Origin of the sequence: Streptomyces sp. NPDC094034, from assembly GCF_040303865.1 — a bacterium.
Lineage (GTDB): Bacteria > Actinomycetota > Actinomycetes > Streptomycetales > Streptomycetaceae > Streptomyces.
In genome coordinates, this window is the sequence record NZ_JBEOUD010000021.1 from 55,930 (window position 1) to 112,242 (window position 56,313).

52 protein-coding genes (2 of these 52 cut by a window edge) are annotated in these 56,313 nt (G+C 70.4%); 31 read left to right on the forward strand and 21 right to left on the reverse strand.

Annotated elements, in window-relative coordinates:
* From ABTZ59_RS20100 to ABTZ59_RS20115, 4 genes are all read right to left on the reverse strand, one after another.
* Positions 1–58, reverse strand: partial view of a carbohydrate ABC transporter permease gene (locus ABTZ59_RS20100; RefSeq protein WP_351404782.1) — the beginning only. 833 nt of this gene lie to the left of the window's left edge; 58 of the gene's 891 nt are visible here — the first part of the coding sequence; its start codon is at positions 56–58; its stop codon lies off the left edge, out of view.
* A complete protein-coding gene (locus ABTZ59_RS20105; RefSeq protein ID WP_351404798.1) occupies positions 58–1,023 on the reverse strand; it encodes a carbohydrate ABC transporter permease in 966 nt (321 codons plus the stop codon). Before ABTZ59_RS20105 ends, ABTZ59_RS20100 begins: the two co-directional genes overlap by 1 nt.
* Positions 1,020–2,369: an ABC transporter substrate-binding protein gene (locus ABTZ59_RS20110; protein WP_351404816.1), complete on the reverse strand. Its 1,350-nt coding sequence runs from the start codon at positions 2,367–2,369 to the stop codon at positions 1,020–1,022. The genes ABTZ59_RS20105 and ABTZ59_RS20110 overlap by 4 nt, the downstream gene beginning before the upstream one ends.
* A gap of 246 nt (positions 2,370–2,615) precedes the next feature.
* Positions 2,616–3,779, reverse strand: coding sequence for an ABC transporter ATP-binding protein (locus ABTZ59_RS20115; RefSeq protein ID WP_351404831.1), 1,164 nt, complete (start codon positions 3,777–3,779; stop codon positions 2,616–2,618).
* A 270-nt stretch (positions 3,780–4,049) separates the two neighbouring features.
* On the opposite strand from ABTZ59_RS20115, the gene ABTZ59_RS20120 reads away from it, so the two are divergent.
* The 14 genes from ABTZ59_RS20120 to ABTZ59_RS20185 all read left to right on the forward strand — a co-directional run bounded on the left by ABTZ59_RS20120 (position 4,050) and on the right by ABTZ59_RS20185 (position 17,744).
* Positions 4,050–5,348, forward strand: a complete 1,299-nt coding sequence (locus ABTZ59_RS20120) for an alpha/beta fold hydrolase (protein WP_351404841.1) — start codon at positions 4,050–4,052, stop codon at positions 5,346–5,348.
* A 174-nt stretch (positions 5,349–5,522) separates the two neighbouring features.
* Positions 5,523–6,251, forward strand: a complete 729-nt coding sequence (locus tag ABTZ59_RS20125) for an SDR family oxidoreductase (RefSeq protein WP_351404849.1) — start codon at positions 5,523–5,525, stop codon at positions 6,249–6,251.
* Positions 6,252–6,409: 158 nt separating this feature from the next.
* On the forward strand, positions 6,410–6,667 hold the full coding sequence (locus tag ABTZ59_RS20130; protein ID WP_351404858.1) for a DUF5133 domain-containing protein: 258 nt from the start codon (positions 6,410–6,412) through the stop codon (positions 6,665–6,667).
* A 165-nt stretch (positions 6,668–6,832) separates the two neighbouring features.
* On the forward strand, positions 6,833–7,420 hold the full coding sequence (locus ABTZ59_RS20135) for a helix-turn-helix domain-containing protein (protein WP_351404869.1): 588 nt from the start codon (positions 6,833–6,835) through the stop codon (positions 7,418–7,420).
* Between the two features lie 108 nt (positions 7,421–7,528).
* A complete protein-coding gene (locus ABTZ59_RS20140) occupies positions 7,529–8,497 on the forward strand; it encodes an NADPH:quinone oxidoreductase family protein (RefSeq protein WP_351404881.1) in 969 nt (322 codons plus the stop codon).
* Positions 8,494–9,687 (forward strand): acyl-CoA dehydrogenase family protein, encoded by a 1,194-nt coding sequence (locus tag ABTZ59_RS20145; protein ID WP_351404894.1) that lies wholly within the window; start codon positions 8,494–8,496, stop codon positions 9,685–9,687. Before ABTZ59_RS20140 ends, ABTZ59_RS20145 begins: the two co-directional genes overlap by 4 nt.
* On the forward strand, positions 9,684–10,790 hold the full coding sequence (locus ABTZ59_RS20150) for an acyl-CoA dehydrogenase family protein (protein ID WP_351404902.1): 1,107 nt from the start codon (positions 9,684–9,686) through the stop codon (positions 10,788–10,790). The genes ABTZ59_RS20145 and ABTZ59_RS20150 overlap by 4 nt, the downstream gene beginning before the upstream one ends.
* A gap of 275 nt (positions 10,791–11,065) precedes the next feature.
* Positions 11,066–12,661, forward strand: coding sequence for an ABC transporter substrate-binding protein (locus tag ABTZ59_RS20155; RefSeq protein WP_351404910.1), 1,596 nt, complete (start codon positions 11,066–11,068; stop codon positions 12,659–12,661).
* On the forward strand, positions 12,658–13,650 hold the full coding sequence (locus ABTZ59_RS20160; protein ID WP_351404919.1) for an ABC transporter permease: 993 nt from the start codon (positions 12,658–12,660) through the stop codon (positions 13,648–13,650). The genes ABTZ59_RS20155 and ABTZ59_RS20160 overlap by 4 nt, the downstream gene beginning before the upstream one ends.
* Positions 13,643–14,536 (forward strand): ABC transporter permease, encoded by an 894-nt coding sequence (locus ABTZ59_RS20165; protein ID WP_351404930.1) that lies wholly within the window; start codon positions 13,643–13,645, stop codon positions 14,534–14,536. The genes ABTZ59_RS20160 and ABTZ59_RS20165 overlap by 8 nt, the downstream gene beginning before the upstream one ends.
* A gap of 170 nt (positions 14,537–14,706) precedes the next feature.
* Positions 14,707–15,642, forward strand: coding sequence for an ABC transporter ATP-binding protein (locus tag ABTZ59_RS20170; RefSeq protein ID WP_351405620.1), 936 nt, complete (start codon positions 14,707–14,709; stop codon positions 15,640–15,642).
* A complete protein-coding gene (locus ABTZ59_RS20175; protein ID WP_351404943.1) occupies positions 15,635–16,297 on the forward strand; it encodes an ABC transporter ATP-binding protein in 663 nt (220 codons plus the stop codon). Before ABTZ59_RS20170 ends, ABTZ59_RS20175 begins: the two co-directional genes overlap by 8 nt.
* 200 nt (positions 16,298–16,497) lie before the next feature.
* Positions 16,498–17,367 (forward strand): phosphatidylinositol-specific phospholipase C/glycerophosphodiester phosphodiesterase family protein, encoded by an 870-nt coding sequence (locus tag ABTZ59_RS20180; protein ID WP_351404948.1) that lies wholly within the window; start codon positions 16,498–16,500, stop codon positions 17,365–17,367.
* Between the two features lie 182 nt (positions 17,368–17,549).
* Entirely contained in the window at positions 17,550–17,744 is a 195-nt protein-coding gene (locus ABTZ59_RS20185; protein WP_249950282.1) for a hypothetical protein, read from the forward strand.
* 40 nt (positions 17,745–17,784) lie between these two features.
* Here ABTZ59_RS20185 and ABTZ59_RS20190 read toward each other — a convergent pair whose 3' ends face one another.
* A complete protein-coding gene (locus ABTZ59_RS20190) occupies positions 17,785–18,144 on the reverse strand; it encodes a DUF779 domain-containing protein (protein WP_351405627.1) in 360 nt (119 codons plus the stop codon).
* 278 nt (positions 18,145–18,422) lie between these two features.
* On the opposite strand from ABTZ59_RS20190, the gene ABTZ59_RS20195 reads away from it, so the two are divergent.
* From ABTZ59_RS20195 to ABTZ59_RS20215, 5 genes are all read left to right on the forward strand, one after another.
* Complete coding sequence (locus tag ABTZ59_RS20195; RefSeq protein ID WP_351404960.1) at positions 18,423–19,073, forward strand: CatB-related O-acetyltransferase; 651 nt, start codon at positions 18,423–18,425, stop codon at positions 19,071–19,073.
* A gap of 55 nt (positions 19,074–19,128) precedes the next feature.
* A complete protein-coding gene (locus ABTZ59_RS20200) occupies positions 19,129–19,503 on the forward strand; it encodes a CU044_2847 family protein (protein WP_351404967.1) in 375 nt (124 codons plus the stop codon).
* Positions 19,504–19,828: 325 nt separating this feature from the next.
* Positions 19,829–20,581, forward strand: coding sequence for a (5-formylfuran-3-yl)methyl phosphate synthase (locus ABTZ59_RS20205; RefSeq protein ID WP_351404976.1), 753 nt, complete (start codon positions 19,829–19,831; stop codon positions 20,579–20,581).
* 8 nt (positions 20,582–20,589) lie between these two features.
* Positions 20,590–21,993, forward strand: coding sequence for an aldehyde dehydrogenase family protein (locus ABTZ59_RS20210; RefSeq protein ID WP_351404983.1), 1,404 nt, complete (start codon positions 20,590–20,592; stop codon positions 21,991–21,993).
* Between the two features lie 2 nt (positions 21,994–21,995).
* The gene (locus ABTZ59_RS20215) at positions 21,996–23,108 is read left to right on the forward strand and encodes an NAD(P)-dependent alcohol dehydrogenase (RefSeq protein ID WP_351405636.1); all 1,113 of its coding nucleotides are present in this window, start codon (positions 21,996–21,998) and stop codon (positions 23,106–23,108) included.
* Between the two features lie 51 nt (positions 23,109–23,159).
* Here the strand turns inward: ABTZ59_RS20215 and ABTZ59_RS20220 are convergent, their stop codons facing one another.
* Positions 23,160–24,065 (reverse strand): class I SAM-dependent methyltransferase, encoded by a 906-nt coding sequence (locus tag ABTZ59_RS20220; RefSeq protein ID WP_351404988.1) that lies wholly within the window; start codon positions 24,063–24,065, stop codon positions 23,160–23,162.
* Positions 24,066–24,381: 316 nt separating this feature from the next.
* Here ABTZ59_RS20220 and ABTZ59_RS20225 point away from each other — a divergent pair, with 316 nt between their 5' ends.
* From ABTZ59_RS20225 to ABTZ59_RS20235, 3 genes are all read left to right on the forward strand, one after another.
* Entirely contained in the window at positions 24,382–24,501 is a 120-nt protein-coding gene (locus tag ABTZ59_RS20225) for an azolemycin family RiPP peptide (protein WP_249950289.1), read from the forward strand.
* A gap of 141 nt (positions 24,502–24,642) precedes the next feature.
* Entirely contained in the window at positions 24,643–26,811 is a 2,169-nt protein-coding gene (locus tag ABTZ59_RS20230; protein WP_351405016.1) for a TOMM precursor leader peptide-binding protein, read from the forward strand.
* Between the two features lie 218 nt (positions 26,812–27,029).
* Positions 27,030–28,103 (forward strand): SagB/ThcOx family dehydrogenase, encoded by a 1,074-nt coding sequence (locus ABTZ59_RS20235; protein ID WP_351405025.1) that lies wholly within the window; start codon positions 27,030–27,032, stop codon positions 28,101–28,103.
* Between the two features lie 103 nt (positions 28,104–28,206).
* Here the strand turns inward: ABTZ59_RS20235 and ABTZ59_RS20240 are convergent, their stop codons facing one another.
* On the reverse strand, positions 28,207–29,148 hold the full coding sequence (locus ABTZ59_RS20240) for an RNA polymerase sigma-70 factor (RefSeq protein ID WP_351405039.1): 942 nt from the start codon (positions 29,146–29,148) through the stop codon (positions 28,207–28,209).
* A gap of 190 nt (positions 29,149–29,338) precedes the next feature.
* Between ABTZ59_RS20240 and ABTZ59_RS20245 the strand changes: the two genes are divergently transcribed.
* From ABTZ59_RS20245 to ABTZ59_RS20260, 4 genes are all read left to right on the forward strand, one after another.
* Positions 29,339–29,815 carry a carboxymuconolactone decarboxylase family protein gene (locus ABTZ59_RS20245; RefSeq protein ID WP_351405046.1) on the forward strand — a complete coding sequence of 159 codons (477 nt, stop codon included), beginning with the start codon at positions 29,339–29,341 and terminating at the stop codon, positions 29,813–29,815.
* Positions 29,816–29,993: 178 nt separating this feature from the next.
* The gene (locus ABTZ59_RS20250) at positions 29,994–31,019 is read left to right on the forward strand and encodes a TerC family protein (RefSeq protein ID WP_351405055.1); all 1,026 of its coding nucleotides are present in this window, start codon (positions 29,994–29,996) and stop codon (positions 31,017–31,019) included.
* 106 nt (positions 31,020–31,125) lie between these two features.
* Positions 31,126–31,620 carry a MarR family winged helix-turn-helix transcriptional regulator gene (locus ABTZ59_RS20255; protein ID WP_351405072.1) on the forward strand — a complete coding sequence of 165 codons (495 nt, stop codon included), beginning with the start codon at positions 31,126–31,128 and terminating at the stop codon, positions 31,618–31,620.
* Entirely contained in the window at positions 31,617–32,072 is a 456-nt protein-coding gene (locus ABTZ59_RS20260) for a winged helix DNA-binding protein (protein WP_351405082.1), read from the forward strand. The genes ABTZ59_RS20255 and ABTZ59_RS20260 overlap by 4 nt, the downstream gene beginning before the upstream one ends.
* Positions 32,073–32,202: 130 nt before the next feature.
* Here ABTZ59_RS20260 and ABTZ59_RS20265 read toward each other — a convergent pair whose 3' ends face one another.
* The 9 genes from ABTZ59_RS20265 to ABTZ59_RS20305 all read right to left on the reverse strand — a co-directional run bounded on the left by ABTZ59_RS20265 (position 32,203) and on the right by ABTZ59_RS20305 (position 41,945).
* Complete coding sequence (locus ABTZ59_RS20265; RefSeq protein ID WP_351405090.1) at positions 32,203–33,234, reverse strand: sporulation protein; 1,032 nt, start codon at positions 33,232–33,234, stop codon at positions 32,203–32,205.
* Between the two features lie 93 nt (positions 33,235–33,327).
* Positions 33,328–33,549, reverse strand: a complete 222-nt coding sequence (locus ABTZ59_RS20270) for a hypothetical protein (protein ID WP_249950301.1) — start codon at positions 33,547–33,549, stop codon at positions 33,328–33,330.
* Between the two features lie 506 nt (positions 33,550–34,055).
* Positions 34,056–34,571 (reverse strand): MmpS family transport accessory protein, encoded by a 516-nt coding sequence (locus tag ABTZ59_RS20275; protein ID WP_351405104.1) that lies wholly within the window; start codon positions 34,569–34,571, stop codon positions 34,056–34,058.
* 101 nt (positions 34,572–34,672) lie between these two features.
* Positions 34,673–35,173: a hypothetical protein gene (locus ABTZ59_RS20280; RefSeq protein ID WP_351405111.1), complete on the reverse strand. Its 501-nt coding sequence runs from the start codon at positions 35,171–35,173 to the stop codon at positions 34,673–34,675.
* A 172-nt stretch (positions 35,174–35,345) separates the two neighbouring features.
* Entirely contained in the window at positions 35,346–36,374 is a 1,029-nt protein-coding gene (locus ABTZ59_RS20285) for a sugar phosphate isomerase/epimerase family protein (RefSeq protein ID WP_351405120.1), read from the reverse strand.
* A 482-nt stretch (positions 36,375–36,856) separates the two neighbouring features.
* Complete coding sequence (locus tag ABTZ59_RS20290; RefSeq protein WP_351405130.1) at positions 36,857–38,638, reverse strand: ABC transporter ATP-binding protein; 1,782 nt, start codon at positions 38,636–38,638, stop codon at positions 36,857–36,859.
* Positions 38,635–39,726: a hypothetical protein gene (locus ABTZ59_RS20295; protein WP_351405136.1), complete on the reverse strand. Its 1,092-nt coding sequence runs from the start codon at positions 39,724–39,726 to the stop codon at positions 38,635–38,637. The genes ABTZ59_RS20290 and ABTZ59_RS20295 overlap by 4 nt, the downstream gene beginning before the upstream one ends.
* A gap of 6 nt (positions 39,727–39,732) precedes the next feature.
* Positions 39,733–40,791 (reverse strand): DUF1611 domain-containing protein, encoded by a 1,059-nt coding sequence (locus tag ABTZ59_RS20300; RefSeq protein ID WP_351405141.1) that lies wholly within the window; start codon positions 40,789–40,791, stop codon positions 39,733–39,735.
* A 272-nt stretch (positions 40,792–41,063) separates the two neighbouring features.
* Entirely contained in the window at positions 41,064–41,945 is an 882-nt protein-coding gene (locus ABTZ59_RS20305) for a helix-turn-helix transcriptional regulator (protein WP_351405149.1), read from the reverse strand.
* Positions 41,946–42,047: 102 nt separating this feature from the next.
* Between ABTZ59_RS20305 and ABTZ59_RS20310 the strand changes: the two genes are divergently transcribed.
* Complete coding sequence (locus tag ABTZ59_RS20310; RefSeq protein WP_351405156.1) at positions 42,048–43,526, forward strand: MFS transporter; 1,479 nt, start codon at positions 42,048–42,050, stop codon at positions 43,524–43,526.
* Between the two features lie 244 nt (positions 43,527–43,770).
* On the opposite strand, the gene ABTZ59_RS20315 is transcribed toward ABTZ59_RS20310, so the two are convergent.
* On the reverse strand, positions 43,771–44,505 hold the full coding sequence (locus tag ABTZ59_RS20315; protein ID WP_351405163.1) for a GbsR/MarR family transcriptional regulator: 735 nt from the start codon (positions 44,503–44,505) through the stop codon (positions 43,771–43,773).
* Between the two features lie 211 nt (positions 44,506–44,716).
* Here ABTZ59_RS20315 and ABTZ59_RS20320 point away from each other — a divergent pair, with 211 nt between their 5' ends.
* From ABTZ59_RS20320 to ABTZ59_RS20330, 3 genes are all read left to right on the forward strand, one after another.
* Positions 44,717–45,685, forward strand: a complete 969-nt coding sequence (locus tag ABTZ59_RS20320) for an ATP-binding cassette domain-containing protein (protein ID WP_351405181.1) — start codon at positions 44,717–44,719, stop codon at positions 45,683–45,685.
* A complete protein-coding gene (locus ABTZ59_RS20325; RefSeq protein ID WP_351405198.1) occupies positions 45,682–46,473 on the forward strand; it encodes an ABC transporter permease in 792 nt (263 codons plus the stop codon). The genes ABTZ59_RS20320 and ABTZ59_RS20325 overlap by 4 nt, the downstream gene beginning before the upstream one ends.
* A 155-nt stretch (positions 46,474–46,628) precedes the next feature.
* Positions 46,629–47,327: an SDR family oxidoreductase gene (locus tag ABTZ59_RS20330; RefSeq protein ID WP_351405204.1), complete on the forward strand. Its 699-nt coding sequence runs from the start codon at positions 46,629–46,631 to the stop codon at positions 47,325–47,327.
* A gap of 316 nt (positions 47,328–47,643) precedes the next feature.
* Here ABTZ59_RS20330 and exaC read toward each other — a convergent pair whose 3' ends face one another.
* From exaC to ABTZ59_RS20350, 4 genes are all read right to left on the reverse strand, one after another.
* A complete protein-coding gene (gene exaC / locus ABTZ59_RS20335) occupies positions 47,644–49,167 on the reverse strand; it encodes an acetaldehyde dehydrogenase ExaC (protein ID WP_351405214.1) in 1,524 nt (507 codons plus the stop codon).
* A gap of 116 nt (positions 49,168–49,283) precedes the next feature.
* Positions 49,284–50,537: a GAF domain-containing protein gene (locus ABTZ59_RS20340; RefSeq protein ID WP_351405228.1), complete on the reverse strand. Its 1,254-nt coding sequence runs from the start codon at positions 50,535–50,537 to the stop codon at positions 49,284–49,286.
* A 95-nt stretch (positions 50,538–50,632) separates the two neighbouring features.
* Positions 50,633–52,048, reverse strand: a complete 1,416-nt coding sequence (locus tag ABTZ59_RS20345; protein WP_351405236.1) for an SWIM zinc finger family protein — start codon at positions 52,046–52,048, stop codon at positions 50,633–50,635.
* Positions 52,045–55,038: an SCO1167/SCO6262 family helicase gene (locus ABTZ59_RS20350; RefSeq protein ID WP_351405244.1), complete on the reverse strand. Its 2,994-nt coding sequence runs from the start codon at positions 55,036–55,038 to the stop codon at positions 52,045–52,047. The genes ABTZ59_RS20345 and ABTZ59_RS20350 overlap by 4 nt, the downstream gene beginning before the upstream one ends.
* A gap of 282 nt (positions 55,039–55,320) precedes the next feature.
* On the opposite strand from ABTZ59_RS20350, the gene ABTZ59_RS20355 reads away from it, so the two are divergent.
* Positions 55,321–56,313, forward strand: partial view of a fatty acid desaturase family protein gene (locus ABTZ59_RS20355; RefSeq protein WP_351405256.1) — the 5' portion only. 87 nt of this gene lie beyond the right edge of the window; 993 of the gene's 1,080 nt are visible here — the first part of the coding sequence; it begins with the start codon at positions 55,321–55,323; its stop codon lies off the right edge, out of view.

The window sequence follows — 56,313 nt, forward strand, 5'->3', positions numbered from 1 at the left end:
CGGCAGCGGTGCCGGTACCACGACGGGCGTTCCGCTTGTTGATGGCGGCGGTGGACATCAGGCCCCCTCGTCGGCGTAGAAGACCCAGGAGCGTGACGTTCTGAAGAGCACGACGGTCACCGCTCCGATCCCGAGCAGCAGCGCCCACGCCATGGCGGAGGCGTAGCCCATGTGCGAGGCGGAGAAGCCGCGCTCATAGAGATAGAGCGTGTAGAACATGGTCGAGTCGGCGGGTCCGCCCCTGCCTCCGCTGATCGCGAAGGCGGGGGTGAAGACCTGGAACGACTGGATGGTCTCCAGCACCAGATTGAAGAAGAGGACCGGGGAGAGCATGGGCAGGGTGACGGAGACGAACTGCCGCCACCGCCCGGCGCCGTCGAGCGCCGCCGCCTCGTAGAGATCGCCCGGTATCTGCTGGAGCCCGGCCAGGAAGATCACCATCGGCGCGCCGAACTGCCAGACGGCCAGCAGGGCGACCACGAACACCGACAGATCGGGGTCGGCGACCCAGCCCCCGGTGTGGATACCGATCCGCGAGAGCAGATCGTCGACCGTACCGCCGTCGTTGTACAGCGCCCGCCACACCAGCGCGATCGACATACTCGCGCCGAGCAGGGACGGTGCGTAGAAGGCGGAGCGGTAGAAACTCTTGCCGGAGCGCATGTTCTTGAGCAGCAGCGCGACCGCGAGGGCGAGGGCCAGCTTCAGCGGCACCGCCACCACCACGAAGATCAGCGTGGTGCCGACCGAACGCCAGTAGCGGGGATCCTCGAAGAGCATGTCCGTGTAGTTGCGCGGTCCGACCCAGGTGGGGGCGTCGAAGAGGTTGTAGTCGGTGAAGGAGAGATAGAGCGAGACGGCCATCGGCGCGAGCGTCAGCAGGACGACGCCGAGGATCCAGGGGGAGAGGAAGACATAGGCGGGGCCCTGGCGTTCACGGCGCGGAGCGCGCCGGGGCTCGTGCGCGGTGGGCGGGGGAGGAGCCGAGGGCGCGGTCCGCCGCGGATCTCTGGTGGGGCTCATCGCAGCTCCCTCTCCGCCTCGGCGACGAACTCCCGGGCCGCCTCGGCGGGACTCTGCATGCCGTGGATCACCTGCTGGTAGACACGGGTGAAGGAGACCTGGAGAACCACATCACCCCGGGGCGGCGCCATCGGCGGGGGATCGACACCGTACGCGGCGATCTTCCTGCCGTACTCGAAGACCTCCTTCTCGGGTCCCCGCAGGTCCGTGCCGATCGACCGCGCGATGTCGCGGTTGGGCGGGGTGGAGCGGGTGACGCCGAGGATCCTCCCGGCCTCGGGGTCATTGAGCAGGAAGTCCGTCAGCGCCGCCGCCTCCTTGGGATGTTCGGTGCCGGCGCCCGCGCCGATCAGGACGGAGGGCTTGAAGTACTGGCCCGCCCTGCCGTCCACCGTGGGGACGGGCGCGAGATGGACGTCGTCGCCCATCAGGGGCTCATAGCCGAGGAAGGGACCGTCCCAGTTGAAGTCGGTGGCGGCCAGACCGCGCCCCATCGGGCCGTCCTCGATCGCACCGCTGATCTGGGAGGTGTCCTTGGCGTGCGAGGCCGTGCCCTCCTCGCGCAGTCCGTTGGTGAACGTCCAGAACGCGGCGAGGTCTTCGGCGCCGAAGCCCAGTCGATGCTGTGAGGCGTAGAGCTTCTTGCCGTGCCCGCGCAGCCAGTTCTCGAACGCGTCCTCGTTGACCCCGATGTCGGTGAGGCCGGTGTACGGGCGTCCGTCCGGGCCCTTCAGCCCGAGTGCGCTGATCGCGCGGCCCGCGTCGGCCCACTCCTCCCAGGTCCAGCCGGGCTCCGGCGTCTTGAGCCCGGCCTTCGCGAACATCCTGGCGTCATAGGCGAATCCGGTGGACCCCTGCCCCATCGGCAGTGCGAACTGCCCGGGGCCGTAGCGGCCGGTGGCGACCAGACCCGGATCCATCGCGCCCGTACGGAGCGTGCCGTCCTTGATGTACGGGGTGAGGTCGAGCAGCGTGCCGCTCCCCGCGTACTGGGATATCTGGCGGTAGTCGAGCTGGGCGACATCGGGCAGATCGCCGCCGGCGGCCTGGGTGGCGAGTTTCTGGACGTACGCCTCGTAGCCGGCGAAGGAGGTCCGTACCGTCACGCCCGGATGTCTCTTCTCGAAGAGGCGTACGGCCTCGTTGGTGCGCTGGGCGCGGCTCTCATTGCCCCACCAGCTGAAGGTGAGGGTGATTCCGCCGCCCTTGACGGACCCTCCGCCGGAGCAGCCGGTCAGCAGCAGGACGAGTGCGGTGAGCGCGGCGAGCGCGGGCAGGGCGGGCAGCGCGGGGAGCGAGGGAAGTGCGGGCAGGGCGGCGGTGCGGGGCGGGCCGAGCGGTCTCATGACCGTGCCTCCTGGTGAACGTTCTCTGACATCGTTGTCGGAAAGCGCTTTCCTTCAGGGAAACCTAGGGTTACCGCAGGGCGCCGGTCAAGAGCCGTTCCGCATCCGTTCGCCGCCGGGCGGCGCAGGGCGCCGCGCCCCGGCGGTGGTCGGCCAGGACGTCCCAACCGGTCCTCCGGCCGGACCAGTTGGGTGATGACCCGGTACTGGCCGCCGCGCCCGGCCCGGTGGCGCCGTCACGCGCGCTCACGCGTCCGACACCGAATCGAAGTCGACCTCGTCACGGCCGATGCCCTGAGCGTCCGCGTCCACCGAGCGGCGCAGCGCCTCGTGCAGCTTCGCCGGGGTCAGCACCCCGGCGAAACGCGCCCCTTCCAGCACCGCCACCCACCCCGCGTCATGCTGGAGCATCTCGCTGAACGCCTGCTTCAGCGGCGACCCGAGCGGTACCCACGCCTCCATCCGGCGGGCGAGATCGCCGACCGAGCCGCGCTCCCCGGCCTGCGTCAGCGCGTCGGCGGAGACCCAGCCGTGCAGTTCGCCGTCCCCGTTCAGCACCACCGCCCAGCGGGCCCGCTGGGCGCGCATCCGCGCTGCCGCGTCCCGGGCCGGCTCGTCGGTCCTCGCGACCGGCGGCTCCTCCAGGTCGGCCGGCTCGACGGCGGTCACCGAGAGCCGCTTCAGCCCCCGGTCCGCGCCCACGAACCGGGCCACATAGGGCGTGGCGGGGGTGCCGAGGACCGCCCCCGGGCTGTCGTACTGCTCGATGCGCCCCTCCCCGTACACCGCGATACGGTCGCCCATCCGCACCGCTTCCTCGATGTCGTGCGTCACCATCAGCACCGTCTTGCGCACCGTCGCCTGGAGCTTCAGAAACTCGTTCTGCAACCGTTCGCGCACCACCGGGTCCACCGCGCCGAACGGCTCGTCCATCAGCAGCACCGGGGGATCGGCGGCCAGGGCCCGGGCCACCCCCACCCGCTGGCGCTGCCCGCCGGACAACTGCGCCGGATAGCGCGGACCGTATATCGCCGGGTCGAGCCCCACCAGATCGAGCAGTTCCGCCGCCCGCTCGCGGGCCTTCGCCTTCTTCCAGCCGACGAGGGTGGGCACGGTCGCGGTGTTGTCGAGTATCGTCCGGTGCGGGAAGAGCCCCACCTGCTGGATGACATAGCCGATCCGGCGGCGCAATTGGACGGGATCGACCCCCGATATGTCCCGGCCCTCGACGAAGACGCGCCCCGACGTGGGCTCGATCAGCCGGTTCACCATCATCATCGTGGTCGTCTTGCCACAGCCGGAAGGTCCCACCAGCGTCACCAGCTCGCCCTCGTCGACATCGAAGGACAGCTCGTCGACGGCGGCCGTTCCGTCCGGGTAGACCTTGCTGACCTGCTCGAACCGGATCATGACCTCACGCTAGGAGCGGGCGGCCCTTCGCGCGCGCGGGCCGCGACTGTCCGGGGAACCGCGTGCGCGCTGAACGCGGAGCGTCCCGCGCGCGTACAGCTCGTCATACCCGGGTCGCGGGCCGGGGCCCGTCGCGGAGGGGCGGTCTCGGCGCAGCCGCGGCCCATGTGCTGAACTGTCCGGCGTGACTGCCCCGGGAGGGGCGCGTGACCGGCCCCGGGAGGGGCGCGTGACCGGCCCCGGGAGGGGCGAGCGAGAACAGGAGCACCCTTGACCAGCTACCGACAGCCCGGCGTCGTCCTCACCGACCACCGATTCACGGTCCCCCTGGACCACGGCGATCCTTCGGGGGAGCGGATCGAGCTCTTCGCCCGTGAAGTCGTCGCGAGCTCGCGCGCGGGGGCGGAGCTGCCCTGGCTGGTGTATCTGGAGGGCGGACCGGGCTTCGGGGCGCGCCGGTTCATCGGCCGGCAGGCGTGGCTCGGCCGCGCCCTGAAGGAATTCCGGGTGCTCCTCCTCGACCAGCGCGGCACCGGTCTCTCCACCCCCGTCAACCGGCAGACCCTGCCCCTGCGCGGCGGCCCGGAGCGGCAGGCCGACTATCTCGCGCACTTCCGCGCCGACTCCATCGTGCGGGACTGCGAGACGATACGTCCCCTGCTGACCGGCGGCGCACCCTGGACCGTGCTCGGTCAGAGCTTCGGCGGCTTCTGCGCCACCCACTATCTCTCCACCGCCCCCGAGGGCCTGGAGACCGTGCTGATCACCGGCGGGCTGCCCTCGCTCGACGCCACGGCCGACGAGGTCTACCGCGCGGCCTATCCGCGCATCGCGCGCAAGGTGGAGGCGTTCTACGCCCGTTATCCGCAGGACATCGGCGCGGCCCGGCGGATCGCGGAGTATCTGGCCGAGCACCGGCCCGTACTCCCCACCGGCTACCGCCTCACGCCCGAGGCGTTCCAGTCCCTGGGGATCATGCTCGGCGGCGGGGACGGCAGCCATCAGTTGCACTATCTGCTGGAGAACGCCTTCGTCCGTACGCCGCAGGGCCCGGTGCTCTCCGACGCGTTCCAGGAGAGCGTGGCCACCGCCCTCTCGTTCGCCGGGCATCCGCTGTACGCCGTGCTCCACGAGGCGATCTACGGCCAGGACAGCCGGCCGACACGGTGGGCCGCCGAGCGGGTGCGCGGTGAGTTCGCTCGGTTCGACGCGGCCAAGACCCTTGCCGGGGAAGGGCCGTTGTACTTCACGGGCGAGTCCATCCACCCCTGGCACTTCGACTCCGATCCCGCGCTGCGCCCGCTGCGGGAGGCCGCCGAACTGGTCGCGGCCCGTACGGACTGGATCCCCCTCTACGATCCCGCCCGGCTGGCCGCCAACGAGGTGCCGGTCGCCGCGGCCGTCTATCACGACGACATGTATGTCGACACGGAACACTCCCTGCGGACCGCGCGCGCGATCCGTGGGCTGCGGACCTGGGTGACCGACGAGTACGAGCACGACGGACTGCGGGCGGGCGCCCCCCATGTCCTGGACCGGCTGCTCGCGCTGGTACGGGACGAGGCCTAGTAAGGGCGTTGTGTCCTGACCGGTTCCCGCGACCTCGACGCCGGCTGATCCCTGGGCCGGCGTCCGAGCGGGCATGTCCGAGTCGGATGCGTGTCGCGCCCATCAGGTGCGTGCCACGCCCATTTTTCGCTTTTTGTGCAATATTGCGGAAATGATCCCGACGAAAGGCATGCCATGAAGTTCGCGGTCATCGGCGGTACCGGGCTGATCGGGTCACGGGTCGTCAAGGATCTGAATGCCGCCGGGCACGAGGCGGTACCGCACTCGCATTCCACTGGAGTCGACGTCATCAGCGGCCAGGGACTGGACGAGGCGGTGGCCGGAGCCGACGTCGTCGTCAACCTGACGAACTCCCCGACCTTCGACGAGGCCTCCGCGGCCTTCTTCCGGACCTCGATGGACCACCTTCTGGCCGCGGCCCGGAAGGGCGGCGTCGGCCACGTCGTCATCCTCTCGATCGTCGGCGCGGACCAGGTGCCCGAGCTGGACTACTACCGGGCCAAGGTGCTCCAGGAAGAACTCCTCGCGGCCGGGCCGATCCCCTACTCGATCGTCCGGGCGACGCAGTTCATGGAGTTCATGGACGATGTCATCTCCTGGACCGCCGACGGCGACACCGTCCGGCTGCCCGCCACGCCGATCCAGCCGATCGCCGCCAGGGACGTGGCCGCCGCCGTGGCGGAGGTCGCCGCGGGCGCCCCGCTGAACGGCATCCGCGATATCGGTGGCCCCGAGATCTTCTCCCTGGACGAGCTGGGCCGGATCACCCTGTCCCACCAGGGCGACGGCCGTACGGTCGTGACCGACCCCACCGCCGGCATGTTCGCCGTCGTCAAGGGCGACGTCCTCACCGACAAGGACGCCCACCTCGCCGCCACCCGCTACGCCGACTGGCTCTCCTGACTCGCTCGCGGCGTCGTACCAGGTCATGGCCGGTGCCACCGGACTCGCCGAGCGGATGCCGGGAGCCGGGTGGACAATGTCCCGGAGGGAACCCGGTGCCCTGCCGTGTGCGAAGCCGGAGCGAGCGGGTGGATTCCCGAACGCGGGAGGTGGTTGGCATGCTGCTGCCGGACAGACATCTGGTGGCCGATCTGCTGGCCCGATACCGGGCCTGGGAACGGCTGGTGCTCGCCGATCCACTCGACGAGGACACACGCGGACGGTTCGAGGATGTGGCGTACACCCTCTGTGTGCTGATGGGACAGCGCACCGCGCGTGAGGCGATCTGGCAGGCTGAGGCATATCTGCGCCGGATCAGGCCGGTTCCGCTCTTCCGGGAGGGAACGAAGCCTGTCGCGCCGGGAGTCAAGCCGTAGGGGTCGTTTCCCTACCTTGTCCGGGACACCCCGTCCGAGACCGCGCTTCGACACTCCCTCCGAGACCGCGCTTCGCCCCGCGTTCCGGACCGCGGGTGCGTTGTCCGCTCGGTGCCGCCCGGCAAAGGCGGTTGCCGTCCCGGCAATCGATGATGCAATGAGTCCATGGACGACGACGCCCGGCTCGAAGATGTACTGAACGATGTGGGACCCCGGCTGCGCAAGATCCGGCAGGAGCGCGGCGCCACGCTGAGCGCACTGTCCGAGGTCACCGGTATCTCCGTGAGCACCCTCTCGCGGCTGGAGGCGGGCCGTCGCCGCCCGAGCCTCGAACTGCTGCTGCCCATCGCCCGTGCCCATCAGGTCCCGCTCGACGAACTGGTCGGCGCGCCCCAGGTCGGCGATCCCCGGGTGCGCGCCAAGCCGATCGTGCGGGGCAACCGTACGATGCTGCCGCTCACCCGCCAGCCGGGCGGGCCGCAAGCGTACAAGGTGATCATCCAGCCCTCGCCGGACGACGACTGCGAACAGCGGACCCATGAGGGGTACGAGTGGCTCTATGTGCTGGCGGGCCGGCTGCGGCTGCGGCTCGGTGAGCACGATGTGGTGCTCGGTGCCGGGGAGGCGGCCGAGTTCGACACGCACGTACCGCACTGGTTCGGGCCGGCCGCGGACGCGCCGGTGGAGTTCCTGAGTCTGTTCGGGCCGCAGGGCGAGCGGATGCACGTACGGGCACGGACGAAGGCGCCCTGAGGGCGGATCGCCGGTGGGCCGTTCCCCGGCGGGATGTTCCCAGCGGCCCAAGCGACTGCTTAGTATGCGCACGAGTGCGGTACTGCCCATCGTGTGTGGAGGCTCCGAATGCTGGCATGGCGAGTGCACCGGAACGGCGAGCCGGGCGAGGTGATGCGGCTCGAAGAGGCCGAGCGTCCGGTGCCCGGCGAGGGACAGGTCCCGTTGCTGGTCCGGGCGGCGAACATCAACTTCCCGGACGCCCTGCTCTGCCGGGGGCAGTACCAGGTCCGGCCGCCGCTGCCCTTCACCCCTGGCGTGGAGATCTGCGGCGAGACGGAGGACGGACGCCGGGTCATCGCCACACCCGCGCTGCCGCACGGCGGCCTGGCCGAGTACGTGGTCGCCGACGCGGCCGCGCTGCTGCCCGCGCCCGACGCCCTGGACGACGCGGAGGCGGCGGCCCTGCACATCGGCTACCAGACGGGCTGGTTCGCACTGCACCGGCGAGCGCGGCTCCAGCCGGGGGAGACCCTTCTCGTCCACGCGGCGGCCGGCGGGGTCGGCAGCGCGGCCGTACAGCTCGGGAAGGCGGCCGGGGCCACGGTCATCGGTGTCGTCGGCGGCCAGGACAAGGCGCGCGTGGCCCGGGAGCTGGGCTGTGACCTGGTGATCGACCGTCGGGCGGACGACCTCGTCGGCGCGGTCAAGGAGGCCACCGGCGGCCGGGGAGCGGATGTCGTCTACGACCCGGTGGGCGGCGACGCCTACACCAAGTCCACCAAATGCGTGGCCTTCGAGGGCCGCATCGTGGTCGTGGGCTTCGCGAGCGGCGCGATCCCCACCGCGGCCCTCAACCACGCGCTGGTGAAGAACTACTCGATCCTGGGGCTGCACTGGGGTCTTTACCACACCAAGGACCCGGCGGCGGTGGCCGGTTGCCACCGGGAGCTGACCGCCCTCGCGGCCCGGGGCGCGATCAAGCCGCTCATCAGCGAGCGGGTTCCCATGAAGGATGCCGCGGCCGCGGTCCAGCGGGTCGCCGACGGCATCACCACCGGACGTGTGGTCGTTCTCCCGGAGGGCGGCGCCCGATGACCGACGCCGCCGAACTGCGGTCCCTCACCCGGAAGTTGCTGGCCGACCGACCACCGGCCGGCACCGACAGGACCGACTTCCTCAAGGCGCGCTTCGACACGGGACTCGCCTGGGTCCACTACCCGGTGGGTCTCGGCGGACTCGACGCGCCGCGCTCACTCCAGGCCGTCGTGGACGCCGAGTTGGCCGCGGCGGGTGCCCCCGACAACGATCCGCGCCGTATCGGCATCGGCCTCGGCATGGCCGCGCCGACCATCCTCCGCTACGGCACCCAGGAGCAGAAGCAGCGCTTCCTGCGGCCCCTGTGGGTCGGTGAGGAGGTGTGGTGCCAGCTGTTCAGCGAGCCCGGCGCCGGCTCCGACCTGGCCGCGCTCGGCACCCGCGCGGTCCGCGAGGGCGACTCCGTCTCCGGCGACTGGATCGTCAACGGGCAGAAGGTGTGGACCTCCAGTGCCCATGTCGCCCGCTGGGCCATCCTCCTGGCCCGTACGGATCCGGATCTGCCCAAACACCGGGGAATCAGCTACTTCCTCTGCGATATGACCGACCCCGGTGTCGAGGTACGGCCGCTGCGCCAGATCACCGGCGAGGCCGAGTTCAACGAAGTCTTCCTGACCGACGTACGCATTCCCGACGCGTACCGCCTCGGTGAGATCGGCGAGGGCTGGAAGGTCGCCCGGACCACCCTGATGAACGAGCGCGTCTCCATCGGCGGCGCCCGTCTGCCCCGCGAGGGCGGCATGATCGGGCCGCTCGCCCGTACCTGGCGCGAGCGGCCCGAACTGCGCACCCATGAGCTGCGTCAGCGGCTGCTCACTGTCTGGGTGGAGGCGGAGGTCGCGCGGCTGACCGCGGAGCGGCTGCGTCAGCAACTCGTCGCGGGGCAACCGGGCCCCGAGGGCAGCGGGATGAAGCTCGCCTTCGCCCGGCTCAACCAGGAGATCAGTGGTCTTGAGGTCGAACTCCTCGGTGAGGAAGGTCTGTTGTACTCCGACTGGACCATGCGCAGGCCGGAGCTGGTCGACTTCACCGGACGGGACGCCGGTTACCGCTATCTGCGCGCGAAGGGCAACTCCATCGAGGGCGGTACGAGCGAGGTGCTGCTGAACATCGTGGCGGAACGCGTTCTCGGCCTGCCCACGGAGCCGCGCGACGACAAGGACATCGCCTGGAAGGACGTGGCCCGATGACCGACGCTTCCCCCGATCTGCTCTACTCGGACACCGAGGCCGAACTGCGCGCGACCGTACGGTCGTTGCTCACGGACCGTGCCGATGTACCGGCCGCGCTCGGCCGCGCCGAGGCCGGAGATCCGTACGATCCGGAGCTGTGGACCTCGCTCGCGGGCGGGATCGGCGCGTCGGGGCTGCTCGTCCCGGAGAAGCTGGGCGGCCAGGGCGCCGGCCATCGCGAGGTCGCGGTCGTACTGGAGGAGCTGGGCCGGGACGTCACGGCCGCGCCGTATCTCACCAGTTCCGTGGTGGCGACCGAGACGCTGCTCGCCTGCGACGGGGAGAGCACCGAGAGCACGGACGTCGCGGGCCTGCTCACCGCGCTCGCCCATGGCCACCGGGTCGCGGTGCTCGCGGTCCCGCTGTCCACCGCCCCCGACGGACCGCTGCCCGCCGGCGCGGGAACGGTGAGCGGGGTCGCCGACGCCGTGCGCGCCGATGTCCTGCTCGTGGTGCGTCACGACGGGCTGTACGCGGTCGAGACGGCCTCGCCCGGGGTCACCGTCGAACCACTCACCCCGCTCGATCTGACCCGGCCGCTCGCCGCGGTCACCGTCGATCCCGCCGCCGGGATCCGGATCGCCGAGGCGCCCGCGGCGCAGGCCGCCGTACGCCGCGGACTGCTGGCGGGGGCGGGGCTGCTCGCCTCCGAGCAGCTCGGTGTCGCCGAGTGGTGCCTGGAGGAGACCGTCCGGCACACCCGTGAGCGCAAGCAGTTCAACCGGCCGATCGGATCCTTCCAGGCGCTCAAACACCGTATGGCGCAGCTGTGGCTGGAGGTCGTCTCCGCCCGCGCGGCGGCCCGCAACGCCGCGGACGCGCTGGCCACCGGCAGCGCGGAAGCCCCCCTCGCGGTGGCTCTCGCGCAGGCGTACTGCGGACGGGTCGCCGTTCACGCGGCCGAGGAGTGCGTCCAACTGCACGGCGGAATCGGGATGACCTGGGAACATCCCGCGCATCTGTATCTCAAGCGCGCCAAGTCCGACGAGATCGCGTTCGGTTCGCGGGGCCGGCACCAGGAGACGCTGGCCGCGCTCGTCGATCTGCCCGGACCGCGGTAGGCCCTGTCTGGCACATCCCGCCTGGCTCGCGACGCCTGGCACGCGCGCTCGCCGCGTTGTCGGGCTCGTCCAAGTACGTCCAGTACGAGGTCGACCCTCCGCCTTGCGATCGCACGCACCAGACGCCGCGAGCCCCGCCCTCCGGGCGGACGGCGCTATGTGTCAGACAGGACCTAGCCGGCCACGGCCTAAGGCCGCTGGACAGGCACCCCTTTGCGTGCTGTTTAATTGCGAACCGATCGCAATAACAGTTGATCTTCAATAGGGGTGGACGCATGACGGCCCGATCGATACGCGGCACGGTCGCCGCGGTGCTGGCCGGAGCACTGGCTCTCGCCGCGGCGGCCTGCTCGAACCCGGATGGTTCGGGAGCAGGTGGCGGGGCGAAGGACTCGGTGGTCGTCGGCATCGCCTACGAACCCGACAGCCTCAGCCCGCTCCTCGGCTACGGCAAGGACGGCAATTCCAAGATCTTCGACGGGCTGCTCACCTACGACGCCGAGATGCGGCTCGCGCCCGCGCTCGCCACCGCCCTGCCGACGGTGAGCGACGACGGGCTGACCTACACGTACCAGCTGCGCGAGGGCGTCAAGTTCAGCGACGGCAAGCCCTTCGGTGCCAAGGACGTCGTCTTCACGTACCGCACCATTTTGGACGAGAAGACCAACAACGCGTCCAGGACCGAGCTGGACGCGGTCAAGGACGTCACCGCGCAGGGCGAGCACACCGTCGTCTTCACCTTGAAATACCCCTACGCGCCGTTCGACCGGCGGACCGTCCTGCCCATTGTCCCCGAGCATATCGCGGGCGAACAGGACGTGAACACCGGGCCGTTCACCACGCAGCCCGTCGGCACCGGCCCCTATCTCCTGACCGGCTGGTCCAAGGGCGAGAAGATCAGTTTCAAGGCCAACCCGGACTACTGGGGCGGCGCGCCGCGGGTGAAGAAGTTCACCATGGCGATCATCAAGGACGACGACGTCCGCGCCACCCGGCTGCGCGCCGGCGAACTCGACGGCGCAATCCTGCCGCCCAACCTCGCCAAGGGCTTCGCCGAGGACAGCGGCCGCAAGACCTACAACGCCACCACCTACGACTACCGCACCGTCACCCTGCCGACCCACCACAAGGTCACCGGCGACACCGCCGTCCGCAGGGCCCTCGACATCGCCGTCGACCGTCAGACCATGGTCGACAAGATCCTCGAAGGCGCGGGCAAGCCGGCCTACGGCCCGGTCCCCACCGGCAGCGAGTGGTTCGCCCAGGGCACCGAGCGCCGCCACGACCTCGAAGGGGCGCGGCGCATCCTCGACGAAGCGGGCTGGAAGCCCGGCAAGGACGGCGTCCGCGTCAAGGACGGGGTCCGCGCCGCCTTCCCGCTCTGGTACCTCACCGGCGACAAGCTCCGCCAGGAACACGCCCTCGCCTACGCCTCCGACGCCAAGAAGGCGGGCATCGACATCACGACCCAGGCGGGCACCTGGGAGGTCATCGAACCGCGGATGAGGCAGGACGCGGTCCTCGCCGGCGGCGGCTCGCCGGGCGATCCGGACTTCGACCAGTACACCCTGCTCAAGTCCTCCCTCGCGGGCGACGGCTTCAACAACATGGCGTGGTACGACAACCCGGTCGTCGACCGGGCCCTCGACGACGGCCGCGAGAGCGGTGAACAGAACGCCCGCAAGACCGCCTACGACACCGTCCAGCGGGAACTGGTGAAGAACCCCGGGTACACCTTCCTCACCCATATCGACCACATCTATGTGGTGAATGACCGCTGGGACGGGCTGTCCACCCAGACCGAGCCGCACGACCACGGTCTGGCGTCGGGGCCCTGGTGGAACATCGAGGACTGGACGCCCAAGAAATGAGCCGTCGCCTCCCCTGGGGGGCGATGGGCAGGATGGCGGGGCGGCGGCTGCTGTTCGCCGCCCCGGTCCTCCTCGTGGTGACCTTCGGCGTGTTCGCCGTCGCCGCGGCCTCGCCCTTCGACCCCGTGAAGGCCTACGCGGGCACCGCGGGCCTCACCGCCTCGCAGGAGAACCTCGACCAGCTCCGGGTCAACCTCGGAGTGGATCAGCCACTGGTCCACCGCTGGTGGAACTGGCTGACCCACGCGCTCGGCGGCGATCTCGGGGACTCCTCCGTACTGCGCGCGCCCGTCTCCGCCGTGATCGGCGAACGGATCGGCTGGTCCACGCTGCTCGCCGTCACGGCCTTCGCCGTCGCCGTCCTGCTCGGAACCTCGCTCGGCGTACTCGCCGCGCGCAGGCCGGGCGGTCCGCTCGACCGCTGCGCCGGCTCCGCCGCGTATGTACTGGAGGCCGCGCCCGCCTTCTGGCTCGGGCTGCTCGCGATCTGGTTCTTCGCGGTCACGCTCGGCGTGCTCCCGGCGGGCGGGCTCACCGACGCGGCGAGCGACACCGTCACCTTCGGGCAGGTCGCCTCGCATCTGGTGCTGCCCGCCGCCGTGCTGGGCATCTCCCAACTGCCCTGGTTCTTCCTCTATGTGCGCCAGGGTGTCACCGACGCGCTCGCCGAGGATCCCGTGCGCGGCGCCCGCGCCCGGGGCCTGAACGAACGCACCGTACTGCTCGGCCACGCCCTGCGCTCCGGCATGCTGCCGATGCTCACGCTCATCGGCTCCCGGGTGCCCGAACTCATCACGGGCGCGCTGCTCGTCGAGACGGTCTTCAGCTGGCCCGGAATCGCCGCCGCCACCGTTCAGGCGGCCACCTCCGTGGACTTCGCCCTGCTCGCCGCGCTCACCGTGCTCGCCACCGCCGCCGTGCTGATCGGGAACCTGCTCTCCGATCTGCTCTACGGACTCGCCGACCCGAGAGTGGGTTTCGATGGCTGACACCGCCGCCGGGCCGATCGCCACCGAGCCGGACTGGCGCTCGCACGGGCGCACCCGCCGCTCCACCCGCACGGTCCGGGTCCGTACTTCCGCCGTCATCGTCGCGGCGGTGGCGCTCGCCGTGCTCGTCGTACCCCTGCTCGTCCCTCTCGATCAGCAGGCCGTCGACCTGGCCAGGAAACTCCAGCCACCCTCCTTGGCGCATCCGTTCGGCACCGACGACGTCGGCCGCGATCTGCTGCTCCGCTGCGTCTACGGGCTGCGCGTCTCGCTGCTGGTCGGACTCGTCGCGGCGCTCGTCGCCACCGTCATCGGTACGGCGGTCGGCGCGGCGGCCGCGGCCTTCGGCGGCTGGACGGACCGGATCGTCATGCGGCTCGTGGACACCTTCTCGTCCGTACCGCATCTGCTGCTCGGCATTTTCATCGTCGCCATGTTCCGGCCGGGTGTCTGGCCGGTGATCGTGTCCGTGGCGCTCACCCACTGGCTCTCCACCGCCCGTATCGTCCGCTCGGAAGTGCTCTCGCTGCGCGCCCGTCCCTATATCGACGCGGCGATCTCGGGCGGCGCGTCACGCGGGCGCGTCATCGGGCGCCACCTCCTGCCCGGCGTCATGCCGCAGGCCGGACTCGCGGCCGTACTGATGGTGCCGCACGCGATGTGGCATGAATCCGCGCTGTCGTTCCTCGGACTCGGACTGCCCAGCCACCAGGCGAGCCTCGGCAATCTGGTGCAGACGGCGCGCGGTTCGCTGCTCGCGGGCGACTGGTGGCCGACGCTCTTCCCCGGACTCTTCCTGATCGTTCCGACCCTCGCCCTCGCGGGTCTCGCGGGCGCCTGGCGGGAACGGATCAATCCGCGCCGCCGATCGGAGCTGATGCTGTGACCACGCCCTCTCCCGCGGTCCCACCGGCCGGTCGCGCCGAGTCCGCCGTGCCCGGTGAGCCCGCGGCACCCGCTGAGTCCGCGGCACACGCGGAGTCCGCCGCGTCCGCCGCGTCCGCCGAGTCCGTGCGGCCCGTGCTCTCCGTGCGCGGGCTCGGCGTGCGCTTCCGGATGCCCGGCGGTCGGCACATCGCCGCCGTCACCGACGCCGACTTCGATCTCGCGGTGGGGGAGTGCCTCGCCCTCGTCGGTGAGAGCGGCTGCGGCAAGTCCGTCCTCGCCTCCGCCCTGCTCGGACTCCTGCCCGGCAACGCGCAGACCACCGGCTCCGCCGTCCTCGACGGCATCGATCTGCTCGCCGCCGACGAGCGCACGCTCGCGCGGACGGTACGTGGACGGCGCGTCGGCCTCGTACCGCAGAGCCCGGCCGCCCATCTCACACCCGTGCGAACCGTACGGGCCCAACTGGAGGAAACCGTAAGGGAACTGACCGGAACGCGCGGGCGCGCACTCCAGCGGGCCGCCGAGGCCGCGGCCGACCGCGCGGCCTTCCCCGCCGGCCATCTCGACCGCTATCCGCACGAACTCTCCGGCGGTCTCGCCCAGCGCGCCGCGACCGCGCTCGCCCTGATCGGTGACGCCCCGCTGTTGCTGGCCGACGAACCGACCACCGGACTCGACCGCGATCTCGTGGACCGTACGGCCGACGAACTGCGACGACATGCCGACGAGGGACGCGCCCTGCTGTTGATCACTCACGATCTGGCGGCGGCCGAGCGGATCGCCGACCGCGTCGCCGTGATGTACGCCGGACGGATCGTCGAACTCAGCGACGCGCGAGGCTTCTTCGGGGAACGGGGGCCGCGCCATCCCTACGCGCGCGGACTGCTCGACGCCCTGCCGGAGCGCGCGTTCACCCCCATCCCCGGGCTGCCCCCGGAACTGGGCGAGCTGCCCGCGGGCTGTGCCTTCGCGCCCCGCTGCGCACACGCCACCGATCTCTGTGCCACACGACCGCCCTTCCTGGACGGACTCGCCTGCCACCACCCCCGGGTGAGTTCCGGCGAGAGACCCGACGAGAGCGCCGAGGAGACCGTCCGTGCTTGAACTCCGTTCCATCACCGCCGGATACGAGCGGCGCGCCCCCGTCGTCAGGGACGCGTCCCTCACCCTCGCGCCCGGCGCGTCGCTCGGGCTGCTCGGCCCCAGCGGCTGCGGCAAGTCCACCCTCGCGAGGGTCGCGGCGCTGCTGCACCGGCCCGACGCGGGGACCGTCACTCTCGATGGCCAACGCGTGACCGGCTGGCGCCATCGGGCCCCGCGAGAACAGCGGACCGCGATCGGCGTGGTCTTCCAGCAGCCACGGCTCTCGGCGGATCCCCGGCTGCGACTCGGCGAGTTGATCGCCGAGCCGCTGCGCGCCACCGGCCGCCGCGCCGACCTCACCGCGCGTGTCGACGAGTTGGTCCGAGCGGTGGGGCTCACCGGTGAACTGCTCGGCCGCCGCCCGCACGAGGTCAGCGACGGTCAGCTGCAACGCGCCTGTCTGGCCCGTGCGCTGGTGCTGCGCCCGCGCTGGCTGGTCTGCGACGAGATGACCGCGATGCTCGACGCCTCCACGACGGCCGCGCTGGTCGCCGTCGTCGAGGAGTACCGCCGCGAACACGGCGCCGGACTGCTCGCCGTCGGCCACGACCGTGTCCTGCTGGAGCGCTGGTGCGACCGTACGGTCCGCTGGACGGAGATCACCGGGACCGGCTGAAGCGCGGATGGCGGGTGGGCGAACTCTGCGTAGGACGATATCGGCCGGGCCACGACAGGGCCGATACTCGCCAGGACCGAGCCGACCGACCTGACCGAGCCCACCAACGTGGCCGAGCCCACCGAGCCCGGCCTCGTCCGGTCAGCCCGACCGAGCAGCACCGCGCTCCACCGCACCCCAACGCGTCCCCCGGAGGCATCATGGCCCTCACCACCCGCCGCAGAGCCGTCAGCACGTTCGCCGCCGCGCTCGTGGGAGCCGTCGCGGCACCCGCGTACGCACAGGCGTCCTCGCGGCCGGAGCGCGGCGACGACGGCCCCCGGCCGCTGCGCCAGGCTCACGCCCACAACGACTATCTGCACCCCCGTCCTCTTCTCGACGCCCTGTCGCACGGCTTCACCAGCGTGGAAGCCGATATCTTCCTGGTCGACGGCGAGTTGCTGGTCGCCCACGAGGCCACCGAACTCGACCCGGCCCGAACCCTGCGCGGGCTCTACCTCGATCCGCTCCTGGCGCGGGTGCGGGCCAACCACGGTTCCGTGTACCGGGGTTACCACCGACCGGTGCAGCTGCTCATCGACATCAAGACGGACGGCGTCGCCGCCTACGCCGAGCTGCACCGCCAACTGACCGGCTACCGCTCGATGCTGAGCCGCTACACCAACGGCTCGGTGCGCGCGGGCGCGGTCACCCCCGTCATCTCCGGCGACCGCGCGGCCCGTGAGCCGATGGAGGCGCAGCGCGTACGGTACGCCTTCTACGACGGGCGGCTCGATGACCTCGGGACGGCGGCCTCGGCCTCCTTCATCCCGCTCATCAGCAGCAATTGGAACCAGAGCTTCAGCTGGCAGGGCGTGGGCGCGTTCCCCGCCGCCGAACGCGCCGAGCTGCGACGCGTCGTCGACACCGCCCACGCACGCGGCCAGCGGGTGCGCTTTTGGAGTACGCCCGATCTCCCGGGGCCGGCGCGGGACGCTGTCTGGACCGAGTTGCTGGCCGCAGGGGTCGACCATCTCAACACGGATGACCTCGCCGGCCTCGAACGCTTTCTCCGTCAGCACCGTCCGTAGCCCCTGAGCCCTGGCCGACACGACCCCCGCCGGTCGCACGGCGCCGTGTGTCAGACAGGACCAGCGGGAATCCCCGAGGTCAACCACCCGTACGGCGGACACGCCAGTCGGCCTGCCCAGCCCCCTCCTCCGCCACACTGGCGGCCGAAAGCCGCGATCCGGTGCGGCGGAGGAGGTTCTCGATGGCTATTTCGATCTCAGTGATTCTGCTTCTGGCGATCCTCGCGGTGGTCTTCCTGCGTAATGGAGGACTGAAGTTCTGGCATGCGACGGTCTGCGTCCTGCTCGGGTTCTTTCTGGCGGGCACGAGCATGGCGCCGACCATCGCGAACGGCATCTCCACCACGGCGGGCGTGGTCAGCGGCCTCCACCCCTGATCCGCCCGCCCCGGTCCCTGGCCCGCCCGCGTCCTCGGGCCTATGTCCCCAACAGCCGTGACCTGATGAGAAAGCGCACTCCCTCGGGGGCTTCCAGGGAGAAGCCGCTGCCGCGTCCCTTCACGACATCGACGATGAGCCGGGTGTGCCGCCACGCCTCGTACTGGCTCACCGACATCCAGAAGGGCACCGGCTCGGCGATCCCCTCGATCTCCAGGGACTGGAGCAGTACATCGGAGGCACCCGTACGGAACTCACCGTCCGGATAACACATGGGCGCGCTGCCGTCGCAGCAGCCGCCCGACTGGTGGAACATCAGCGGTCCGTGCTCCGCCCGCAGCCGCCGGATCAGTTCGGCGGCCGCGGGGGTCACCTCGACGCGTGGCTCCGGTGGTTCCAGTGGCTGGAGTGGCCGGGGTGGCTGGGGTGGTGCCAGTGGTTCCCGGGGGGAAGTCTGCTCATTCATGGTCTCTCCGCCGCCGTCGGTCATCGCTCATCGATCCGCGGGGACTCAGTCAACTCCCCCCGACGTTGCGAGACGGTTGCACGCGGACCGGGGACGTTCCCGGCCACGGATTCCCACGCCACGGGAGGCGGATCGGCGCGGTGCGATCATAGGACGGATACCGGCACGCGACCCCGCGGATTCCGCGACTCACTCGACAAGGAAGGCTCCCCATGCCTGTGGCCGCCGACGCGACAGTCATCCATCCGATGCCCGATCAGCCGAGAGTGGTGCTGCTCAGGCCGTTGGTGAAGTCGCCGCTGATCGAGGTCGGGGAGTACTCCTACTACGACGACCCGGACGACCCGACGGCGTTCGAGACCCGTAACGTGCTCTATCACTACGGCCCGGAGAAGCTCGTCATCGGCAAGTTCTGCGCGCTGGGCACGGGCGTCCGGTTCATCATGAACGGTGCCAACCATCGCATGGACGGCCCGTCGACGTTCCCCTTCCCGACCATGGGCGGCTCATGGGCCGACCATTTCGACCTGCTCACCGGCCTGCCCGGACGTGGTGACACCGTCGTCGGCAACGACGTCTGGTTCGGCTACCACACGATGGTGATGCCCGGCGTACGGATCGGCCACGGCGCGATCATCGGCTCCGGCGCCGTGGTCACCGCGGACGTGCCCGACTACGGGATCGTCGGCGGCAACCCGGCCCGGCTCATACGTACCCGTTACAGCGAGAAGGACGTGGCCCGACTGCTGGCAGTGGCCTGGTGGGACTGGCCGGCGGAACATGTCACCGAGCATGTGCGCACGATCATGTCGGGCAGCGTCGCCGACCTCGAAGCCGCCGCCCCTGACATCCCTCGTATCTGAGACCGTCGTATCCGACACCGTTAAGATCTTCAACTCCCGGTTGTTGGAGGATGCCATGAGCGAACGCCTTGTTCACACGGTCGAAGTGCCTCTGCATGAGGGCGGTGACGAGACGATTCGAGTCCAGATCCGTGAAGTGGACGAAACCCTCGTCCGGGTGGGCCGCGGCAGCCGCTCCGTGGCGCGGGCCGAGCGGTCGTTCGGTCAAATGCTGGACACCGTACGGCCCGTGGCGGAGAGCTTCGTGGGGCGGTTGCGCGGGATGGCGAACTCCCCGGACGAGATCACACTGGAGTTCGGGGTATCGCTGTCGGCCGAGGCCGATGTCGTCATCGCCAGTACCGCGACGGCCGCGAATTTCTCCGTGAGCCTGACATGGAACAGGAGCGACGCGTCGCCCCCAACGCCCGATTCCGCACAGGGGAGTTGACGCCCGGAGCGGGAGGCGCAGCCGCCTGGCGTGCGAGGCGGCGGGGCGCGAGGGCGCCTGCGTGCGAGGGCGGCGGAGCGCTGGTGTCGCCACCTTGGGTCCACCACCCCGGCCCACCGCCGGGAGCGGCGTCGAATCGGTCGCGGTACGGACCGGCGTGGACGGCGCACTGGGGGGTGGGCACTCCAGGGCGACGCCCCGTTCGCACTCCGCGCGCTCTACCGACGGCCATGCGCCACCGCGATGATGAGCGGACCGCGAGTGATCCAGGCGACTCCGCACACCTGCCCCTCGGCAGGTGGACATGCGGTGGAAGGAATCCACGTTGTTGCTTCTCATCTCCCCGGACAGCGTCGAGGAAGCCCTTGACTGTGCGAAGGCGGCGGAGCACCTCGACATCGTCGATGTCAAGAAGCCCGACGAGGGCTCGCTCGGTGCGAACTTCCCGTGGGTCATCAGGGAGATCCGCGAAGCGGTCCCGGCGGACAAGCCGGTGTCCGCCACGGTCGGGGACGTACCGTACAAGCCCGGTACGGTCGCCCAGGCGGCGCTCGGCGCGGCCGTCTCCGGTGCCACGTACATCAAGGTGGGCCTCTACGGATGCACGACGCCAGGACAGGCCATCGATGTGATGCGAGGAGTCGTCCGGGCGGTGAAGGACTATCGGCCGGACGCGTTCGTCGTCGCCTCGGGCTACGCCGACGCCCACCGGATCGGATGCGTCAACCCGCTGGCACTGCCGGACATCGCCCTCCGTTCCGGCTCCGACGCGGCCATGCTCGACACGGCGATCAAGGACGGGACACGGCTGTTCGACCACGTTCCGCCGGACGTCTGCGCGGAGTTCGTCCGGCTGGCCCACGAGGCCGGTCTGCTCGCCGCCCTCGCGGGCAGCGTCAAGGCGGGTGACCTCGGCGAACTGACCCGTATCGGTACGGACATCGTGGGGGTGCGCGGAGCGGTCTGCGAGGGCGGCGACCGCGACACCGGAAGGATTCGGCCGCGGTTGGTGGCCGCCTTCCGGGCGGAGATGGACCGGCATGCCCAGGAATACGCGGCCGCCGTCGCCGCGGGCTGACCGCCGGCATGCCGACAAGCCTGCCCCGTCGCGCGCCCGGGGCCCGTGGCGGGCGCTTCCCCGTCGTCGATCCGGCGACGGGTGAGGTCTTCGACGAGGCTCCTGACCAGCGGCCGGACGAGTTGGACGCCGTCGTCGACCGGGCCCACGAGGCCTGGCGCGGCTGGCGGGCCGACCCCGTCGCCCGCACCGCCGCGTTGCTCGCGGCAGCCGACGCCGTGGAGGCTGCCGGGGCGGACCTCGCCCCGCTGCTCACCCGCGAACAGGGCAAACCCCTGACCGAGTCGTACGCGGAGATCGCCCGCACGGCGGCCCGACTGCGCTACTTCGCCGAGTTGGACGCCGGGCCCCGGCCGATCACCGACGGTCGGCCGGTACGCGGTGAGATCCGCTGGCGACCCCTCGGGCCCGTCGCCGCGATCGTCCCGTGGAACTTTCCCCTCCAGCTCGCGTCGGCGAAGTTCGCGCCCGCGCTCGCCGCGGGCAACACGATGGTGCTCAAGCCCTCCCCGTTCACCCCTCTTGCCACCCGGCTGCTGGCGTCCGTCATCTCCGCCGCCCTTCCCGAGGACGTACTGACGATCGTCACCGGACGCGAACCCCTCGGCGCACGCCTCGCGTCCCATCCGGGGATCCGCCATGTGACCTTCACCGGTTCGATTCCGACCGGACGGGCCGTCGCTCAGGGCGCGGCGGCCTCGCTCGCCCGGGTCACCCTGGAACTGGGCGGCAATGACGCCGCCATCCTGCTGGAGGACGTGGAGGTGGAGCGGATCGCGGACCGGCTGTTCTGGGCGGCGTTCCGTAACTGCGGACAGGTGTGCATGGCGGTCAAGCGCGTCTATGCCCCGGCCCGGCTCTACCCTCAGGTGGTCGAGGCCCTCGCGGCACGCGCGAAGACCACCGTCGTCGGAGCCGGGCTCGACCCGGGCTCGCGGCTCGGGCCGGTCAACAACGCGCCCCAACTGGCCCGGGTCGAGCGCTACACGGCCCAAGCCCTGGCCGACGGCGCCCGAGCCGTAGCCGGAGGCCACCGGCTGGACCGGCCGGGCTACTTCTTCGCCCCGACGATCCTCGCCGATGTCCCGCCCGACAGCCCGGTGGTGCGGGAGGAGCAATTCGGTCCGGTCCTGCCGGTGCTGCCGTACGGGAGCCTCGACGAGGCCATCGACGCGGCCAACGACACCGGATTCGGGCTGGGCGGCTCGGTATGGGGGACCGACCTCGACCGCGCCGAGGCGGTGGCCGACCGGCTGGAGTGCGGGACGGCGTGGCTCAACCACCACGCCGAACTGTCCCTCGCCCAGCCCTTCGCGGGCATCAAGGAGAGCGGTGTCGGCGTCGCGGGCGGGCCGTGGGGGCTCTACGGGAACCTCAGACCGTTCGTCGTGCACCGTCCGGAGGAGGCGTGACCTTGAGGTTCGGCGCGGCGGTACTGCGCTCTTACGAGAGCCGATTCGCCGTCGAGGAGGTGATTCTGGACGCGGGGCCCGCCGACGGCGAGCTCCTGGTCAGGATCGAGGGCTGCGGAATGTGCCGGACCGATCTCGCGGTCCGGCGTTCGGCGGGGCGCACACCGCTGCCGGCGGTGCTCGGCCACGAAGGGGCCGGGGTCGTGGTGGAGACGGGCGGCCAGGACACCGGCCCGGGCGTCGGCGACCATGTCGTGCTGAGCTTCGACTCCTGCGGACACTGCCGGAACTGCCTGGGCGCGGCCCCCGCCTACTGTGACTCCTTCGCCTCACTCAACCTCTTCGGAGGGCGCGCGGAGAACGCGGCGCGGTTCACCGACGCGGCCGGGGGCGCGCTGGCCCCCCGGTGGTTCGGCCAGTCCTCGTTCGCCGCGTACGCGATGGTCCCGGCCCGCAACGCCGTACGGGTCGACCCCGCACTGCCCGTCGCACTGCTCGGACCACTCGGCTGCGGCTTCCTCACCGGCGCCGGAGCGGTTCTGAACTCCTTCGGCGCCGGCCCCGGCGACACCATCGCGATCCTGGGCGCGGGAGCGGTGGGGCTGGCCGCGGCGATGGCGGCCACCGCCGCCGGGGCGGTGGTCGTGGCCGTCGACCGGCACCCCGAACGGCTGGCCCTCGCCGAGCGGTTCGGCGCGATCCCGCTGCACGCCGCGTCGGCCGATCTGCCCGACCGTATCCGGCGACTGACCGACGGCGGCGCGCGGTTCGCGCTGGACACCACGGGCTCCGCCCGGCTGATCAACGACGCGCTCCGGTCGTTGCGCCCGACCGGTCACCTCGGCCTGGTGGCACGTCTCCACACCGCGCTGCCGCTTGAACCGGGGGCACTGGACCGGGGCCGCACGATCTCCCACATCTGCGAGGGGGGCGCGGTGCCGGGGCTGTTGATTCCCCGGCTGACCGGACTGTGGCAAGCCGGGCTGTTCCCTTTCGACGAGTTGATCCGTACGTACCCGCTCGCCGACATCAACGAGGCCGAACGCGACTGCGACGCGGGCCGCGTGGTCAAACCCGTCCTGATTCCCGAGGGGCGGTCGCGGATGATCCGATGAGTCGATGAGCGGGGCTTTCGACGCCGTGCACCGGGCCGTCCGACGACGGCGTTACGACCGGGGCTTGTTCGCGAACACCCATCGGTTGCCCGCCAGCGCGTCGTTCTGCTCGGGCAGCGGGCCGCGTCCGTGCCGACGGGTGAAGTCGAAGGGGGTGTGGACCGATGTGGACCAGCCCTTGCCCGCCAGATCAGCCGCGGAGTCGGGGCGCGGCCCTCTGTCGAACAGGGTGAGCAGATCGATGCCGATCTGGTTCCTCGTCGCGGTGTAGATCGGGCTGTCGCGGTAATCCAGCAGGTTCTTTTCGAGCTTGACCTCGTACGCCAGAGCGCTTCCCGCCGTGCTCAACCGGTCCATCGCGTCGATGAGATGGGTCTCGGCGGCGCTGGGCAGATAGAACAGCAGCCCCTCGGCCAGCCAGACGCTGGACGCGGCCGTGTCGAAGCCGGCGTCGGTGAGCGCGCCGACCCAGTCGGCACGCAGATCGACCGGGATCGGTACGCGCGCCGCCTTCGGGGTGGCCGACAGCCCGCCGAGCACCTTGTGCTTGAACGCCAGCACGCCTTCCCTGTCGATCTCGAAGATCACGCGGCCGGGAGGCCAGTCGAGTCGGAACGCCCGCGCATCCAACCCCGCCCCGAGCAGCACCACTTGGCGGGCGCCCGAGTGCACCGACCGGAGGAGGAAGTCGTCGAGGACCTTTGTCCGCAGACCGAAATAGCGAGCGAATCGTCCCCACAGCGGGTTCGCGTCCCCGCCCGGAGCCTGTTGCACACGGACCGGCCAGCCCGCTGACGCCGGCGCGGCGAGTACGAAGTGCTCCGCGTAGACGTCCCGTGCCAGGCTGTCGTGGCGGTGGGTCTCGATCGCCCGTGCCGCGGCGACCAGGAGAGCGGTCAGACCGACGCCTCCTTCCACGCCTTCCACACCGGTGTTGCGATGCGCTGTGCCGGCCATGTGTCCTCCCTTGAGGCGAGTTGAGCCCACGAGCAGCGAGGAAACTGTCCAGCCGACGAGGGTCCCTCATATGAAGAAGCCGCGAGCATTCACCTGAAGGGGTGTATATCGCTCAAGTGGCCCCGGAGTGCTCCGAAGTGTGCTGTGTGCTGAGTGACGAGTATTCATACATTTCAGCCTTCTGAGTGGTCAGTCAGCAGATTTCTCGACATATCAACTGGGCTCACGCGTAATGGAGTTGCGTGTGTGCTGGTACTGCGCGGCAGGCCAGGCGGACGCGTCCAGATGGAGGGTCGTCCAAGGAAGGAGAAGAAGCATGTCTGAGAACGACGAACTGTTCGAGGAGATGGCGCTGCCCATGGCGGAGGAGACGTTCGCCGGGCACAGCTGTCTGTCGGCCGTCGCCGCGGCCGACACCGAAGTCGAGGACGAGTAAGGAGCCCCAGAGGCATCCTCCCGCCGCCCCCACCGAGCGGGAGGATGCCCGCTTCCTCTCCCCACTTCCCCTCCTTCCTCCCCCCTTCCTCCCCCCTTCCTCTCCCTCACCCCTGACGCTCCATCAAGAAGGCGGACCGCTTTGGACACACACGCTGCCTCCTCGCTCGCACCACCATCCGTGCCGCTCACGACCCGGCGGGATGTTCGGCTCGTCACGCGCGGCGATCATCTGTACGTCTGCGCGAGCACCGGCATGCTGCGACTGCCGCCCCCTCCGGCCGGTCCCCGGGAGGACAGGGACGGGAATCTCCTCCTTGACGTGCTGCCCGAGCGGGTGGTCCAAGGGCTCCGGGCCCGCGGCCTGGTCCACCAAGGAGGTGAGCGGGAGGCCCACCCGCTGTACGCCGCCGGTGGCGACGGATCCGAGGATCACGTGGTGGCCGTCGCCGATGGCGCTCTCGGGGAGGCAGTCGCGGCGCAGCTTCGGCGGGCCGGAGTGAGGACGGCCTCGGTCGAGCCCCCGCGGGTCGGAGCACAGGCCCCGGCCGTGGCGGTCCTGCCGTTGTCCCTGCCCGAGCCCGTGCTCCAGCGATGGACCGAGGTGTCGATGGACAGCGGCGTACCGCTTGTCGTCCATCTGAACACCCCGAGGCGGCTGCTGTCCGCCACTCTCACACCGCCCCACACACCCTGCCCGGTGTGTCTCGTGCGCCGTATCCGCGCGAACCACGTCTGGCAAGCGGTGGCCGATCTGCCGCTCGACGTGCTGCTGGGGGCGGCCGACAGCGACGCGTGGCCCACCACCGCCATCGCGTCCGGGCTGCTGGCCCACGAGACCCTCAGGCTCCTCGGTGGCCGGCCGGGACCGGGACGGGGGGTCCTCACCGAGTTCGACCACCAGGAGCTGGAGCGCACCCGGCACGCGCTGTTCCACACTCCCGGCTGTCCCGGCTGCTCCTCACGCGCCCGTTCGCCACGTCGCGACGAGACCGGGGACACCGACGTGGGCGCCTGCTGGGAGCGGATGCGCGGCGCCGTCGACCCGCTGACCGGACTCGTGCTGGAACTCCGCGTGGACGACGGAGCCGGGGAAGAGGGCGACACGACATACGCGCGCACCGCCGGACGCACCACGACGAGTTGGTTCTCGCCGGTGGACGCCGAGGCACGTGGAGGGGCCGTCAAGAGCGATCCGGTCACCGCCCGGGTCTGCGCCGTGGGCGAGACGATGGAGCGCTACGCGGCCGGAGTCTATGGTCGCGACCAGCTGGTGCGAGCCTCTTTCACCGACCTTGGCGACGAGGCCGTCGACCCCCGTGACCTGCCCTTGGGTTCAGCCAAGGAGTACGCCGACCACCCCCGCTACGGCCCCTTCGAGCCCGACACCGCGATCGACTGGGTGCGGGGACGCTCCTTGACGACGGGCAGGGCGCGGTACGTGCCGGCCTGCGCGGTCTATCTGCCCTACCGGTTCCCCAAGAACCACCGGGCATGGTTCGATCCCATCTCCACCGGGCTGGCCGCGGGCAGTTGTCACGAACACGCGGTGCTGGCCGGGCTGATGGAGGTCGTCGAGCGGGACGCGAGCGTGGTGTTCTGGGAGAACCGCCTCACCCTGCCCAGTCTGGACCTGACGAACCTGCCGGACGGCGTACCGCGTCGCATCGTCGACAAGCTCACCGCCGCCGGCGTCGCGGTCACGGGCAAGGACCTCACCACCGATCTCGGTATCCCGGCCTTCGCCATCCGCTGCCAGGAAGACACGGAGCGGCGGCCGGTGACCGTACACGCCGCCCGGGCGGACCTCGATCCTCACGCGGCCCTCCTCGGCGCCCTCGAAGAGGCATGCCTGGGCCGCGCCGGCGCGGCCACCTGGCAGAAGGAGCTCGACGCCGGTGCCCGTATCCCCGCCGCGGACGCGGCGCTGGACACGCTCAGGGACTTCAGCCTCTACTACTGGGACCACGACCGGGCACGGCACCTGGAGTTCTGGCACGACGGCCCCTCAAGGCCCGTCCCGCCGCCCAGGCCCTCCCAGGGGTTCCAGACGGACGTCGACGAAGCGGTTCGGCGCCTGGCGGCGCGGGGCTATGAGGCCATCAGCGTGGACATCACCCCCATCGACGTCGCCGAGTGCGGTGTATCGGTCGTGCGCTCCCTGGTGCCCGGCCTGTGCCCGATCACCCTGCGCAGCGACTTCCACCGGCGGGGTGGCCCTCGTGTCTTCCACGCACCGGTGGCCATGGGAGTTCGTACGACCCCCCTCGGCGAGGACGATCTCAACCCCCTGCCGCTGCCCTTCCTCTGATCCGCCGAGGCCCTGTCTGACACATAGCGCCGTCCGCCCGGAGGGCGGGGCTCGGGGCGTCTGGTGCGTGTGATCGCAAGGCGGAGGGTCGTTCTCGTACTGGACGTACTTGGACGAGCCCGACAACGCGGCGAGCGCGCGTGCCAGGCGTCGCGAGCCAGGCGGGATTTGTCAGACAGGGCATAGGCCCGGACACGCTCAGGAAGGACCTATACCGCGTGGACACGCGAACGCTCTTCCGCCGAAACCCCGACCTGCTGCTGGAGTGGGACGACGATTCCGGTTCCGTGCTCGTCGATTCGCGCAGCGGCCGGAAGTTCGTCGCCAAGCCCGAACTGGTCGATCTGCTGCATCGGCTCGACGGCCCACTGACGGCGGACGAACTCAACGCCCGGTGGCCGCACCAGTCGGACGCCGACACGACTCGGACGCTGCTCGAACGGCTGGCCTCCGCGGGCATCGTCCGCCATGACGGCAAGGAGGACGCCGAACCCGCCGCCGACGGCCTGACACCGTACGAACGCGCCTGCCACGCACAGGCCGGGCGCGGGCCCCTGCCCGGCACGCGGCGCGGCACACCGCCGCCGGCCCGACTGTGCCACCCCGAGGCCACCGGGACCGTTCCCCTGCCGGATACCCGCGACCTGCCGAGCCGGACGCTCGCGGAGGTGCTTGCCGAGCGGCGCAGTGTCCGCGACTTCGCCACCGAACCGGTGCCGTTGAGGCTCCTCGCCGCGTTCCTGGACCGGTCCGCGCGGGTGCGCGGTTATCTGCCACCGCGCTCCTACGAGCAGACGCAGCGCCCCGCGCCATCCGGGGGCGCCCGGCACAGCCTGGAGATCTACCTGATCGCCCGCGACGTGGAGCGCCTACTGCCCGGGGCGTATCACTACGACGCGTTCGACCACGCCCTGCACCGGCTGTCCGACTGGAACGAGGACCTCGCCGCGCTCCAGCACCGGACCATCACCCTCCCGGCGCTGCTCAACGAGGCGCCCCCGGCGGGGCTCTACCTCGCCTCCCGCGCGGACCGTACGGGCTGGAAGTACGCGGGGATGGCGCTGAGCATGATCTACCGCGACACCGGCTGTCTGTTGCAGACCATGTGCCTGACCGCCACCGATCTCGGCCTGGCGTCGTGCCCGACCGGACGGATGGAGGTGCCGGTGTCGGCTCCTTTCCTCCAGCCGTACGAGCAGCGGCTCCTCCACGTCGGAAACCTGGCGCTGGGCCTGCCCGACCCCTCCGCCACCACAACGGCTCCGACACCGGCCGGCCTTCCGGCAGGCTGAACGGAAGACCGAGGCAGGATGAGCCCAAGTGGGGTCGGCCGCCCGGCCGACAACCGAAGGCGGCGGCCCCCGAGTAGCGGCGGATGGCGGGGATCCTTGTCAGTCAGCGGGTCACCGTCGTCTCCCGTTCGACGCGTGACAGCTTCTCGGGATTGCGCACGAAGTAGAGCCCCGTGATCAAGCCGTCGTCGATCCGTACCGTTACGACACCGTCGATCTCCCCGTTGAGCCGGACGATCAGAGCCGGGCAGCCGTTCATCTGGGCCGGCTCGACCGAACCTTCGCCGCCGATCCTCGGCAGACCGACCGCCAGCAGGCGAGCCACCTCATCGGCCCCCACGACGGGCCGCGGCACGGCCTGTTTGACTCCACCACCGTCACCCAGGAAGACGACATCCGGTGCCAGCAGGTCGAGCAGACTCTGCAGGTCGCCCGTTTCGACCGCTCGTTGGAACGCCGCGAGCGCGCCCCGGGTCTCGGCCGCGGAGACGACCTCACGCGGTCGGCGGGCCGCGACATGGGTGCGCGCCCGGTGGGCGATCTGACGGACCGAGGCCGGGCTCTTGTCGACGGCTTCCGCGATCTCGTCGTACCCGAGAGCGAAGACCTCGCGCAGCACGAACACCGCCCGCTCGGTCGGCGCGAGCGACTCCAGCACCAGCAGCATCGCTGTCGAGACGCTGTCGGCCAGCTCGACGTCATCGGCCACATCGGGCGTGGTCAGCAGCGGCTCGGGCAGCCACGCACCGACATAGGACTCCTTGCGGCGCGCGAGGGTACGCAGCCGGATCAGCGCCTGGCGCGTGGTGATCCGGACGAGATACGCACGCCGCTCCCGCACCGTGTCGAGATCGACGCCCACCCACCGCAACCAGGTCTCCTGTAGGACGTCCTCCGCGTCGGCGGCCGAGCCGAGCATCTCGTAGGCGACGGTGAACAGCAGATTGCGGTGCGCGACGAACGCCTCGGTCGCGTCGGCCGAGCGGTCGCGTCGGCTGATGTCTTCGCCGCGGCTTTCGGACGCGGTCCCCGACGTGCCGGTCATGGGCGGGCTCCCTCTCCACTTTCGACTGGATCACCCACCAGACGACGGCCGCCGCCGTTCTGTGACACCGATCCAGCGACCGCGGCCACCCGATCGCGTGGTACGCGTCACATCTCCGCGCCGTCACAAGAACCGGCCCGCCGGCATCTCGTGTTCGTCCAGCAAGCGACACCACGAGTGAGGAAAAGCCATGGAAGCCCGTTTGAACCTCTCCGCCAGCCCCGTCGCGGCCAAGTCCCTGAAGCACTTCGCCTCGGCGAGCATGGCCCTGTTCAAAGGCTCGACGCTGCCGAAGGCGACCCAGGACCTGGTGCTGCTCCGCGCCAGCCAGATCAACGGCTGCGGCTATTGCACCGACGCGCACAGCAAGGACCTCGCGCACGCCGGAGAGGCCGCGGTACGCGTCAACCTGGTCGCGGCCTGGCGGGAGTCCACCGTCTTCACCGAGGCCGAGCGCGCGGCCCTGGAGCTGACGGAGCAGGGCACCCGCATCGCCGACGCGGCCGGCGGCGTCACGGACGAGGCCTGGGCGAATGCCGCCGAGCACTACGACGAGGAGGAACTCGCCGTTCTGGTGCTGCTCATCTCCCTCATCAACGCCTCCAACCGCATGGGCGTCATCAATCGGATGCCGGGCGGCGCCTACCAGCCCGGGCAGTTCGGATAGGGCGACTACCAGCACGGGCAGTTCGGATAGGAGGACTGTCCCGGAGCGGTCGGGTGCCTGAGCTCTCGTCACCAGGGGGTTCTGACCAGGGCTTTAGACTATTCCTTTACCTTCTCTTGGTCATCCTTGTACCTTGGGGGTCTCACGCCAGAGGGAGGAACACAGGGTGGACGTCTCCATGACCATGTGGGTACTCACAGTCGTAGGGCTGTGTGTACTCATCGCGGCCGACTTCTTCATCGGCGGCCGCAAGCCGCACGAAGTCTCGATGAAGGAAGCGGGCACCTGGTCGATCGTCTGGATCGCCCTCGCCGCCCTCTTCGGCACCGGCCTGCTCATCTGGGGCGACGGACAGGCATCCGGTGAATTCTTCGCGGGCTACATCACCGAGAAGTCACTCAGCGTCGACAACCTCTTCGTCTTCGTCCTGATCATGGCCAAATTCTCCGTCCCCACGATCTACCAGCAGCGCGTCCTGATGATCGGCGTACTCATCGCCCTCGTACTGCGCGCCGTCTTCATCGCCGTGGGCGCGGCCGCCATCAGCACCTTCGCCTGGGTCTTCTACATCTTCGGCGCCTTCCTCATCTGGACCGCCTGGAAACTCATCCAGGAAGCACGGGCCGAGGAAGAGGAGGACTGGGAACCGGGCCGCCTCATGCGGGCCATCCAGCGCCGCGTGCCGTCCACCGACAAGTGGCACGGCACCAAGATGACCATCCGCGAGAACGGCAAGCGCCTGGTCACCCCGATGCTCATCGTCATGCTGGCGATCGGCATCACCGACGTGCTCTTCGCCGTGGACTCCATTCCCGCGATCTTCGGCCTCACCCAGGACCCGTACATCGTCTTCACGGCCAACGCCTTCGCCCTCATGGGCCTGCGTCAGCTGTACTTCCTCATCGTCGGACTCCTCAAGAAGCTCGTCCACCTCGCCTACGGCCTGTCGGTCATCCTCGGCTTCATCGGCGTCAAACTCGTCCTGCACGGAATCCACGAGACAACAAGCCTCCACGTACCGGAAATCTCCACCCCCGTCTCACTCGCCGTCATCTGCGGCGTACTGGTCATCACCACCATCACCAGCCTCGCGGCGTCGAAGAAGGCATCGAGGACAGCGGAGACGGCGGCGGAGACGGCGGCGGAGCACGCCGGGAGCGACGACCAGGGGAAACCGACCGAAAGGGCGGACGCCCAGAGCTGAGCCGCCTCGCCCGGCACACGTCCGGCCGCCCCACCAACGACGTTGGGGCGGCCTGCGGACTTCAAGATAGTAGCCATGGATATAATCTCCATGTACTCTATTTGGCATGAGCAAGGTTCCGCCGGGTCCCACGCCCGGCTTCCTGGTATGGCGGCTCGCCAACAAATGGCGCGTCGCGGTCGATCGCGCGGTGGCTCCGCTGGGTCTCACCCACGCGCAGTACGTACTGGTCGCGTCGCTGCGTGGCATGCAGCGCACCGGCGAGCGGCCCAGCCAGCGCCGACTCGCCGACCACACCGGCCTGGAGGCGCTGTATGTCTCGAAGCTGGCGCGTGCCCTGGAGTCGGCCGGTCTGATCGAGCGCACCCGGGACCCCCGTGATCCGCGCGCCGTACAACTCGCCCTCACCGAGCAGGGCCAGGCCGTCACGCGGCAGGCCGTCGCGGTGGTCCAGGAACTGCTTCAGCAGCTGCTGGAGCCGCTCGGCGGCCTCGACGCCCCCCGGACGCGCGCGTTCGCCGACGAGCTGACGACCCTGCTCAACGTACCTCTCACTCCATCCGTGACGAACGACGAGAGCACTCAGGGGACAACACCATGACCACCACATCCACCGCCGCCGAACCCGTCGCCGACGCCCGCGCCCTCGGCCTGGCCCACTACGCCGCCCGCGGCGTCCTGGAGCACGTCCTTGCCCGGCACGGCATCACGTTCCAGCAGCAGATCGCCCTGCGCGCCGCCATCAACGCCGACACCCCGCGGACGGCGGACGATCTCGTCACTCTGGTCCAGGGCTACCTCAAGGCCGATCCGGCCGGCATCCGCGCCACTCTCGATGAACTACTGGCCGAGCAGCTGCTCGTCAGGGACGGCGCGCACCTTCTCCCCACCGAGGCGGGGCGCGAGCTGGCGGCCACCGTCGGCGCGGAGACCGCCCCCGTCAGCGCCCGTGTCTGGGGCGGGATACCCGCCGCGGACCTGGCCGCCGCCGGCCGCGTCCTCGCCCTGGTCACCGAGCGCGCCAACGCGGAACTCGCGGCGATGAACGCCTGAACCGGGGCCGCCCCGGCGCCCGACCACCCGGCCGCGACATAGACAAAACGTCGAAGATCGCTCCGCGGGGCCGCCCGGACCCCGCGGAGCGTGGGCCCGGTGTGATCTCCGGCCAGCGCCGCCCGCCGCCCTACTCCTCGTCGTCGCCCTTGTCGTCGCCCTCGAAGAAGTCACCGACCTCGTCGACGGCTTCGGCCGCGACCATCCCGCCGACGACACCGACGGCCAGCCCCGCGGCTCCGGCCGCGATCATGGTGCCCATGCCGGGTCCTGAGCGGTGGCCTTGCCCTTCGGCGTGGTGATATTCGCCGTGACCGTGGGAGTGGCTCCCGCCGTGGTGCGTGTCACCGTGCCCGTGCCAGCCGTGGGAGCCGGGGGAGCCGTACTCGGCCCGGCGTTCGACCAACTGCCGCACCCAGCCGTCCACCTCGGCGTACCAATTGACCTGTCCGACGTCGTCGTGGCTGACGGCGAAACGGGATACCGCGTCATGACCGCCGGAGAAGAGGCCGCCGCGCTTGTCGGCCTCCAGGACCACTTCCATGCCGCCGGGATGGGCGAGGAAGGTCACCTCGATCTCGTTCACCTGGTGCGCGTACTGCGCGGGGGGCGTGAGTTCGATCTCCTGGTAGAAGGGCAGTTCCTGGCCGGTACCGTGGATCCGCCCGTACTCAAGATCCGCGGACTTGAACCCGAAGCCGAGCTGTCCCAGGGCTTCGAGGACCGCCTCCTGGGCCGGCAGAGGGCGTACGGAGAGCGGGTCGAGATCACCCTTGTCCCTGGCGCCCGCCACCGACACCTCGGTGCGTACGCCGAGGGCGATCCACAAGGGATGGCCGTTCAGTTCGGTGACCGGGGTCTCCCAGGGCAACGCCACACTGAACGGGATACCGCGTCGCTCGTCCTCCGCGAGGCGGAAGTCGCCGCCGACGCCGAACCGGGCGAAGACGACCGTCCCGTCCGACTCCCCGCCGTCGTGCTCCACCTCGACCCGGGCCACAAGCTCCAGGGTGATGTGCTCGATCGTGAAGTCGGCGCCGCCGCCCTTCAGATGAACCTGCCCGGTCAGCGCGCCACCGGGCAGCACCGCGTCCGCGTCGAGGACCGTGTCCACCGCGAGGCCACCCATGCCGAGTGAGCCGAGCAGCCGCTTGAACACCATCGTCGCGTTCACTCCTTCTCTGTTGCGAGTCGTCCCTGAACCGCGGCCCGGTGCGCCGGAATCACGCGGAACGCACCGAACCGCGGCGCGTGATTACTTGGCGGAGGCGCCCAGCACGGCCAGAGCCTGCGCCCAGCGCGTGTACTTGAGGTCGGCCAGATCGGCGACGGTCTTGACGCCGAACGCCTCCTGGAGCAGCTCCCCGTCCCGGTCCGAGACCCCCTTCAAGGCTGAGACAGGTGCGGCGAGGATCTCGGGCAGCGCCTTGTCCGCCCACGCCTTGTCCAGCATCTTGTCCAGGTCGATCGAAGCCACGAAAGCCCTCCCAGGGGAATACGGGTGAATGAGGAAACGCCCAACACGCCTTGCCGGAGGGCAGCCGGAAGCCCCGGGCGCCCGCGCAATATCTACAAGGCTGTAGAAGCATAGGCATGGGGTCGTGCTCCTGGCCGACGCCCTTGGCCGATCCGAGGAAACAAGTCCGAAAATCATCCGGTTGGGAGTCGCATCGCGCCCAGGGGGCCGACGCTGCCACGTGAACGCCGACAGGCGGCGGCGGTCTCTGCCGACGAACCGCCGGGCCCGCGACTCGCGCGCCGGCCGAAGCGGACTAGGTCCTGTCCGGTCGATCGTCGCGGGCCCGCGACGCCTGGCACCGCACCTCGCCGCGTTGTCGTCAGTCGCCCAAGTACGTCCAGTACATGGGCGATCCTCCGCCTTGCGATGCACGGCACCAGACGCCGCGGGCTTATCCGCGAAGATCGACCGGACAGGACCTAGGCCCGCGTGCGCCCGGAGCCGAGTGGGCGAGCCGTGCGGGGTTACGGGGTTCCTTCAAGGGCAACGGACGCTTCGGGGGCGGGGAGTTCACCGCTGCACGTGGTCCGGCCGAAGGCGCCGGTGGCGGTGGCGCGTTGAACATGCTTGCCGCGTACGGTCAGGGTGCAGCTGGCCGTGCCGCCCTTCTCGCCGAGGGTGACGTTGACGATCGGGGAAGCGCCGAGCGGAACGCTCACGGTCTTCTTCCACGGCAGGCCGGCGTTCGTGACCACGTCCGCCTTGTCGCCGTCGGCCCCGCGGTAGGAGATGTCGGCCGCGCCCTCGCCCAGCACCTCGTAGGTCACCTCGGCGGCGGGCGTCGCGGCCCGCTCGTCCGCCGGCGTGTCCTCGGCGTCGAGGACTCCGTAACCGACGAACGCGCCGCCGGCGAGCAGCAGGGCCACGGCGACGGCGATGCCGCCGCGGGTGCCGCGGCGCTTGTCCTGAGCTGGGGAAACCCTTGTGGTGTCCGGGGTTTCGGGCTCTTCCAGTCGTGCCGGTTCTGGGGTCGTCGGCATGGCCGCGCTTTCTGTCGAGGTGAATTCGCCTGGGTTATACACCATCGGATTCGACGAATACCAGGTGATGGAGAATTCGTGCCTGACAACCCCAATCGGCATCATTCAGGACAGTGTGCCGGGGCGGCGAGACCGGTCGAAAGACTCTGGGCCTCGGGCGGGGGCGCGAGCATCATCGGCCAGTCGTCATAGGTCGCGAGCAGCTCGTCCAGTGGAACGTCCGGGCCCGCCGTGAAGACGGCGGTGCCCTCGGACAGTCGTACGGACGACTCCGGGCCGGCCGCTGTCCGCGTGCTCAGGACCACCACGGCTTCCGGGTCGACGGCCGACCGTCCGGGGAAGTCGGCGGGGTCCACGCCGACCGCGCGCAACGCGACCGGGTACACGGCGACGTCGACCACCAACTGCCCGCCGTCGCGTGTGTGCTCGGCCCAGCCATCGGTCCGCAACAGGCAGGCCCACCCGTTCATCTCGTGACAGTAGTCGCCGAGCCGGACCACGGCGCGCTCCCCGGGAGCGCCGTCGGGATCCACGAGGAGGACGACGACGGGCACGTCCGGTTCGTCGGGGTCGATGCCGGGACGCACGTACAGCCGGGCCATCGAAGGCCTCCGAGGGAAGGTTCGGTTCGGATGGGCAAAAGTACACGACGCGTGGGGTGCGCTGATCTTCGTCGGTGCCGACGGTACGCGCGAGGGCGTGTCTCCGCGAAACACGCCGATCCGGGTCCCTCGCCGGACGGAGCGGGACCCGGACGCGTGATGCCTGTTCCTCCTACTCGCGTCGGGAGGTGTTGATGCCATCCAGGGTGCTACAGCCTCGCCAGACCGTGTTCGCGGGGCCGGGCGGGTTGAGGGTCAGGTCACCGGCGTCATCGTGTTCCAGGAAGAACCGGTAGTGCCGGAGGTCCTTGAGTGCGGACAATGTGCGGGTCCAGTCGATGTCGCCCTTCCCGACGTCGACGAACCGGAACTTCCTGCCTCCCGCGCGGGTGCCCGCGGCCGCCGTACGGTTGCCGTTCGGGTCCCACTTGACGTCCTTGATGTGGAACGCGACGAATCGGTTCCCGTGCTTCTTGATCCACCAGTACGGGTCCTCGCCCGCGACCGTGACCCAACCCAGGTCGACCTCGAACTTCACGTAGCGGGGGTCGGTGTACTCAAGCAAGGTGTTGTAGAGCGGGACGCCGTTCTCAAGGGCGAACTCACTGTCGTGGTTGTGGAAGAAGAAGCCGCCGAAGCCCTGCGAAACGGCGTGCTCGCCGCACTCGTTGAACACTTCCGCCAGGGCCTTGAAGCCCTCGCTCGTATTCGCACCGGATCCAGCACCGGGGAAGCCGAACATGCTGCCGGTCCCGACATGGGGAAACCTGCCGAGCGTCTGGGCGTCCTCGAAGATCTGCATTCTGCCGTCGTGGGTCAGCCACGGATTCGGGAGGTTGGCTCCACGTGGGCCGAAGTGGTTGCTCACGATGCGAAGTCCGTGCGACTGGATGATGGACCTGAGCTCGGCCGTCGTCTTCGTGTAGTAGTCACCGGCGAGTTCGAGTTCCCGGACACCGGCGTCGTGGACGGCTTCCAGGGCGACGTCGAGGTTCTTGTAGTCACTGCCGATCAACTGGCGGACGGTGAAGATCTGCAGGCCTATGCGGTCGGCCGGAATCACGTTCGGCCCGCCACTGGGACGGCCCTGCGGCGAGGAGGCGAGGGCCGAGGCCGGGCTCGCCTGGGCGGTGAGCGCTCCGGTGGCCAGTACGCCGGCACCGGCACCGAGCACGGCGCGACGACTCAACTCGTTGTCCACAGGCTCTCCTTCTGTACTGGCGCGGCCCTACGGCCGTCGCTCTCCAGCGCTGCCGTGCCGACCATAGGGCGATGGCAGAACTTTCAACAAGAGTCCGGCAGAAGTCTGTAGACCAACGTGCATAAGTGGGCAGGGCGACGGTAAGAAGTCGGCATCGACGCAAGACTGATCCCGATGTTCAGCCCAGCCGTCGATCCGAAGCGGGGGGTTCGAGGCTCGTGGACCATCGTCTTGTGGCGTCGCCGTGTGGTTCCTCTCGCCCATGCCCCAGCGCGCATCCCCGCCATGTGCGTCGGCTCATCGCGGCGCGGCGGCTACTGGGGGGTTCCCCGGACCCGGCGTCGGGGCTCCCGACGCGCTCGTACGCCCCGGCTCCGGCGCGGGCCCACCCGGACCGGGCTTCGCGGCAGTGCGAACACCGCCGGCTGCCAAGCCGTTCGGTCACGCACCTGGGCGGCCGTCGCGACAGGCCTGCCTGTCCGTCAGGCGGCCCGCCGGGGCACCCGCGCGGCCTCCCGCCGGACCGGCGCCGAGGCCGGAGCGCCGCCCGTGCGCGTGACGCCGTCGTCGAGATGGATGGTGCGGGTGGCGAGCCGGGTGAGGGCAGGCCGGTGGGTGGTCATGACCGCTGTGCGACTGTCGACCAGGTGGCCGAGCGCGCGGACGACGAGATCCTCGGCCACGTTGTCCAGTCCCGTGGTGGGTTCGTCGAGCAGCACAACGGGGGCGTCGGCAAGCAGGGCGCGGGCGATGCCTACGCGTTGGCGCTGGCCGCCGGAGAGGCCGGCGCCCCGGTCGGCGAGGCGGGTGCCCAGGCCATCGGGCAGGCGTTCGGTGAACTCGGTGACCAGGGCTGCCTCCGCCGCCCGGGCGATCTCGTGCGGGCCGGCGTCGGGGCGGGCGTAGCGGATGTTGTCGGCGATGGTGCCGGAGAAGAGGAACGTGTCCTGTAGCACGACCGCGATCTGGCGGTGCAGCCAGATGGTGGGGATGTCGGCGAGGGGGAGTCCGTCGAGGAGCAGGTGGCCGCGGGTGGGCGCGTAGAGACCGGCGATGAGGGAGAGCACGGTGGATTTTCCGGAGCCATTGGGTCCGAGCAGCGCGAGACGTTCGCCGGGGTGGACCGTGAGGTCGAAGTGGTGCAGGACCGGGCCGCGGCCGTAGTCGAGGGTGATGTCGCGCAGGTCGATTCGGCCGGTGGCTCGGGCGGGCATCCGCCGGTGTGGTGCCGGGGGCGGGGGTGGCTGGTCGAGGATGGCGGCGACGCGTTCCGCGGAGGCCGCGCCCTGGGGGAAGGTGATCGAAAGGCGGGACATCGATCGCATGGGCTTGATCATGTCCTTGAGGTAGCTGGTCACCACGACCAGCAGCCCGACGGTCCACCAGTGGTTCACGACACCGAGGCCGCCCGCCCACAGCAGCGCCGCGGTCGCCACCGCCGCGGCGGCTTCGAGCAGTGGAGTGAATCGGGCCCGCAGTTCGACGCTGCGCAGACCGGCGTTGAGGGTGGTGCTGTTGCTGGTGGCGAAATGCGCGTCGTGCAGGTCCTGGCGCCCGAAGGCGTGGATGGTGCGGATGCCTTGAAGGGATTCGGTGACGAAGGTGGCGAGGTGTCCTTCGGCCGCGCGCTGGCGCCGTTCCGTCTGGCGGGTCAACCGGGTGTAGCGGGCGGCCGTGAGGAATATCAGCGGGGCGCCCCCGATCGCGATCAGCCCCAGGCGCCAGTCGACGGAGAGGATGACCGTGGCGTAGCCCGCGAGGGCCAGCAGTCCGGGCAGAAGTGTGGAGAACAGGTCGACCAGAGCGTCCTGGATCCGGCTGGTGTCGATCGCGATGCGGCTCGTCTGTTCCCCGACGGCTTGCCGGTCGTGGTAGCTCATGGGGAGCCGTTGCATATGGGCGAAGACGTCCGTGCGGATCTCCGCCGTGATCCGCTCTCCCGCGCTGTTCATCACACGGTCACCGAGGTAGTCGAACGTCCCCGACGCGAGAGTGATCAGCAGCAGTGCGGCGGCGGCTACGCTCAGCATGGCCAGCGGTGACGAGCCCACGATGCCCGTGAGCCAGGTCAGCGGGCCGCTGGAGTGGCCCTTGAGTACGTTGTCGATGACCAGTGCCAGCGGCCAGGGTGCCGCCAGGTCGGCGATCAGTTCTCCGATGCGCAGCCCCACACCGAGCAGCAGCGTGCCCAGGTGCGGGCGACCGTAGGAACGGAATCGCCACAGGTATCGCATCATTCCCACGTCGGCTCTGCGGTCCCTCATCTGCCCACCTCCGCGGTCAGCTCCGCGCGGGCGGCTTCTCTGAGGGCTGCGTTGCTCGCGCCGGGGCGTATGCCGTGCTCGGCCATGGCGCTCAGCACCACCGGCGCGAGTCCGGGGTCGGCACCCGTGATCGCCGACAGCATCCGGGAGAACTGGCGGCGCTCTTTCAAGGCGTCCTTGGTCAGCCGGGCGGTACCGGCCCCGGCCGACTCCATGCCGCGCAGCAGCGCCGCGTCGAAGCGCGCCGCGTCGGCACCCGTGGCGACGACCCGCTCACGAGCGGACCAGCATGCCGAGGCCCACACGGTGCCGTCGGCGTGCGGGTCCCGGTCCCGTCCGCCCACGAAGTGCGCCATTGTCCACCGGGGTTGCAGTTTGCGGCGCCGCGGGTCCCACTCGGCGATCGCCCCGCGGTGCCAGCCGTAGATGTCCGAGGTGCCCAGGAGGATGGCGGTGAGGAGATCTGCTGTGCCCTCGTCCAGGGCGATCTTCCGGTTGGTCTGCTGCGCCGGGGGACGCAGCCGGTTGAGCCGGAAGTCCGCGGTGTGCCGGCACAGATGATGGCCGACCTCGTGACAGATGATCGCGGCGTTGTGTGCGGGGGCGCGGAAGTACCGGCTGCCACCCAGCGCCGGGACGAATCCGGCGCCGCCCCCGAGATGGACCTCACCCGCACAGCTGAGAGTGGCGGGCTCGTCCGTGAGCGACGACCTGGGAAGCCGGTAATGCCCGCCGCGCCAGCGGCGGGGCTGGTCGTGCATCCCGATTCTGACCAGCAGGCGCGGGAGAGGGTGGCCGAGCAGGGTCGAAGCGAACCGCAGCGCACGCTGGACGTGGAAGGCCGTGTTGGTCACACCGAACGCCCGGGCCTGCCGGTCCGTTTCGGCGTCGGCCAGGGGGCCACCACCGGCCGCCGGGTCGAACATCAACGAGGAGCCGGTGAACAGCGGCCCGCCACGCTCGTCACGGACCGTGGCCTCGGGCATGACCACTTCGGTCGGCCGCAGTTCAAGGACGTCCAGGGCGGCTTCACGCAACTGCCCCGGCCAGAGACGTCCGTCAGGTACGTAGACGATCACTGGGATCACGGGGCATCATCCCTGGACAGCGGCGTCGGCAAGAGGTCCCGCCGTGGCGACGGTCCCGGCGACCGGTGCGCGCACCAGGTCCACGGCCGCGCCGTTTGCCAGCTGTGGCGGGGACAGGACCGGCAATCCCGTGGCCGCGTGTGCTTCCTGGGAGGCGAGGGGGCTGGCGGTGACCAGACCGCTCACCATGCGGACGGGGACCCCCAGTCCCCGCAGGATCGTCACCCCGGCCGCCGCGTCCAGCGCGTTGGCCGCCGCCAGTACGACACCGTGGGCGAATCCGGGCAGGCACTCGGCAAGCGCCCGTGTCTCGGACTGCAACAGCCCGTCGGCGATCTCCAGGACGACCGCGTCCGCACCGTCGTCGACCAACGCGTCGCGTATGGCGGTCATCGTGGTCCGCAACCGCTCGACCGGATAGCCGAACGTGGAGGACATACCGAAGTCGAGGAATTCGGCAACGGTGCTGGCGCCCGCGTCGATGTACGTCCAGCGGTCCTTGCCGCTGCCGGAACCGGTGACCTTGCCCGCACCGGCGGCCAGTCCGGCTCGCGTCCAGCCACTCACCATGGCCGACGCCGTCGTGGTCTTGCCCGCGTTCATCGACGAGCCGAGCACGACCAGAGTGCCCCACTCCGGCGCCGCGTGCGGCGACGGCGTCCGCGCGTAGTGTTCCAGCGACAGGGGCATCCCGGACCGGTCGTTGAGCGTGCCGATCACCTTCAACTCGGTCGGTGGCTGCCGTCGCGCATGCGCCGAGGCGACCGTTCCCACCAGGCCGCCCGCCGTGAGCAGATGAACACTGGGCCCGGTCGGCAGATACCCCTCGTAGAAGTCCGTGGCATACCGGTTGCCATATGCACCCACCACGATGTCGCCGCAGTAGAGACGGACGCGCCGACCGTGGACATCCTCCAGATGGTCGAGCTCGCCCAGGTGGGCCACGGTGGCGACCACGAGATCCCCGAGCTGCGGCTCGCGAACCGACCCACCGGGCACGGTCGCGTCCCGATCGTCGATTCTGCGGGTCACATAGCCCCACTTGGCCCCAGCGAAATCTCTCATCACAGATCCTCATCCGGTGCGGATCGGGCCCGTGCCGGCGCCCGAACGGGTGTCGTCCATTCGATTCGCTCATCCCATGTTCGGTGCTCCCGGGAGCGACCGCATTGTGACGGCGACCCTGGTGGGCGCCCCGGCGGTGACCATGCGCGTTGGTACAACTGGGAGACTCGGAGAAGTCCGAGGAGACGCCCACTGCCCGTGGCCACCCGATCAGCTCAGTACGGGGTGCGGGGCTCGGGCGTGGGCTGGATCCTGTGCCTCGCTGGTCCGCTTCACTGGTCGGCGAGTGCGCTCTCAGCCTCCCGCTGATCGGAAACCTGGTTGTACAGCAGGCGCAGCGCGTCGGCCGAGGCGCTGTCGTTGGGTGTATAGACCTCAAGCCGGTGGTCCGGGCTGTCGGGCTGGAGCCACACCTGGTAGTCGACCTCCACCCCTCCGACGGTCGGGTGTCGCAGCCGCATGGTGCCCACGGTGCAATCCGCGACGTCGCCTTTGGCCCATAGCGTCGCGAAGTCTCCGCTCCGCATGGCGAGTTCACCGATCAGTTCGGCCAACCGGGCGTCGGTGGGGTACCTGCCCGCGGTGAGCCGCAGGTAGGCGACATGGGTTCGAGCGAGTTCATCCCAGTTTCGGTGCAGGTCGCGGGTGAGAGAGTCCAGGAAGAACATCCGGGGGATGGACGGCCGTCGCGCGAGATCGTGAGGCGCGTCGAAGTCGATGTGTTCCGCGACGAGGGCCTTTCCCGTGCGGTTCCAGGCAAGCACATCGCCGCGGCGGCCCAGCACGACAGCCGGCGTGGTTCCACCCAGGGACGCCAGGAGCGCCAGTACTCGTGGGTGCGGTCTTTCATGGCGGGGACGGACCAGGCGTGATGTGGCGGGCTGACGGGCGAGGTTGTGCAGGTGGGCGGTCTCGGCCGGATCGAGCTGGAGCGCGTGGGCGAGCGCGTCGAGGACCTGTTGGGAGGGTGTACCGGCCTGACCCTGTTCCAGCCGTGTGTAGTAGCCGGCGCTCACGCCGGCGAGCTGCGCGAGCTCCTCACGACGCAGGCCCGATACGCGGCGGGCGGTGCCGTAGGTGTGCAGTCCGACGTCGGCGGGCGTGACCCGGCCGCGGCGGCTCTTGAGATATGCCCCGAGGCTCTCCAGCTCCATGCTGCGAGCGTAGGCGCGACGGTCCGTGTCCGGGTGTCCCTGGGAGGTGTACCCATGACACGGGTCTGGTTGCCGAGCGGTCGGCGGCGCACTGTCAGCGGCATGAATGATCAGTGTGTTTCTCACGCACCCGGTCTGCGGGAGTGGCTCGGTCTGTCGGTGGTGCTCGGGCCCGTACTGCTGGTCGCGATGGATGGTTCGGTGCTGTTCCTGGCCATGCCCAAGGTCGCCGAGGAGCTGTCCCCGACCGCCGATCAGGCGTTGTGGATCCTGGACGTCTACGGATTCGCCGTCGGGTCGTTGCTCATCGCGTTCGGCAACATCGGCGATCGGTACGGCCGGCTGAAGTTGCTGATGACAGGCGCGGCGGCGTTCGGCGTCGGCTCGGTGGGAGCGGCGTTCGCACCTGGGCCGGAACTGCTGATCGCCTTCCGGGCGCTGATGGGCGTGGCCGGTGCCACTCTGCTGCCGTCGGCGCTGGCGGTGCTCAGCGAACTGTTCGCCGACCCACGTCGGCGAGCACAGGCGATCGGGATCTTCGCGGCCACCTTCGCCGGCGGGTTCGCGCTCGGCCCGGTCATCGGCGGACAACTGCTGAGCAGGTTCTGGTGGGGATCGGTCTTCCTGATCAATCTCCCTGTTGTCCTGCTGTTCCTGGTTCTCGCCCCGATCCTGCTCCGTGAGGTGCGCGCCACCCGAAGCGGCCGCATCGATGTCTTGAGCGTTCCGCTCTCCGCCGCGGGCATCCTGCTGACCGTCTACGCGATCAAGCATGCCGCTGTGGAGGGGCCGGACGCGACGGCGGTGGGCACGGGGATCGCCGGTATCGTCACCCTGGGGTGGTTCACCCGGCGGCAACTCCGCCTTGAGTTCCCGCTGATCGACTTCCGTCTCTTCCGTGACCGGGTGTTCACGATCGCGGCCATCACCGGGCTTCTGCCTCTGGCCGCGTGGTCGGCGGTGGCCTACCTCGGCGGCGTCTATCTCCAGTCCGTTCTTGGGCTGCCCGTCCTGGACGCGGCGCTGGTCGCGCTCCCCGGCGCCGCTGTGCTCACCGTCACCTGTGTCGTCACACCGGTACTGGTCGCACGTATCGGCACCCGCGCGGCGCTCATCACCTGCCACTTCCTCATCGCCGCGGGTCTGCTCCTGCTGTTGCCCACCAGCGTCTCCGGCGGGATCGGCTGGTATACGGCGTCCACCGTCATCGCCGGCATCGGTTACGGCATCTCCTTCAGCGTTGTCGCCGACACCGCCGTCGCCGCGGTTCCCGCGGAACGTGCCGGGTCCGCGGCGGCGATCGCCGAGACCAGCAACGAGATCGGCAACGCCCTCGGCATCGCACTCCTCGGCTCGCTGGCCGCCCTGATCTTCCGGCTCCAGGGACCTGACCTCGCCGACACCCTCAACGAGACACTCCAGATCCCCGGCCTCACGCCCGCCGTGATCGGCCACGCGAAGACCGCCTTCGTCACGGGTCTGCACGCCGCTGCCGTCATCGCGGGCATCCTCCACGGCGCACTCGGTGCGTTTGCCCTGCGCCGGATACCGAGAACCTTCCGCAGCACAGGCGACGCCTGAAAACCCGGACCAGGCGCCCTTCCGCGGCGTCCAGGACCGGTTCGGCGCCGGCGCGTACGGGCCGGGGCAGCTCGGTCCACGCCGAGCGGCGCGGGTGGACATCGGGCAGTCGTGCGATTCCCACACCTCTGAAGTCGTCGCTCGCAACCGTCACCTGGCCGGAGAAGAGAACGGCGACGTCAGGTGTGACGGTGGACATCGTGACGGATGCGATGCGGCGAGACCTGCGGTCAACGTGCCCCGCTCAGTCGGTTTCGGATGTCTGTCGAGGGCGGGTGGAGTAGACCTTGTGCCACTGCTCGGCCGAGCGGACCAGGTCGTCGATGACGTGGTGGAGGAACTGGCTCGTGTTCTCCAATCGGGCACCGGCAGGGGTGGTGACGCCAAGCTTCCGCGCTCCGGCCGCGCAGGCTTCGGCGATCCGGGTCTGGTTGCGCGCGCTGGTCATGATGGAGGTGAACACCGCGCCGTCTTCGATGACGTAGCGCTCGGCGCGGCTGCGGGGGTCGCGCTCGCGCTTGATGAGTGCCTGGTTCTCCAAGTAGCCGATGGCCTTGGAGACGGAGGCGGGACTGACCCGCAGGCGTCGCACGAGGTCCACCGAGGTGAGGCTGCCGCTGTCGGTGGTGAACAGCGCGGCGAGCACCCTGGCCATCATCTGCGGGAGCCCGGCCTGAATCATCAGCTCCACGCTCTGCGCGCCCACCTCGTCCACGATCCGCGAATCGCGCCCGCCGAGGTCGACCCTTCCCGGTGCGGTCGCCGGCGCAGGGGTCCTGCGCTGACGCGCGTGCCCTGCGCCCGCTTGGTGCGCCGCCTCGGCGTGGTAGCCGCGCGGCCCACCATGGCGCATCACCTCGCGGGTGACGGTCGAAGTCGGCCGCCCGATGCGGCGGCCGATGGCGGCGTAGGTCAGCCCCTCGCGCAGCCCCGCGGCGATCTGCTGCCGGTCCTGGAGCGTGAGTCGGTCGCCGGGCATCGGGGCGTCCTCCACTGTTCGACGTCCGGACCAGCTTAATGCAACGCCCCTTCCGTTGCATTACCTGGCATTCACCATGCAACGATTCACCTTATCTAGCTGCACCTATGTGGTTGCTTCACATGAATGCGATTGACGAACCAACGAATGCAACGCAACTATTACTGAGCCATGAAGGCTGGCTGAAAGCTCATCGACGGAAGCGAAACCCATGACCACGACCACCAACCTCGGTCCCCCCGCCCTCTCGGCGACCGCGGTACGCAAGGCGTACGGCGACCACGTGGTGCTGAGCGGCATCGACCTCGACATCCCCGCAGGATCGGTTTTCGCGCTGCTCGGCCCGAACGGCGCGGGGAAGACCACCATGGTGCAGATCCTGTCCACGCTGATCCGCCCGGACGCCGGGGACATCAGGGTCGTCGGCCACGACGTGGTCAGGGATCCGGACGCGGTCCGTGCCGCGATCGGTGTCACCGGCCAATTCTCCGCGGTCGACGGCTTTCTCACCGGCGAGGAGAACCTGCTTCTGATGGCCGACCTGAACCACCTGCCCCGCCGGGAACGGCGGCAGTGCGCCACCGACCTGCTGGCGCGGTTCGACCTGGTGGACGCGGCTCGCAAGCCCGCAGTGATGTACTCCGGCGGGATGCGCCGTCGCCTGGACCTCGCGATGACGCTCGTCGGCCGACCCCGGGTGATCTTTCTCGACGAGCCGACCACCGGCCTCGACCCGCGCAGCAGGCGGACCATGTGGGAAATCATCCGCCGTCTGGTGACCGACGAAGGCGTCACGATCTTCCTCACCACCCAGTACCTCGACGAGGCCGACCAGCTCGCCGATCGAATCGCGGTGCTGAACCAAGGAATGATCGTCGCCCAGGGCACGGCAGAGGAGCTCAAACGGCAGGTCGGCGGCGGCCACATCACCCTGCGGTTCGCCGACGCACGCGGCCACGACTACGCGGCCCAGACCCTGGACGTGCTGTCCCGCGACGATGACGCACTCACTCTGCAGGTCTCCAGTCAGGGCGACATACGGTCGTTGCGCGTACTGCTGGACTGGCTCGACCGCGCCTCGCTCACCGTGGACGAACTCCAGGTCCACACCCCGGATCTCGACGATGTCTTCTTTGCGCTGACAGGCAACCCCGTCGCGGAACAGGAGCCCGTCCGATGAGCACCGCCACCCACGCCTTCACCGATTCGGTGACCATGCTGCGCCGCCAGTTGCGGCACATGCTGCGCTACCCGACGCTCACCCTCACCGCCGCCGGGGTTCCGGTGATCTTCCTGCTCCTGTTCGTCTACGTCCTCGGCGGCATTCTCGGCACCGGCCTCGGCGGACCATCGGGCGGCCGGGACACCTACGTGAACTATGTCGTCCCCGGCGTCATCCTGATGACCGCGGCCACCGCGGCCCAGGGCACCGCGATCTCGGTGGCCATCGACATGACCGAGGGCATCGTCGCCCGGTTCCGCACCATGGCCATCGCCCGGGTCTCGGTGCTCACCGGCCACGTGCTGGGCAGCCTGGCCCAGACCCTGCTGAGCATGGCCATTGTCACCGGCGTCGCACTATTGGTGGGCTTCGAGCCCACCGCGGACTTCGGTGAGTGGCTCGGCGTGATCGGCGTGCTCGTGCTGATCATCTTTGCGCTCACCTGGTTGTCGGTCGCGCTGGCCATCATGGCCAAGAGCGTCGCGGCCGCGAGCAACATGCTGACGCCACTGATGATCCTGCCGATGATGGGCAGCGGATTCGTCCCCACCGACTCGATGCCCGCCGGGCTCAAATGGTTCGCCGACTACCAGCCGTTCACCCCGTTCATCGAGACTCTGCGCGGGCTGCTGATGGGCACCCCGATCGGCGACAACGCGATTCTCGCTATCGGCTGGTGCGCCCTGATCGCCCTGGGCGGCTACCTGTGGGCCAAGAAGCTCTACAACCGGGAGCCCACGCGGTGAGCCGACCACTCACCCCGCACCACGAACCGCACGTGATGCGGCTGAGCGGCGTGCGCGAAAGGATGAACCTGGTTCTGGTGCGCTGCGCAGCCTGTGGGCGCGGTCGGCGTCCAGGTCGGGCACGGGGCGAAAACTCTGGATTGAGGTGACGGAGCATGGAGATCAACGGATCGGTCGCGCTCGTGACCGGCGCGAACCGGGGAATCGGGCTGGCGTTCACTCGCGCTCTGCTGGCCCAGGGGGCGGCCAAGGTGTACGCGGGCGTCCGCCGCCCCGAGGACTTCGACGAGCCCGGTGCGCGGGCCGTGCGCCTCGACGTCACCGACCCTGATCAGATCGCGGCCGCCGCGGCGACGGTGTCCGACGCGACGATCGTGATCAACAATGCCGGGATCCAGGCCGGACCACCGCTGCTGGAGGGGTCCCTGGACGGCGCCCGGAAAGAGCTTGAGGTGAACTATCTGGGCACCTGGGCCGTGTCCCGGGCCTTCGCCCCTGTCCTTGCCACCAACGGCGGCGGAGCCCTGGTGAACATGTTGTCGGTGGCTTCATGGCGGGCCAACAACCGGTTCCCCGGTTACGCGGCGTCGAAGGCTGCCCAGTGGTCGCTGACCAACGCACTGCGCGTGGCACTGCGGGACCAGGGCACGCTGGTCGTCGGCGTGCACGTGGGCTACGTCGACACCGACGCGACCCTGGCGGTCGACGCTCCCAAGGTGGAAGCCGCGGAAGTGGCCGCGAAGACGATGGACGCGATCAGCCACGACGAGCCGGAGGTTCTCGTCGACGAGACCGCCCGCCGCGTGCGCGCCGCACTGTCGGGCCCACTGGAGCTGCTCTACCCGACCGCCTGAAGCCGCACGCACAGGACCGCGGGATCGCGAGGTCGGGCTGTGTCCGCGAGCAACCGTGAGGTGGATGCGTGAGCACGGACAGTGACGTTCTGTCAGGTCTGTGCGATCACGGTCGAACAGAAGTGGTGTGCCTGAGCGTCGTGGTTGGTCCCTGCGGCCAAGCACGACGGCCGGCGCTTCTCGGGTCTCTAGGCTTCGTCGAAAGGTCTCGCAGTGCCCGGCGTGATCCCAGCCCCCATGGCGACTCGCCGCCTAGTTGTGCGTCGGGAAGGGCGCCCGCCGGCATTTTTCCTGGTCAGGCGCCCTACTCCGGTGTCTAGAAGAAGCCCTGCTTCTTCGGCGAGTACGACACCAGCAGGTTCTTCGTCTGCTGATAGTGGTCCAGCATCATCCGGTGGTTCTCACGGCCGATCCCCGACTGCTTGTAGCCGCCGAACGCGGCGTGTGCCGGATAGGCGTGGTAGCAGTTCGTCCAGACCCGGCCCGCCTGGATCGAACGGCCCGCTCGGTAAGCGGTGTTCATGTCCCGTGTCCAGACACCCGCGCCCAGACCGTACAGCGTGTCGTTCGCGGTTTTGATCGCGTCGTCGAAGTCGCTGAAGGACGTCACCGCGAGGACCGGGCCGAAGATCTCCTCCTGGAAGATCCGCATGCGGTTGTGGCCCTCGAAGATGGTGGGCTGGACGTAGTAGCCGCCGGCCAGTTCGCCGTCGTAGTCGATCCGCTGACCACCCGTCAGGACCTTGGCCCCCTCCTGCCGGCCGATGTCCAGATACGAGAGGATCTTCTCCAACTGGTCGTTGGACGCCTGCGCGCCGACCATCGTGTCGGTGTCCAGCGGATGGCCGGGCACGATCGCCTCCGTGCGGGCCACGCCCGCGGCCAGGAACTCGCTGTAGTGGCCGTCCTGGATCAGCGCGCGTGATGGGCAGGTGCACACCTCGCCCTGGTTGAGGGCGAACATCGTGAAGCCTTCGAGCGCCTTGTCACGGAAGTCGTCATCGGCGGCCCAGACGTCGTCGAAGAAGAGGTTCGGGCTCTTGCCGCCGAGTTCCAGGGTGACGGGTTTGATGTTCTCGGAGGCGTACTGCATGATCAGCCGCCCCGTCGTGGTCTCGCCGGTGAACGCGACCTTCGCCACGCGCGGGCTGGACGCCAGTGGCTTGCCCGCCTCGACGCCGAAGCCGTTGACGATATTGACGACGCCCGGCGGCAGCAGATCGGCGATCAGATTCATCCAGAGGTGGATGGAGGCCGGGGTCTGCTCCGCGGGCTTGAGCACGACGGCGTTCCCGGCGGCCAGTGCGGGCGCGAGCTTCCACGTCGCCATCAGGATCGGGAAGTTCCACGGGATGATCTGGGCCACCACCCCGAGCGGCTCATGGAAGTGGTACGCGACAGTGTCGTCGTCCAGCTCGCTGAGCGTGCCCTCCTGGGCGCGCAGCGCCCCCGCGAAGTAGCGGAAGTGGTCGATGGCGAGCGGGATGTCGGCCGCGAGCGTCTCCCGGACCGGCTTGCCGTTCTCCCAGCTCTCCGCGACGGCCAGCTCTTCGAGATGCTCCTCCATCCGGTGGGCGATCCGGTTGAGGATATTGGCACGGTCCGACGCCGACGTCTTCGCCCAGCCGGGGGCCGCGCCGTGCGCCGCGTCGAGGGCGCGCTCGACATCGTCCGCCGTGCCACGGGCGATCTCGGTGAAGGGGCGGCCATTGACCGGGCTGGGGTTCTCGAAGTACTGGCCGCGGGCCGGCGGTACGTACTCCCCGCCGATCCAGTGGTCGTAGCGGGACTCGTACGAGACGATCGCGCCCTCGCTGCCGGGCGCTGCGTAACGGGTCATCTCTGTGGCCTCCCGGATTCCGCGCCGCCCGCCGTTGGACGGCGCCCACGCCCGACGTTATGGAGCGGCACGTTGCGACGACGTTGCACCGCCGCCGTGGTCATCCAGGCGGGCCGTCACCTCCGCTGCCACGCGTCGAGTTCCCGTACCCGTGCGAGTGCCGCCGGCCGCTGCTGCACGGGGAGTACGGCGGCCAGCGCCCGCCACACCGGCAAGTCGTCCTCGCCCCAGGGGCTGTAGGCCCAGTCGGCCAGCAGCCCCGGGTCGCCGCGAGCGACCAGCGCGGCCCGCAGTTGGTCCGCGAGACGCCGGCGCAGCCGTACCACCGTGGGCGCCCGCGAGGCCGGCAGCAGCGGTCCCGCGTACGCGCTCATCGCGGAGGTCACGGAGCCGGAGGCCAGCCGCCGGGTCACCGTGCCGAAGTCGGACTCGACGTGGGCGGCCAGCCGGTAGGGCCGTGACCGCAGCAGCCCGGGGCCGAGCAGCCCACGCAGCCGGGAGAGTTCCGCGCGCAGCGTGACCGGGGTGACCGACTCGTCCTCGTACAGCTCGACCAGCAGTTCGTCCCCCGCCATGCCCTCGGGGCGGCGCGCGAGCAGCGTCAGGATCTCGCTGTGCCGGGGGCTCAGCCGCAACTTGCGACCGGCCGCCACCAGCAGCGCCTCGTCCCGTCCCAGTGCCGTCAGCCGTACGGACTCGGCGTCGGGAGACGGCGCGAGCAGCGCGAGCTGTGACTCGGCGGCCCGCGCGACCGCGCCCACGAAGCCCAGGCTGTGCGGATGGGCCAGCCGGTCTCCACCGGTGATGTCGACGGCGCCCAGCAGCCGTCCGCTGAGGGGATCGTGGACGGGCGCCGCCGCGCAGGTCCACGGGTGCGCGGGCCGCTGGAAGTGCTCGGCGGCGAAGACCTGTACGGGCCGGTCCACGGCGATCGCGGTGCCCGGCGCGTTCGTTCCGGTCACGCCCTCCGACCAGCGAGCCCCCGGGACGAAGTTCATCCGGCCCGCGAGCAGCCGGGTCGCCCGGTGCCCCTCGACCCAGAGCAGTCTGCCGTGCGCGTCGCACACCGCCATCAGATGTTCGCCGTCCATGGCGTACGCACCCATCAGCTCACGGAAGAGCGGCATCACCCGGGCGAGCGGATGGGCGTCGCGGTACGCGGCGAGTTCGTCGTCGGACAGCTCCACGCACGCCATGCCCTCCGGGCTGACATGGGCGCGGGCGGACCGCCGCCAGGACGCGGCCACCACGGGCCGCACCGGTTGCTCGACCCGCCCCGCGCTCGCGTACGACTCGTACGCGCGGCGCAGGGCCCCTCGGCGCTTCACCGGATCGGCGCCCGCTTCCAGAGCCACCCAGGTGTCGGTCAACGCGGCCTCCCCGGTCGGACATCACCGGACGTGCCCATCGTCGCCCCGGCGGCCACGCCCGGCAAGCGTTCCGCCGGGCAACCGGACCGTGCGGATCACGCCCCGGGTGCACTGCCCTGTGCGGGTGTGTCCTCCGCGAGCGCGTCCGCCAGGGCAGCCGCGGGATCGGGGCCGCCAGGACCCGCGGGAGCCCACCGGCCCCGCTCCTTGCGGTAGGGCCACCAGCGCCCGTCGCGGCCGTACCGCAGCTGGACCGGCGCCTCGGCCACGGTCCAGCGACCGCCGCCGCCCGCCCGCAGCCGCGGCGTGTCCCCGTCCTCCCAGGCCGCGTCGAGCGCCGCCGTGGCCCGAGCGAGGGCCTCGGGCTCCGGGGTCCAGGTGTCCTCCAGTACGGAGAGTGCCGCCGCGCCGCCGTATCGCCAGGCGCGTACCGCGAGGTCCAGCTCGGCCGGCCGGCGGCCGGAGCCCGAGCCGAGCCGCGCCACCAGCCGCTGGTCGGACGTCGTGGCGGCCAGCCGTACCGCATCCTGTCCAGGCGTCAGCTCCGGCTCTTCCGGCTGCTGTTCATGGCCCGGAAGCAGAGCTTCCGACAGCAGCCGCAGCGCACGGGCCGCCGCGTCGGCGGCGAGGAACTCCAGGGCGTCCGCGTCGACCCCGGCCGGCGGCGTGCCCTCCGTGTCGAGGGCCGGCGGCTGCCCCGGCTCCGGCGGCAGCGGCGGGGGAGCGGGCAGCGGCGGCAGAAGGTCGCGCGCGGCGAACGCGGCCACGGCCGGGACACCGGCCTCCTCGCCGCTCCGGGCGCCGTCGTCGTCCGTGCCGTCCCCCGGCTCCTCCTTCGCACCGGCGGCACGGGCGGCACGCGCGACGCTGCGCACCTGAAGCTCGTGGAGAAGCCGGCGCTCGCTCCTGCCCCGCATCAGCAGCAGGAGGAACGGATCCTGGTCCAGCAGCCTGGCCAGCTGATAGCAGAGCGCGGCGGAGTGCGGGCAGTGGTCCCAGGCCTCACAGCCGCACTCCGGCTCCAGATCACCTATACCGGGGAGGAGTTCGACCCCGGCGCCCGCGGCGTCCTCCACCAGATGTGGCGGCATCTCCCGGTCGAGCAGCGCCGCGATATGGCCCGCCCGGTCGACCGCCATGTCCAGGAAGCGGTCCCACTCCTCGTCGCTCAGCTGCTGCAACAGCACATCGCTGCGCTGGGCGGTGCCATCCCGGTCCTGGACGACCGCCGTGATCCGTCCCGGCCGTACGGACACGGCGCCGACGGCGCCTTCACGGGCCTGCCTGCGCCCCCGCTTCAGCTGCTGGGCGTCGAGCGCGGTGTCCTCCAGCGCCTTCAGCCAGGCCCGGCCCCACCAGGTATGCGCGAAGGCCCGGCCCGCGGCGGGCGCCAGGGCGGCGAAGGTGCGCTCGTCGCCGTCCGCCGAACCGTCCGGCGCGTGGTGCGCGAAGCCTGCCACCGCGCCGTCCGTGGCGCCGTCCTCGGAACCGCCGTCGTACCTCGTGCTCATCGGGCGCTCCCTCGCAGCTCCACCAGATCCGCCAGCTCGGCGTCGGTCAGTTCGGTCAGGGCCGCCTCGCCGTTGCCCAGTACGGCGTCGGCCAGCCCCTGTTTACGTGCCAGCATCTCGGCGATCCGGTCCTCGATCGTGCCTTCGGTGATCATCCGGTGCACCTGTACGGGCCGCAGCTGCCCGATGCGGTACGCGCGGTCCGTCGCCTGTGCCTCGACGGCGGGGTTCCACCAGCGGTCGAAGTGCACGACATGCTCGGCGCGGGTCAGATTGAGCCCGGTGCCCGCCGCCTTCAACGACAGCAGGAAGACCGGGACCTCACCGTTCTGGAAGCGGTCCACCATCGCCTCGCGTTCGGCGATCGGCGTACCGCCGTGCAGAAACTGGGTCGGTACCCCGCGCGCCGCCAGATGGCGTTCCAGCAGCCGCGCCATCTGTACGTACTGAGTGAAGACCAGCACGCTCGCGTCCTCCGCGAGGATCGTGTCGAGCAGTTCGTCCAGCAGTTCCAGCTTCCCGGAGCGGTCGGTGAGACGGGGCCGCTCCTCCTTCAGATACTGCGCCGGGTGATTGCAGATCTGCTTGAGCGCGGTCAGCAGTTTGACGACGAGTCCGCGGCGTTCCATACCGTCCGCCTCCGCGATCGCGGCGAGGGTCTCCCGTACGACCGCTTCGTACAGTCCGGCCTGCTCCCTGGTGAGGGAGACGGCTCGGTCGGTCTCGGTCTTGGGCGGCAGTTCGGGCGCGATCCCCGGATCGGACTTCCGGCGGCGCAGCAGGAACGGGCGGATCAGCGCGGCGAGGCGCTCGGCCGCCGCCGGGTCGTTACCGCTCTCGGCGGACCGCGCGTAGCGGGTACGGAACGTACCGAGGCGGCCGAGGAGTCCCGGGGTCGTCCAGTCGAGGATCGCCCACAGCTCGGAGAGATTGTTCTCCACGGGGGTGCCGGAGAGAGCGACCCGGGCCCTGGCTCCGATGGTGCGCAGCTGCCGGGCGGTGGCGGAGTACGGGTTCTTGACGTGCTGCGCCTCGTCGGCCACGACCATGCCCCAGTCCGTCCCGCCGAGTCTCACCGCGTCGAGCCGCATGGTGCCGTACGTGGTGAGGACGAACTCGCCGTCCGCCAGGTCCTCCAGACTGCGGGAGGCACCGTGGAAGCGGCGCACCGGCGTGCCGGGGCCGAACCGTTCGATCTCACGCTGCCAATTGCCCATCAGGGAGGCCGGGCAGACGACAAGGGTCGGGCCGGCCGCCGCCGGGTCGGTCTGCCGGTGCAGATGGAGCGCGATGAGGGTGATGGTCTTGCCCAGCCCCATGTCGTCGGCGAGACAGCCGCCGAGTCCGAGCGATGTCATGCGGTGCAGCCAGTTGAGCCCGCGGAGCTGGTAGTCGCGGAGCGTCGCGGCGAGCGCGGCCGGCTGTCCGATCTCCTGTTCCGCGCTCTCCGGATCGGCGAGCCGGTCGCGCACAGTGGCGAGCCAGCCCGTCGCCCCTACCTCGACCCGGCGGCCCTCGACCTCGGTGGAGCCGGTCAGTACGGCTTCGAGCGCGTCGACCGGACTGAGCTTGCGGTCCTGGCTCTCGTGGGCCCGCCGGACCTCCGCCGGGTCGATCAGAACCCACTGGTCACGCAGTCGGACGACGGGGCGGCTCGCCTCGGCGAGCCGGTCGATCTCGGCACGGGAGAGCCGCTGATCCCCCAGCGCGAAGTGCCAGTTGAAGGAGAGGAGGGCGTCGGCCGACAGGAAGGCGGGCAGATTCGTCTCCGGCCGGGAGGATCCGCCGATGTCCGCCGAGCCCGCTGTTCCCGCCGCGTCCGCCGCCTCCGCCGTGTCGGAGCCGGACCCTTCGTCCGCGGGGCCGATGACGGCGCGGGCCGTCAGCGTGCGCGCCAGTTCCCTGGGCCAGTGCACCTGGACGCCGGTCGCGGCGAGCGCCCCGGCCGCCTCGCCGAGCAGTTCGGTGACCTCCTCGTCCGCGAGCTCGATGGCGTCCGGCACGGCGGCCGAGAGCAGCGGGGTGAGCGGCGGCCAGGCCCGGGCGGCGCGGCGCAGCGCGAGCAGGGCGTCCATCCGGGCGCGCGGGCCGAAGGCGGCCGACGCCGGACCCGACCACACGTCGGTGGCGTCGCGGACCGCGGAGGGATCGCTGACGCTGTGCATCTGGAGGACGGCGCGGAAGGCGGATTCCGGTGTGCCGGGTGTGTCCGGTGCGCCCGGCGTACTCGGCATGTCCGGCGGGCCCGGTGTATCCGGCGAGCCCGGTGTGTCCGCCAGCCCCGGCAACTCGACGCGCAGCGAGAGCCGCACGCCCGCGTCATGCCCCGCAGCCACCGCCGCGGCCCAGTCACGCAGCTCGGGAAAGCGTCGTGGCGGGGCGGCGGCGAAGGCGGGTTCCGCCGTGACGAGCGCCGCGGCCGGCGTGCGCGGCAGCGCGTCGGCGACCGCGTCGAGGAAATCCCTCAACAGCCTCTCGGGCCGGGGGAGAAGCACCGTGTCCGGCGATCGGGCGGCCCGCCCGGCGGTGGCGCCGAGCGGTACGGCGTGCGCGCCGGGCGGCATGGCGGCGGCCAGCGCCCGGATCCGCTCCAGATCCTCGGCGGTCAGTGGTCCGGCCCGCCACGCGTCGTGATCCGTACCGGTGAGGCCGGGCAACAGCCGCCCACGGGCGGCGAGTTGCAGGGCGAGGAGCGCCGCCGCACCCCAGAAGGCCGCGGACGAGGAGGCGTTCGCCGAGGCGCGTGCCCTGGTCAGCACGGGCAGAGCGGTGGCGACGGGAGTCAACAGCGCCCTGACCGTGAGAGGGTGGCCTTCGGTGTCGACGACGCCCAGTTCCTCCAGGGAGCCCGGTGCGGACGGCGGCTCCGCGCCGTCGGGTCGCCAGAAGGCGATCCGCCCGGTGCGAGCCGGATCCGCGGGGAGAAAGACGGTGGAGCAGTGGGCGAGTTCGACGGTCCGGGAGAGCGTTGCCGCGGGGAGCCTGTGCACAGCGAAGACGCATTCCTCAAGTTTGACTAATGCGGGTCGGGGCCGCCGAGGGTACCCCACCGCGAAGCCACGCGGGGACGACGCCGCCGTGACCTGACTCACTCCCGCGACACCCCTGGGTGTAGCCAGCACCACCCCCACCCCCCGGACAGCACCCAGCTTTTCCGGGTGGTGGCGTCATGGCCGCCCGGCATCAGGCACACCTACGTTTCAAAGGGGCCGACGCAGTCCGCACGGCCCCCTCTCAGCGCCCACCTCGGCCTACACAGACCGGAGACCGACATGCCCCAAGCCGCCGCCATCCCCCTCGCGGAGCCCATACCCGACCCCGCAGTCGGCCGCGTCGGCGGCAGCGACTTCACACCCCTCCTGCGTACGGTCAGGGAGCAGGGTCTCCTGGAGCGCCGGGTCGCCTGGTACGCCCGGGGCATCACCGTCAACTTCCTCTTCCTGGCGGCGATCGTCGCCGCGATGGTGCTCCTCGGCCCCTCCTGGTGGACGCTGCTCCTCGCGCCGCCGCTGGCCGTCATATCGGCGCGCATGGCGTTCGTCGGCCATGACGCGGGACATGCCCAGATCACCTCCGACCGGGGCAGGGGCCGCTTCATCCAGCTCGTCCACGCCAACCTGATGCTCGGTATGAGCCAGGAGTGGTGGAACGACAAGCACAACAGGCACCACGCCAACCCCAACCACATCGACAAGGACCCGGACGTCGCCGCGGACATCCTCGTCTTCACCCAGCACCAGACCGCGGGCCGCACCGGACTGCGCCGCTGGCTCACCCGGCACCAGGCCTGGCTGTTCTTCCCGCTGACCACTCTGGAGGGCATCGCCCTCAAGGTGTACGGCTTCCAGGCCGTCTTCTCCCGCGGCGACGACCGGATGCCCGCCCGCCGTCGAGTGACCGAGGGAGGGCTCCTCATCGCCCATGTCGCGGCGTATGTGACCCTGCTGCTCACCACGATGACCGTCGGCCAGGCCATCGTCTTCGCCCTGATCAACCAGATGCTCCTCGGTCTCCATCTGGGCATGGCCTTCGCGCCCAACCACAAGGGCATGGAGATGCCCGACCCGGAGAACAGCGAGGGCTGGGGCCATCTTCGCCGTCAGGTGCTGACCTCGCGGAACGTCCGTGGCGGACTCCTGACCGACTGGTTCCTCGGCGGTCTGAACTACCAGATCGAGCACCATCTCTTCCCCAGCATGCCGCGCCCCCATCTGCGTCTCGCACAGCCGATGGTGCGCGCCCACTGCCGCTCGCTGGGGCTCCCG

Bases quoted from the DNA above. Each gene is read 5' to 3' on its own strand.
- ABTZ59_RS20140 (WP_351404881.1), top strand. From the start codon at position 7,529: ATGCTGGCATGGCGAGTGCACCGGAACGGCGAGCCGGGCGAGGTGATG.
- ABTZ59_RS20180 (WP_351404948.1), top strand. From the start codon at position 16,498: ATGGCCCTCACCACCCGCCGCAGAGCCGTCAGCACGTTCGCCGCCGCG.
- ABTZ59_RS20200 (WP_351404967.1), top strand. From the start codon at position 19,129: ATGAGCGAACGCCTTGTTCACACGGTCGAAGTGCCTCTGCATGAGGGC.
- ABTZ59_RS20105 (WP_351404798.1), bottom strand. From the start codon at position 1,023: ATGAGCCCCACCAGAGATCCGCGGCGGACCGCGCCCTCGGCTCCTCCC.
- ABTZ59_RS20305 (WP_351405149.1), bottom strand. From the start codon at position 41,945: ATGGAGCTGGAGAGCCTCGGGGCATATCTCAAGAGCCGCCGCGGCCGG.
- ABTZ59_RS20300 (WP_351405141.1), bottom strand. From the start codon at position 40,791: ATGAGAGATTTCGCTGGGGCCAAGTGGGGCTATGTGACCCGCAGAATC.
- ABTZ59_RS20135 (WP_351404869.1), top strand. From the start codon at position 6,833: ATGGACGACGACGCCCGGCTCGAAGATGTACTGAACGATGTGGGACCC.
- ABTZ59_RS20310 (WP_351405156.1), top strand. From the start codon at position 42,048: ATGAATGATCAGTGTGTTTCTCACGCACCCGGTCTGCGGGAGTGGCTC.
- ABTZ59_RS20225 (WP_249950289.1), top strand. From the start codon at position 24,382: ATGTCTGAGAACGACGAACTGTTCGAGGAGATGGCGCTGCCCATGGCG.
- ABTZ59_RS20125 (WP_351404849.1), top strand. From the start codon at position 5,523: ATGAAGTTCGCGGTCATCGGCGGTACCGGGCTGATCGGGTCACGGGTC.
- ABTZ59_RS20145 (WP_351404894.1), top strand. From the start codon at position 8,494: ATGACCGACGCCGCCGAACTGCGGTCCCTCACCCGGAAGTTGCTGGCC.
- ABTZ59_RS20320 (WP_351405181.1), top strand. From the start codon at position 44,717: ATGACCACGACCACCAACCTCGGTCCCCCCGCCCTCTCGGCGACCGCG.
- ABTZ59_RS20260 (WP_351405082.1), top strand. From the start codon at position 31,617: ATGACCACCACATCCACCGCCGCCGAACCCGTCGCCGACGCCCGCGCC.
- ABTZ59_RS20210 (WP_351404983.1), top strand. From the start codon at position 20,590: ATGCCGACAAGCCTGCCCCGTCGCGCGCCCGGGGCCCGTGGCGGGCGC.
- ABTZ59_RS20275 (WP_351405104.1), bottom strand. From the start codon at position 34,571: ATGCCGACGACCCCAGAACCGGCACGACTGGAAGAGCCCGAAACCCCG.
- ABTZ59_RS20265 (WP_351405090.1), bottom strand. From the start codon at position 33,234: ATGGTGTTCAAGCGGCTGCTCGGCTCACTCGGCATGGGTGGCCTCGCG.
- ABTZ59_RS20115 (WP_351404831.1), bottom strand. From the start codon at position 3,779: ATGATCCGGTTCGAGCAGGTCAGCAAGGTCTACCCGGACGGAACGGCC.
- ABTZ59_RS20245 (WP_351405046.1), top strand. From the start codon at position 29,339: ATGGAAGCCCGTTTGAACCTCTCCGCCAGCCCCGTCGCGGCCAAGTCC.
- exaC (WP_351405214.1), bottom strand. From the start codon at position 49,167: ATGACCCGTTACGCAGCGCCCGGCAGCGAGGGCGCGATCGTCTCGTAC.
- ABTZ59_RS20185 (WP_249950282.1), top strand. From the start codon at position 17,550: ATGGCTATTTCGATCTCAGTGATTCTGCTTCTGGCGATCCTCGCGGTG.
- ABTZ59_RS20110 (WP_351404816.1), bottom strand. From the start codon at position 2,369: ATGAGACCGCTCGGCCCGCCCCGCACCGCCGCCCTGCCCGCACTTCCC.
- ABTZ59_RS20325 (WP_351405198.1), top strand. From the start codon at position 45,682: ATGAGCACCGCCACCCACGCCTTCACCGATTCGGTGACCATGCTGCGC.
- ABTZ59_RS20290 (WP_351405130.1), bottom strand. From the start codon at position 38,638: ATGAGGGACCGCAGAGCCGACGTGGGAATGATGCGATACCTGTGGCGA.
- ABTZ59_RS20255 (WP_351405072.1), top strand. From the start codon at position 31,126: ATGAGCAAGGTTCCGCCGGGTCCCACGCCCGGCTTCCTGGTATGGCGG.
- ABTZ59_RS20150 (WP_351404902.1), top strand. From the start codon at position 9,684: ATGACCGACGCTTCCCCCGATCTGCTCTACTCGGACACCGAGGCCGAA.
- ABTZ59_RS20195 (WP_351404960.1), top strand. From the start codon at position 18,423: ATGCCTGTGGCCGCCGACGCGACAGTCATCCATCCGATGCCCGATCAG.
- ABTZ59_RS20330 (WP_351405204.1), top strand. From the start codon at position 46,629: ATGGAGATCAACGGATCGGTCGCGCTCGTGACCGGCGCGAACCGGGGA.
- ABTZ59_RS20315 (WP_351405163.1), bottom strand. From the start codon at position 44,505: ATGCCCGGCGACCGACTCACGCTCCAGGACCGGCAGCAGATCGCCGCG.
- ABTZ59_RS20240 (WP_351405039.1), bottom strand. From the start codon at position 29,148: ATGACCGGCACGTCGGGGACCGCGTCCGAAAGCCGCGGCGAAGACATC.
- ABTZ59_RS20250 (WP_351405055.1), top strand. From the start codon at position 29,994: ATGACCATGTGGGTACTCACAGTCGTAGGGCTGTGTGTACTCATCGCG.
- ABTZ59_RS20155 (WP_351404910.1), top strand. From the start codon at position 11,066: ATGACGGCCCGATCGATACGCGGCACGGTCGCCGCGGTGCTGGCCGGA.
- ABTZ59_RS20165 (WP_351404930.1), top strand. From the start codon at position 13,643: ATGGCTGACACCGCCGCCGGGCCGATCGCCACCGAGCCGGACTGGCGC.
- ABTZ59_RS20220 (WP_351404988.1), bottom strand. From the start codon at position 24,065: ATGGCCGGCACAGCGCATCGCAACACCGGTGTGGAAGGCGTGGAAGGA.
- ABTZ59_RS20170 (WP_351405620.1), top strand. From the start codon at position 14,707: ATGCCCGGCGGTCGGCACATCGCCGCCGTCACCGACGCCGACTTCGAT.
- ABTZ59_RS20345 (WP_351405236.1), bottom strand. From the start codon at position 52,048: ATGAGCACGAGGTACGACGGCGGTTCCGAGGACGGCGCCACGGACGGC.
- ABTZ59_RS20280 (WP_351405111.1), bottom strand. From the start codon at position 35,173: ATGGCCCGGCTGTACGTGCGTCCCGGCATCGACCCCGACGAACCGGAC.
- ABTZ59_RS20130 (WP_351404858.1), top strand. From the start codon at position 6,410: ATGCTGCTGCCGGACAGACATCTGGTGGCCGATCTGCTGGCCCGATAC.
- ABTZ59_RS20160 (WP_351404919.1), top strand. From the start codon at position 12,658: ATGAGCCGTCGCCTCCCCTGGGGGGCGATGGGCAGGATGGCGGGGCGG.